The sequence below is a fragment of the Ferruginibacter sp. genome (assembly GCF_028288465.1).
In the GTDB taxonomy this organism is placed as follows: domain Bacteria; phylum Bacteroidota; class Bacteroidia; order Chitinophagales; family Chitinophagaceae; genus Ferruginibacter.
The window spans coordinates 173,015-230,685 of the sequence record NZ_JAQBNR010000024.1 but is presented as its reverse complement, the minus strand read 5'-3'; the positions used below and the strand labels follow the sequence as shown (position 1 = coordinate 230,685).

General features: G+C 39.3%; 55 protein-coding genes (2 of these 55 running past the window's edge). 36 read left to right on the top strand and 19 right to left on the bottom strand.

From position 1 onward, the window contains the following. Window positions 1–9, bottom strand: the 5' end (the start) of a protein-coding gene (locus JWR61_RS12960; protein WP_290336219.1) for a sensor histidine kinase. Its footprint begins 822 nt before the window's first position; 9 of the gene's 831 nt are visible here — the first part of the coding sequence; it begins with the start codon at window positions 7–9; the stop codon falls past the left edge of the window. 8 nt (window positions 10–17) lie between these two features. Beyond that, window positions 18–320 carry a hypothetical protein gene (locus JWR61_RS12955; protein WP_301928203.1) on the bottom strand — a complete coding sequence of 101 codons (303 nt, stop codon included), beginning with the start codon at window positions 318–320 and terminating at the stop codon, window positions 18–20. A 175-nt stretch (window positions 321–495) separates the two neighbouring features. Between JWR61_RS12955 and JWR61_RS12950 the strand changes: the two genes are divergently transcribed. The 5 genes from JWR61_RS12950 (at window position 496) to JWR61_RS12930 (ending at window position 5,510) form a co-directional block, all read left to right on the top strand. After that, window positions 496–624, top strand: coding sequence for a hypothetical protein (locus tag JWR61_RS12950; RefSeq protein WP_301928202.1), 129 nt, complete (start codon window positions 496–498; stop codon window positions 622–624). Window positions 625–1,523: 899 nt separating this feature from the next. Further along, window positions 1,524–2,195: a response regulator transcription factor gene (locus JWR61_RS12945; RefSeq protein WP_290336218.1), complete on the top strand. Its 672-nt coding sequence runs from the start codon at window positions 1,524–1,526 to the stop codon at window positions 2,193–2,195. 255 nt (window positions 2,196–2,450) lie between these two features. Beyond that, complete coding sequence (locus JWR61_RS12940; RefSeq protein WP_301928201.1) at window positions 2,451–3,116, top strand: response regulator transcription factor; 666 nt, start codon at window positions 2,451–2,453, stop codon at window positions 3,114–3,116. Between the two features lie 188 nt (window positions 3,117–3,304). Next, window positions 3,305–4,141: an aminotransferase class IV gene (locus JWR61_RS12935; protein ID WP_301928200.1), complete on the top strand. Its 837-nt coding sequence runs from the start codon at window positions 3,305–3,307 to the stop codon at window positions 4,139–4,141. Then, a complete protein-coding gene (locus tag JWR61_RS12930) occupies window positions 4,125–5,510 on the top strand; it encodes a deoxyribodipyrimidine photo-lyase (RefSeq protein ID WP_301928199.1) in 1,386 nt (461 codons plus the stop codon). The genes JWR61_RS12935 and JWR61_RS12930 overlap by 17 nt, the downstream gene beginning before the upstream one ends. Before the next feature lie 13 nt (window positions 5,511–5,523). Here JWR61_RS12930 and JWR61_RS12925 read toward each other — a convergent pair whose 3' ends face one another. Both JWR61_RS12925 and mqnB read right to left on the bottom strand, forming a co-directional pair. Continuing rightward, window positions 5,524–6,351 (bottom strand): 1,4-dihydroxy-6-naphthoate synthase, encoded by an 828-nt coding sequence (locus JWR61_RS12925; protein WP_301928198.1) that lies wholly within the window; start codon window positions 6,349–6,351, stop codon window positions 5,524–5,526. Beyond that, the gene (gene mqnB / locus JWR61_RS12920) at window positions 6,348–7,031 is read right to left on the bottom strand and encodes a futalosine hydrolase (RefSeq protein ID WP_301928197.1); all 684 of its coding nucleotides are present in this window, start codon (window positions 7,029–7,031) and stop codon (window positions 6,348–6,350) included. Before mqnB ends, JWR61_RS12925 begins: the two co-directional genes overlap by 4 nt. Before the next feature lie 45 nt (window positions 7,032–7,076). On the opposite strand from mqnB, the gene JWR61_RS12915 reads away from it, so the two are divergent. From JWR61_RS12915 to fabD, 4 genes are all read left to right on the top strand, one after another. Then, window positions 7,077–7,487, top strand: a complete 411-nt coding sequence (locus JWR61_RS12915) for a 6-carboxytetrahydropterin synthase (protein ID WP_301928196.1) — start codon at window positions 7,077–7,079, stop codon at window positions 7,485–7,487. 133 nt (window positions 7,488–7,620) lie between these two features. Next, a complete protein-coding gene (locus JWR61_RS12910) occupies window positions 7,621–8,037 on the top strand; it encodes a 6-carboxytetrahydropterin synthase (RefSeq protein ID WP_301928195.1) in 417 nt (138 codons plus the stop codon). Between the two features lie 103 nt (window positions 8,038–8,140). Beyond that, complete coding sequence (gene folE, locus JWR61_RS12905; RefSeq protein ID WP_290336210.1) at window positions 8,141–8,737, top strand: GTP cyclohydrolase I FolE; 597 nt, start codon at window positions 8,141–8,143, stop codon at window positions 8,735–8,737. A gap of 78 nt (window positions 8,738–8,815) precedes the next feature. Then, window positions 8,816–9,706: an ACP S-malonyltransferase gene (gene fabD, locus JWR61_RS12900; protein WP_301928194.1), complete on the top strand. Its 891-nt coding sequence runs from the start codon at window positions 8,816–8,818 to the stop codon at window positions 9,704–9,706. A gap of 205 nt (window positions 9,707–9,911) precedes the next feature. On the opposite strand, the gene mdh is transcribed toward fabD, so the two are convergent. Then, entirely contained in the window at window positions 9,912–10,841 is a 930-nt protein-coding gene (gene mdh, locus JWR61_RS12895; RefSeq protein WP_301928193.1) for a malate dehydrogenase, read from the bottom strand. Between the two features lie 81 nt (window positions 10,842–10,922). After that, window positions 10,923–11,420: a TlpA disulfide reductase family protein gene (locus JWR61_RS12890; protein ID WP_301928192.1), complete on the bottom strand. Its 498-nt coding sequence runs from the start codon at window positions 11,418–11,420 to the stop codon at window positions 10,923–10,925. 201 nt (window positions 11,421–11,621) lie between these two features. Between JWR61_RS12890 and efp the strand changes: the two genes are divergently transcribed. From efp to JWR61_RS12845, 9 genes are all read left to right on the top strand, one after another. Beyond that, a complete protein-coding gene (gene efp, locus JWR61_RS12885) occupies window positions 11,622–12,191 on the top strand; it encodes an elongation factor P (protein ID WP_301928191.1) in 570 nt (189 codons plus the stop codon). Window positions 12,192–12,411: 220 nt separating this feature from the next. After that, window positions 12,412–12,900, top strand: coding sequence for an acetyl-CoA carboxylase biotin carboxyl carrier protein (accB, locus tag JWR61_RS12880; RefSeq protein ID WP_301928190.1), 489 nt, complete (start codon window positions 12,412–12,414; stop codon window positions 12,898–12,900). A gap of 85 nt (window positions 12,901–12,985) precedes the next feature. Further along, entirely contained in the window at window positions 12,986–14,326 is a 1,341-nt protein-coding gene (accC, locus tag JWR61_RS12875) for an acetyl-CoA carboxylase biotin carboxylase subunit (protein ID WP_301928189.1), read from the top strand. Window positions 14,327–14,519: 193 nt separating this feature from the next. Then, window positions 14,520–16,538 carry a DUF3858 domain-containing protein gene (locus tag JWR61_RS12870; RefSeq protein ID WP_301928188.1) on the top strand — a complete coding sequence of 673 codons (2,019 nt, stop codon included), beginning with the start codon at window positions 14,520–14,522 and terminating at the stop codon, window positions 16,536–16,538. 2 nt (window positions 16,539–16,540) lie between these two features. Further along, window positions 16,541–18,448: a DUF3857 domain-containing protein gene (locus JWR61_RS12865; RefSeq protein ID WP_301928187.1), complete on the top strand. Its 1,908-nt coding sequence runs from the start codon at window positions 16,541–16,543 to the stop codon at window positions 18,446–18,448. Between the two features lie 160 nt (window positions 18,449–18,608). Beyond that, complete coding sequence (gene glmM, locus JWR61_RS12860) at window positions 18,609–19,988, top strand: phosphoglucosamine mutase (protein WP_301928186.1); 1,380 nt, start codon at window positions 18,609–18,611, stop codon at window positions 19,986–19,988. 111 nt (window positions 19,989–20,099) lie between these two features. Then, window positions 20,100–21,227 (top strand): cysteine desulfurase family protein, encoded by a 1,128-nt coding sequence (locus tag JWR61_RS12855; protein ID WP_301928185.1) that lies wholly within the window; start codon window positions 20,100–20,102, stop codon window positions 21,225–21,227. A 131-nt stretch (window positions 21,228–21,358) separates the two neighbouring features. Then, window positions 21,359–22,180, top strand: coding sequence for a hypothetical protein (locus JWR61_RS12850; RefSeq protein WP_301928184.1), 822 nt, complete (start codon window positions 21,359–21,361; stop codon window positions 22,178–22,180). A gap of 85 nt (window positions 22,181–22,265) precedes the next feature. Continuing rightward, a complete protein-coding gene (locus JWR61_RS12845) occupies window positions 22,266–25,040 on the top strand; it encodes a CHAT domain-containing tetratricopeptide repeat protein (RefSeq protein WP_301928183.1) in 2,775 nt (924 codons plus the stop codon). A gap of 30 nt (window positions 25,041–25,070) precedes the next feature. Here the strand turns inward: JWR61_RS12845 and JWR61_RS12840 are convergent, their stop codons facing one another. The 3 genes from JWR61_RS12840 to JWR61_RS12830 all read right to left on the bottom strand — a co-directional run bounded on the left by JWR61_RS12840 (window position 25,071) and on the right by JWR61_RS12830 (window position 27,469). After that, window positions 25,071–25,955 carry a DUF4382 domain-containing protein gene (locus JWR61_RS12840; protein ID WP_301928182.1) on the bottom strand — a complete coding sequence of 295 codons (885 nt, stop codon included), beginning with the start codon at window positions 25,953–25,955 and terminating at the stop codon, window positions 25,071–25,073. A gap of 154 nt (window positions 25,956–26,109) precedes the next feature. Further along, window positions 26,110–26,874 carry a hypothetical protein gene (locus JWR61_RS12835; RefSeq protein WP_301928181.1) on the bottom strand — a complete coding sequence of 255 codons (765 nt, stop codon included), beginning with the start codon at window positions 26,872–26,874 and terminating at the stop codon, window positions 26,110–26,112. Continuing rightward, window positions 26,867–27,469, bottom strand: coding sequence for an RNA polymerase sigma factor (locus JWR61_RS12830; RefSeq protein WP_301928180.1), 603 nt, complete (start codon window positions 27,467–27,469; stop codon window positions 26,867–26,869). The genes JWR61_RS12835 and JWR61_RS12830 overlap by 8 nt, the downstream gene beginning before the upstream one ends. Window positions 27,470–27,780: 311 nt before the next feature. On the opposite strand from JWR61_RS12830, the gene JWR61_RS12825 reads away from it, so the two are divergent. Together JWR61_RS12825 and JWR61_RS12820 are read left to right on the top strand one after the other, a co-directional pair. Next, window positions 27,781–28,440 (top strand): hypothetical protein, encoded by a 660-nt coding sequence (locus JWR61_RS12825; RefSeq protein ID WP_301928179.1) that lies wholly within the window; start codon window positions 27,781–27,783, stop codon window positions 28,438–28,440. After that, window positions 28,440–29,357 carry an HTTM domain-containing protein gene (locus JWR61_RS12820; RefSeq protein WP_301928178.1) on the top strand — a complete coding sequence of 306 codons (918 nt, stop codon included), beginning with the start codon at window positions 28,440–28,442 and terminating at the stop codon, window positions 29,355–29,357. The genes JWR61_RS12825 and JWR61_RS12820 overlap by 1 nt, the downstream gene beginning before the upstream one ends. A 35-nt stretch (window positions 29,358–29,392) precedes the next feature. On the opposite strand, the gene JWR61_RS12815 is transcribed toward JWR61_RS12820, so the two are convergent. The 3 genes from JWR61_RS12815 to JWR61_RS12805 form a co-directional block, all read right to left on the bottom strand. Then, the gene (locus JWR61_RS12815) at window positions 29,393–29,995 is read right to left on the bottom strand and encodes a porin family protein (protein WP_301928177.1); all 603 of its coding nucleotides are present in this window, start codon (window positions 29,993–29,995) and stop codon (window positions 29,393–29,395) included. A 203-nt stretch (window positions 29,996–30,198) separates the two neighbouring features. Beyond that, window positions 30,199–31,239: a tryptophan 2,3-dioxygenase gene (locus tag JWR61_RS12810; RefSeq protein WP_301928176.1), complete on the bottom strand. Its 1,041-nt coding sequence runs from the start codon at window positions 31,237–31,239 to the stop codon at window positions 30,199–30,201. 47 nt (window positions 31,240–31,286) lie between these two features. Beyond that, a complete protein-coding gene (locus JWR61_RS12805; RefSeq protein WP_301928175.1) occupies window positions 31,287–33,287 on the bottom strand; it encodes a gliding motility-associated C-terminal domain-containing protein in 2,001 nt (666 codons plus the stop codon). 303 nt (window positions 33,288–33,590) lie between these two features. On the opposite strand from JWR61_RS12805, the gene JWR61_RS12800 reads away from it, so the two are divergent. Then, entirely contained in the window at window positions 33,591–34,292 is a 702-nt protein-coding gene (locus JWR61_RS12800; protein WP_301928174.1) for a lysoplasmalogenase, read from the top strand. 8 nt (window positions 34,293–34,300) lie between these two features. Here the strand turns inward: JWR61_RS12800 and mutS are convergent, their stop codons facing one another. After that, a complete protein-coding gene (gene mutS, locus JWR61_RS12795; RefSeq protein WP_301928173.1) occupies window positions 34,301–36,913 on the bottom strand; it encodes a DNA mismatch repair protein MutS in 2,613 nt (870 codons plus the stop codon). A 119-nt stretch (window positions 36,914–37,032) separates the two neighbouring features. On the opposite strand from mutS, the gene JWR61_RS12790 reads away from it, so the two are divergent. The 6 genes from JWR61_RS12790 to JWR61_RS12765 all read left to right on the top strand — a co-directional run bounded on the left by JWR61_RS12790 (window position 37,033) and on the right by JWR61_RS12765 (window position 41,663). Further along, the gene (locus JWR61_RS12790; RefSeq protein ID WP_301928172.1) at window positions 37,033–37,560 is read left to right on the top strand and encodes an RNA methyltransferase; all 528 of its coding nucleotides are present in this window, start codon (window positions 37,033–37,035) and stop codon (window positions 37,558–37,560) included. 72 nt (window positions 37,561–37,632) lie between these two features. Further along, entirely contained in the window at window positions 37,633–38,574 is a 942-nt protein-coding gene (locus JWR61_RS12785) for a UbiA-like polyprenyltransferase (RefSeq protein WP_301928171.1), read from the top strand. Window position 38,575: 1 nt separating this feature from the next. Continuing rightward, window positions 38,576–38,989 carry a Holliday junction resolvase RuvX gene (gene ruvX, locus JWR61_RS12780; protein ID WP_301928170.1) on the top strand — a complete coding sequence of 138 codons (414 nt, stop codon included), beginning with the start codon at window positions 38,576–38,578 and terminating at the stop codon, window positions 38,987–38,989. Window positions 38,990–39,123: 134 nt separating this feature from the next. Then, window positions 39,124–39,702 carry a peptide deformylase gene (gene def / locus JWR61_RS12775; RefSeq protein WP_301928169.1) on the top strand — a complete coding sequence of 193 codons (579 nt, stop codon included), beginning with the start codon at window positions 39,124–39,126 and terminating at the stop codon, window positions 39,700–39,702. A gap of 91 nt (window positions 39,703–39,793) precedes the next feature. After that, entirely contained in the window at window positions 39,794–40,714 is a 921-nt protein-coding gene (locus tag JWR61_RS12770; protein ID WP_301928168.1) for a hypothetical protein, read from the top strand. Between the two features lie 148 nt (window positions 40,715–40,862). Continuing rightward, a complete protein-coding gene (locus JWR61_RS12765; protein ID WP_290336179.1) occupies window positions 40,863–41,663 on the top strand; it encodes a hypothetical protein in 801 nt (266 codons plus the stop codon). A gap of 19 nt (window positions 41,664–41,682) precedes the next feature. Here JWR61_RS12765 and glk read toward each other — a convergent pair whose 3' ends face one another. Next, window positions 41,683–42,723 carry a glucokinase gene (glk, locus tag JWR61_RS12760; protein WP_301928167.1) on the bottom strand — a complete coding sequence of 347 codons (1,041 nt, stop codon included), beginning with the start codon at window positions 42,721–42,723 and terminating at the stop codon, window positions 41,683–41,685. Between the two features lie 227 nt (window positions 42,724–42,950). Between glk and JWR61_RS12755 the strand changes: the two genes are divergently transcribed. Together JWR61_RS12755 and JWR61_RS12750 are read left to right on the top strand one after the other, a co-directional pair. Next, window positions 42,951–45,083 carry a T9SS type A sorting domain-containing protein gene (locus JWR61_RS12755; protein ID WP_301928166.1) on the top strand — a complete coding sequence of 711 codons (2,133 nt, stop codon included), beginning with the start codon at window positions 42,951–42,953 and terminating at the stop codon, window positions 45,081–45,083. 146 nt (window positions 45,084–45,229) lie between these two features. Next, window positions 45,230–46,750: a S10 family peptidase gene (locus JWR61_RS12750; RefSeq protein WP_301928165.1), complete on the top strand. Its 1,521-nt coding sequence runs from the start codon at window positions 45,230–45,232 to the stop codon at window positions 46,748–46,750. A gap of 35 nt (window positions 46,751–46,785) precedes the next feature. Here JWR61_RS12750 and JWR61_RS12745 read toward each other — a convergent pair whose 3' ends face one another. Continuing rightward, on the bottom strand, window positions 46,786–47,841 hold the full coding sequence (locus JWR61_RS12745) for an RluA family pseudouridine synthase (protein ID WP_301928164.1): 1,056 nt from the start codon (window positions 47,839–47,841) through the stop codon (window positions 46,786–46,788). A gap of 184 nt (window positions 47,842–48,025) precedes the next feature. Between JWR61_RS12745 and lipB the strand changes: the two genes are divergently transcribed. Next, entirely contained in the window at window positions 48,026–48,787 is a 762-nt protein-coding gene (gene lipB / locus JWR61_RS12740) for a lipoyl(octanoyl) transferase LipB (RefSeq protein ID WP_301928163.1), read from the top strand. Between the two features lie 3 nt (window positions 48,788–48,790). On the opposite strand, the gene JWR61_RS12735 is transcribed toward lipB, so the two are convergent. Together JWR61_RS12735 and JWR61_RS12730 are read right to left on the bottom strand one after the other, a co-directional pair. Next, the gene (locus JWR61_RS12735) at window positions 48,791–49,624 is read right to left on the bottom strand and encodes a hypothetical protein (protein WP_301928162.1); all 834 of its coding nucleotides are present in this window, start codon (window positions 49,622–49,624) and stop codon (window positions 48,791–48,793) included. A 67-nt stretch (window positions 49,625–49,691) separates the two neighbouring features. Further along, entirely contained in the window at window positions 49,692–50,588 is an 897-nt protein-coding gene (locus tag JWR61_RS12730) for a 1-aminocyclopropane-1-carboxylate deaminase/D-cysteine desulfhydrase (protein ID WP_301928161.1), read from the bottom strand. Between the two features lie 132 nt (window positions 50,589–50,720). On the opposite strand from JWR61_RS12730, the gene JWR61_RS12725 reads away from it, so the two are divergent. Then, window positions 50,721–51,623, top strand: a complete 903-nt coding sequence (locus tag JWR61_RS12725) for a sugar phosphate nucleotidyltransferase (RefSeq protein ID WP_301928160.1) — start codon at window positions 50,721–50,723, stop codon at window positions 51,621–51,623. An 87-nt stretch (window positions 51,624–51,710) separates the two neighbouring features. On the opposite strand, the gene JWR61_RS12720 is transcribed toward JWR61_RS12725, so the two are convergent. After that, window positions 51,711–52,805: a S1C family serine protease gene (locus JWR61_RS12720; protein WP_301928159.1), complete on the bottom strand. Its 1,095-nt coding sequence runs from the start codon at window positions 52,803–52,805 to the stop codon at window positions 51,711–51,713. Window positions 52,806–52,810: 5 nt separating this feature from the next. Further along, window positions 52,811–53,374, bottom strand: coding sequence for an RNA polymerase sigma factor (locus JWR61_RS12715; protein ID WP_290336167.1), 564 nt, complete (start codon window positions 53,372–53,374; stop codon window positions 52,811–52,813). A 134-nt stretch (window positions 53,375–53,508) separates the two neighbouring features. Here JWR61_RS12715 and JWR61_RS12710 point away from each other — a divergent pair, with 134 nt between their 5' ends. From JWR61_RS12710 to JWR61_RS12690, 5 genes are all read left to right on the top strand, one after another. Continuing rightward, window positions 53,509–53,730: a hypothetical protein gene (locus JWR61_RS12710; protein ID WP_290336166.1), complete on the top strand. Its 222-nt coding sequence runs from the start codon at window positions 53,509–53,511 to the stop codon at window positions 53,728–53,730. A gap of 418 nt (window positions 53,731–54,148) precedes the next feature. After that, window positions 54,149–55,066, top strand: a complete 918-nt coding sequence (locus tag JWR61_RS12705; RefSeq protein WP_301928158.1) for a prephenate dehydratase — start codon at window positions 54,149–54,151, stop codon at window positions 55,064–55,066. A gap of 45 nt (window positions 55,067–55,111) precedes the next feature. Continuing rightward, window positions 55,112–56,350, top strand: a complete 1,239-nt coding sequence (locus JWR61_RS12700) for a pyridoxal phosphate-dependent aminotransferase (protein ID WP_301928157.1) — start codon at window positions 55,112–55,114, stop codon at window positions 56,348–56,350. Window positions 56,351–56,381: 31 nt separating this feature from the next. After that, window positions 56,382–57,308 (top strand): prephenate dehydrogenase, encoded by a 927-nt coding sequence (locus tag JWR61_RS12695; protein WP_301928156.1) that lies wholly within the window; start codon window positions 56,382–56,384, stop codon window positions 57,306–57,308. A 9-nt stretch (window positions 57,309–57,317) separates the two neighbouring features. Next, window positions 57,318–57,671: the 5' portion of a GNAT family N-acetyltransferase gene (locus JWR61_RS12690; RefSeq protein WP_301928217.1), read on the top strand. Its footprint extends 96 nt past the window's final position; 354 of the gene's 450 nt are visible here — the first part of the coding sequence; its start codon is at window positions 57,318–57,320; the stop codon falls past the right edge of the window.

Genomic DNA, 57,671 nt, shown 5'->3' with positions numbered 1-57,671 from the left:
AAAGATCATTGGTAAGCTTAAGTATTAATTGATTTATTAAACGGTTTAAAATTATCCAGGTATAAATCGGAAGGAATGGGGCGGTCTTCGTTTTGAGTCATCGTATTTTTATTAACAATAATAGCGACACCAAGTAACGCGTTTTTGATAATAGTTATGGAACTATTAATAAAGGTATATTGTTTATTAAAATCTGATTTGCCCATCATAGATTTGGAATATAAAAAAAGGAAAAAATTGCCGGAAAAATAGACCAGCAAGGCTACAGAAATCCAGAAGCTGGGTAATTGATACAATGGAGTTGTAAAATTATGTTGCATTATATAATAAAAGTAGTAGACGATTAACAATGTAAAAAAAAGACATTCAACTACCAGCGGCATGAAATCAAATTCCGAAAATTTGATGGTGAAAAAATTATAAATCCAATAAACTGTATATAAACAGATTGACAAGACAATAAATTGTTTACTTTTAATACTTTTAAATATAGAAATGTATACCAGAGAAAGAAGGATGAATTCAAGTATTAAAAAAGACCTCACCACAATCGCAAGGTATAAACTCGAAAATTTAATGATCAATAAAGTACTAGCTAAAAAGATTGCCAATACAATTGTGTAAACAAAAAAAACCTTTATTTCTTTGCTAAGAATTCTTTTGTAGAATAATAAACAAAGAAAGAAAGGTGCAATCTCCGAGAGATAATTAATCTTTTGTAGAATTTCTATGATAATAGGTAGTTTTCTCAAAAGTAATTAACTTTTTTCAAAAACCTACTTTATTAATCTCTAGAATAAACGTGTTCCGTGAGGTAAATTAACCAGCGTTCCGTACATAAAAAATTAGTTTAAAGGATTTAGAAATGATTCCGTGATGTAAACTTCATATTAAATAGCATCATAAACAATGGGTATAATCAGAAACACCAGGTATGATATCGTTAAAATACAGTGCAGACAAGGTTTTTGGGCGAAAAGGCAAGGTAAAAAAAAGTAAAAAAATGGGTAATTTTACGTATACTGTATAGTAAATTTACTATCAGGTTTTGCAGTAATCATACGATTATCTTACTGCGTAATCATACGATAGTGTAATTACCTGATGAGTTGGTAAGTAGATTTTTAATTAGCTATGCAGGGTAATACGAAGGATAACTTTAAAACGAGATCAGTTAATAATACTTTGGAGATATAAATGGAAAGAGCAAACCAGGCAAGGATGTTTGCAGATGATACATTACTTTGAAAGTACCAATAGCAATAACACTCATAATAATGCGATCAAATTATGGTGAGGTATGGTAAGGTTTAATAAATGTGGTATGATTTTTTTGAGCACGTTAGTATAATTACTCAGTACTCGTTCGCAATAACAAAATATTAATCACGTTATTTGCATTACAAAAAACTAAATGAATTGAGAATTTTATACCGGCTAATTTAATTTTCTTCAGATGTAGTGACTTTAAAATAAATTCAATTATATAATTTAGTGACAAACCAAACTAATTCTTCTGTTGTATGTCTATCTCTGCGGATTACTTAATCAAAATAGCTATCGCCGACGACCACAAAATTTTCAGGGATGGAATTAAAATGGCTCTTTCCGGTAAACCCAATCTTAAAATGCTTTGGGAAGCAGAAGATGGGAAGGACATGATGCACAAGATTGCCATTAAAAAACCAGAGGTATTATTGATGGACATCCGGATGCCTGAAATTGATGGCATCAACGGCATTGAGCTTATAAGAAAGGAATATGACGGCATAAAAATTATTGTGCTCAGCATGTACGATGATCACCAGATGATTAGTAAAATGATGGAGATGGGAGCCAATGCCTACCTCACAAAAACAACAGATCCGGAAGAAATATACGAGGCCATTTTAACTTGTATGAACGAAGATTTTTATTTTAATGACCTGGTGAACAAGGCTGTGATGGGCAAGTTAATGCAGAAAAAAAATGTACGCCAGCATTATACCAATACGGCAGCTATACATTTTAATGAGAAGGAAATAAAAATTCTTCAACTACTTGCAGAAGATAAAACGACAGAGGAAATATCCAAAACAATATTTTTAAGCCCCCGCACAATTGAAACAATCCGCCAAAATATGAAAACCAAGGTAAACGCCAAAACCATTGGCGGGCTGATTATGTACGGCATGCGAAACAAACTAATTGAATAATATTTCCTGCTTTAGCACGTTTAATTACAGAAATGTTTTTCAATGGAGTCACCTGCGTAAAATTGATTACAAATGCATAGTGTGGCAGGTTTTGCTGAATTTTTTCCCAGGCTGAGTATTTACCATAGTAAAATTCCTATGTTAAATAACACGTAGTTCTCCTAAGAATGGTAAAGGAAATTGAGCGATATTGCATTTTTAAGAACGCTTTTTTGTAATTTAATAAGTACTCTTTTATATTTAAACTAACAAATTTTGGAACCGATCAAAGTGTTAATTGCGGACGACCATGTATTATATCGGGCCGGTGTAAAAACTGCCCTGAGTTCGAAAAATGACGTTAAGGTAATTGCGGAAGCAGATAATGGTATGCATTTACTAACTATGCTGAAAGCGGTTCAGCCAGACGTAATATTGCTGGATATTCAAATGCCTGTAATGGACGGTATTACAGCTCTTCCGGAGATAAAAAAGAACTGGCCAGATGTAAAAGTAATCATGCTCACCATGCTGGAGGATCACAGTATGATAACGAAGTTGATGGAACTGGGAGCCAACAGCTACCTTAGTAAAACCAGTGACATTGAAGTTATATACGAAGCAATTAAAACCTGCTTTGAACAGGACTATTTTTTTAATGCACTCACCAATAAAGCCTTACTTACAAATCTTAAACAACGCAACCAGGTAACGCCTCAAAAATTAGTTCAGCAGGAAGCGCAATTAAATGATAAGGAGATGCTGATCTTAAAATTAATGTGCGAAGAAAAAACAACAAAGGAGATTGCCGATATGGTAGATCTTAGTCCACGAACTGTTGAAGCTATCCGCGATAAACTGAAGGTGAAGACTGGAGCAAAAAGTACTGCAGGTTTAATCATGTATGCGGTAAAACACAATATACTAAACGAGGAAATTTAATCATTAATCAAAATATCTAATTAAATAAGAACCGACCTGTTTATATAAGACAGAAAAGTTGCACCTTTACAATAATTTTTTTCTCTTACAACCCCGATGAAGAAATGTCCCATCAATTTACTTTGGTGGGATTTTTTATTTAATGAGTTTTTAAATTTTTTACAGCATGTCCGTTCATATTTTTGCCTATGAACTATTTTAATTACAATGGAAAAATTTTTGTTGAAGGAGAAGCTGTAATAGGTGCAGATAGCCGTGCCCTGCGTTATGGTGACGGATTGTTTGAAACCATCAAAGCAAAAAACGGATTGCCGGAACTGGAAGACGAACATTTTGCAAGATTATGGAACGGCATGAGGGTGTTGCAATTTGAAATACCCAAACATTTTACACCAGACAAATTACACAGTGAAATTACCACCCTGTTAAAAAAGAATCGTCACGAAAATACAGCCCGTATCAGGCTAAGTGTTTTTAGAGGGGACGGGGGGCTGTTTGATGCAAAAAATCATTTGCCCAATTATATCATTCAAAGCTGGCCGTTGCCGGAAAACAGTGGAGAATTCAACAGCAACGGACTGGTGTTGGGTGTGTACGAAGAAGCAAAAAAAAGTTGTGATATATTAAGCAATATCAAACACAACAATTACCTGCCTTATATTTTAGCGGCATTGAAAGCCAAAGGTGAGAAATGGAACGATGCGATAGTTTTAAACAATCATGGCCGCATTTGCGATACAACTATTGCAAATATATTTTTAATAAAAGAGGGAATTGTTTATACTCCGTCATTAAAAGAGGGTTGTATCGCAGGTATCATGCGCAGGAAAATTATAAAAGAATTAGCTGATAATTGGCAGGTAATTGAAAATGAAATCACGCTGAAAGATTTGCAAAGCGCAGATGAGGTTTTTTTAACTAACAGCATACACATTATGCAGTGGGTTCAGCGAATTGATGACACATCTTACTCAAACCAACATAGCCAAAAAATTTTCAAGACAATTTTTGCAACCATTCCGTAACCAGGCTGTTAAATATACGCGTACTATTTTAAGGGATATTTTATTTAGCAGTATAATGTTTATGGAAGCAATTAACATTTTTTGGTTTCGCAGAGATTTAAGATTAGAAGACAACGCAGGACTCTACCACGCTCTGAAGGCAGGCAAACCCGTGTTACCCATTTTTATATTTGATAAGAATATATTGGATCAGCTGGAAGAAAAAACTGACAGAAGGGTAGAATTTATTCATGCTGCGCTCGAAGAAATGCAGGCAGAACTTGTTGAAATGGGATCATCATTGAATGTGTTTTACGGCACACCCGCAATTATTTTTAAACAGCTGCTTGCTAAGTATACCATAGATACAGTTTTTGCCAATCATGATTATGAGCCCTATGCGTTGGAAAGAGAAACCTCCATCGCTAAATTGTTGAAAGAAAATAATGTGAGTTTTAAAACATACAAAGACCAGGTTATTCTTGAAAAAGCGGAAGTCTTGAAAGATGATGGCACTCCTTACACGGTGTTTACACCCTACAGCCGAAAATGGAAGGCTGTATTAACCGATTTTCATTTAAAGCCATACCCCACAAAAAAATACTTCAGCAATTTTTATCCGCATTCAATTGTGCAGATTCCAACTTTGGCTTCCACGGGTTTCCGCCAATTGGAAAAACCTTTCCCATCAAAAGCGCTGAAGGACGAACTGGTAAAAAAATATGCAGAACAAAGAAATTTTCCCGCTGTGCCAGGAACGTCTAAATTAGGCGTACACCTAAGGTTTGGAACAATCAGCATACGTGAACTTGCTGCCCGTGCGAGGCCACTCTCAGAGACTTATTTGAATGAATTGATATGGCGGGATTTTTATCACATGATCTTGTGGCATTTTCCAAAAGTAGGCAAGGGAAAGGCTTTTAAAGCTGCCTATGACGGCATTCACTGGCGAAAAGATACCGGGGAATTTGAGCAATGGTGTAATGGCCAAACAGGTTACCCGATTGTTGATGCAGGCATGCGGGAGTTAAATGCAACGGGTTTTATGCATAACCGCGTTCGCATGATTACAGCGTCTTTTTTGTCAAAGCACCTGCTGTTGGATTGGCGGTTGGGTGAAGCTTATTTTGCAACAAAATTACTAGACTTTGACCTGGCAGCTAACAATGGGGGGTGGCAATGGGCGGCAGGCAGCGGATGTGATGCAGCACCGTATTTCAGAGTTTTTAATCCCCGGTTGCAAACTGAAAAGTTTGATAAAGACTTGAAATATATCAGGCAGTGGGTTCCCGAACTGGACAGTTTTGATTATCCAAAACCAATCGTTGACCATGAGTTTGCAAGAAAGCGATGCCTGGAAGTGTATGCACAGGCGCTCAAAAAAGAATGATCCCAGGATTAAGTCAGCTTACAAAAATTTCATCATACCCGATTGTACAGTCGTTTAATTGCTGATATACATCCATTAATTTTTTAACTGTTTTTTTTCCCTCTTCTCCAAGGTTGATCGAGTAATCGTTCACATACAAATCGATGTGTTTACGCATCACATTTTCGCTCATTTCCTGTGCGTTGTTACGGATGTAATCGTTCAGCTGGGGGTAATTGGAGAATGCGTATTCAATACTTTTTTTGATAAGGGCATCAATGTCTTTTTGGATGCAGATGTCTATATCCCGTTTAACAACTATGCCTCCAAGGGGTATGGCGTTGCCTGTTTCTTTCTCCCAAAAATCGCCCAGATCAATTATTTTTTTAAGTCCTTTATCCGCATAGGTAAACCGGTTTTCATGAATGATTACGCCCAGCCCCTGGCCACTGCTGACAAAATCTTCTATGGCATCGTATCTTAAAAAAATCTTCTTTCGTGCTTTGGGATAGGCAAGCGAAAAAAGTAAATGAGCTGTCGTTTGTTCACCTGGTATTGCAACGGTATAATCTTCAATATTTTCAGTGACAGCATCATTCCCTGCTATCAGCAAAGGTCCTACGCCACGGCCCAACGCACTGCCACTGTTTAGTACCGCATATGTTTTCAATACCAGTGGCAATACACCATAACTTAATTTGGTGATTGCCAGTTTGCCTTGCATGGCCCACTCATTCAGGGTTTGTACGTCTTCCAGCACCGGCTCAAAACTGATATTCCCAGTATCAATTTTATTATTTACCAATGCATCAAAAATAAAAGTATCATTGGGGCAGGGCGAAAATCCTAAAGTATATTTCATGGTAAACTGATTAATATTTTTTGAAGTTCAATATTTAAATTTATGATAGCATCTTTCATTGCCCACTTCGTTTTATCTCTTTCCCCAACGGCATTGCTGACACTTCTTATTTGTAAAAACGGTACTTTTTGTTGAAGACAAACATAATGAAATGCAGCACCTTCCATGCTTTCTGCTGCCGGGTTAAAATGTTCAATAAGTTGTTGCTTTTGCAACAAAGTATCGCTTATTTTGTTTACCGTTATTCCCTTTACAGCCACTAACGCAGATGTTTGAAAAAGACCAGTTGTATCATTTACAAGCCATCCATCTGTGAATGGATAATCATTTTTGCCGGCAAAGCCGGCATCAAATAATGTAGCAAACTGCTGCTTTTCTTCAATGCCTGAATCACCGAAAGCATCCTGTTTTATTAATACGGTCTGGCCTAAAGATAACTGGCCGGAAAAGCAGCCGGCAATACCCGCCTGTAAAACCAAATCCGGTTTATTGCTTAGTAATTTTACAGCCAAAAGATAAGCGGTATTTACCTGTCCCACACCGGTAATTAATACCTCGGTTGTATGCTTTCCAATTGTGTTTTTCTTTTCTTTAAGTAACTCTAAAGTGGGCTCAATCTCAAAGCTGGTAGCCGAAATAAGTAAAATATGCATTTTGCAAAAATCGTACTTACGCTTCATATTTCAGGATTTAGCAAGTACCTTTGCGCAAAATTTTAAGTGCGAATGGTGTACATAACAAGGGTAGAACATTTTAACGCTGCACACAGGTTATTTAATCCGGTATGGAGCCGTGAGCAAAACGAGGAGGTCTTTGGTAAATGCGCCAATGAAAACTGGCATGGGCACAACTTTGAGCTATATGTTACCATAAAAGGCGAACCCAATCCGGATACTGGCTTTGTTTATGATGTAAAAAGATTAAGCATTATAGTAAATGAGCATGTAATAGAAAAACTGGATCACAAGAACCTGAATGTAGACGTCGATTTTATGGCGGGTAAGCTGTGTTCTATAGAAAACCTGGTCATTGGAATCTGGCAACAATTGGTTCCTCACTTGCCGGAAGGAGTGCAGTTGCATTCCCTTAAATTATATGAAACCCCACGTATTTTTGTTGAATATTTTGGAAATTAGTTTGGCATATTGAAACAATTAACTGGCTTCTTTGTATCTATTTCAGCGCAGTATCCGCCGTTTCTAAAATGGGTAAAATCCAACTGCTGAACCAGTTTAAACTCACCTTTTATTTAAAAATTATTGTTGTAAAATGAATAATAAAGTAGCTGTTTACCGTAAAGAACATTTTAATGCGGCGCACCGTTTAAATAATCCAAAATGGGATGAGGCAACCAATGACAGGATTTTTGGCAAATGCAATAATCCAAGTTTTCACGGGCATAATTATGAACTGATTGTTAAATTAACTGGCGTGCCTGATGCTGAGACAGGGTATGTGTATGACATGAAATTATTGAGCGAGGTAATAAGAGAAAATATTTTGGAACGCTTCGATCATAAAAATTTAAATCTCGATACAGCAGAGTTTCAGCACCTTAATCCTACGGCAGAAAATATTGCGGTTGTAATCTATACTATCCTGAGAGAAAAAATTGATACCAAGTTAGACCTTCAGGTAAGACTATACGAAACCGAAAGAAATTTTGTTGAATATCCTGCTAATTGATAAATTGGTGCCGGGATTGTCAGGATAAGTATCCTTCACAGAACAAAATATATTATTTGTTGTTAAAGCTGGCAATCAGCAAAATTTACCACAAACTTAAAGAATGGCATACAAAAAAATAGAGCAGTATGATGAAGCAGTTACTGCTGGCCTTATAACAAACTATAAAGAAGTGCTTAATCTGTTAGGCGAAGATGCCGGCAGGGAAGGACTGGAAAAAACACCCGAACGTGTTGCAAAGGCGATGCAGGTGTTAACCCAGGGATATCAGCAGGATGCCAATACCATTTTAAATTCTGCCAAGTTTCATGAAGAAGTGAGCGAGATGATTATTGTGAAGGACATTGAATTATACAGCATGTGTGAACACCACATGTTGCCTTTTTATGGTAAAGCGCACGTAGCTTATATTCCTAACGGTTGGATAACCGGGCTGAGCAAAATTGCACGTGTTGTAGATGTTTACAGCAGGCGTTTGCAGGTTCAGGAAAGACTTACACACCAGATTTTAAATTCTATTAAAGAAACGCTGAATCCGCTGGGTGTTGCGGTTGTTATTGAAGCTTCTCATTTGTGTATGATGATGCGGGGTGTGCAGAAACAGAATTCAGTTACCACTACATCTGCTTTTTGGGGTGAGTTTGAAAAGAATGAGACAAGAAGTGAATTTGTAAAACTGATCAGTGCCAAATTACATTAGAACAAATGGAACTAAAATATTAATCCCTCCGCGTGAGGGATTTTTTGTTTTATTTGCAATTGAAATAAAAGAAAAATTATGGCACATGCGTATGTATTTCCCGGCCAGGGAAGTCAGTTTAAAGGAATGGGAAAAAATTTGTATGATACCAATCCGATAGCGAAAGAATTATTTGAACAGGCGAACAGCATAGCAGGCTTTCGCATTTCTGACGTAATGTTTACGGGCTCTGATGAAGACCTGAAACAAACCAATGTAACACAACCGGCCGTTTTTTTACATGCGGTTATTGCTTTTAAAACGCTGGCCGATGCAAGGCCGGATATGGTGGCAGGCCATTCCCTGGGCGAGTTTTCTGCTTTGGTAGCCAATGGTGTGCTGAGTTTTGAAGATGCTTTCAAATTGGTTTCGATAAGGGCTAAAGCAATGCAGAAAGCTTGTGAGTTGGTTGCCAGCACAATGGCCGCGGTGTTGGCTTTGGCAGATGAAAAAGTAGAAGAAGTATGTGCGGATGTACACAGGGAAACGGGAGAAATTGTAGTGCCGGCCAATTATAATTGTCCGGGTCAGTTAGTAATAAGCGGATCAGTGCCTGGCATTGAAATAGCCTGCGAACGAATGAAAGCTGCTGGTGCTAAAAGGGCACTTATATTACCTGTAGGAGGTGCCTTTCATTCTCCGCTGATGCTACCTGCTAAAGAAGAACTGGCTGCAGCAATTGAAGCTGCTACATTCAATATTCCAACTTGCCCGGTTTATCAAAACATTGTGGCTAAAGCTGTGACTGACCCTGCTGAAATAAAAAAGAATTTAATTGAGCAACTCACCGGCGCCGTAAGATGGACGCAAAGCGTGCAGGCTATGATTGCCGATGGAGCAACACATTTTACAGAAGTTGGTCCGGGTAAAGTGTTGCAGGGATTGGTGCTGAAAATTAATAAGGAAATGATTACGGATGGTGTTAGCTAATTGTGGTTATGAAAATAGAGTTGCTTTTTCATCAGCGGTAAGTTTGGCCAGAAAGCTTAAGCTCAAAAGAGAAAATAGGGTACAAGAGGGCGACGCAACGATGATCCACATTGCTTCTTAGCCCGGACAAGTCTTTTACACACTTAACAACATATAACAAAGCCTCCCATTGCAGGAGGCTTTGTCGTATCACATTTTGTGAAGTTTACAATGTAGCCAATACACTGTTCATACTTCTTACAGCGTCTGCACTTTTGTTAAAGGCAGCTTGCTCTTCTTCATTTAATTTATAGTCGATAATTTTTTCCCAGCCGTTTTTGCCAAGGGTAACTGGTACGCCAATGCAAATATCCTTTTGGCCATACTCGCCATCCAGTTTAACGCAACAGGTAAACAATTTCTTTTCGTCGCGTACAATTGACTTAACCATTGCAGCACATGCAGCACCCGGTGCATACCAGGCAGATGTGCCTAATAAACCCGTTAAAGTAGCACCGCCAACCATTGTGTCGGCAGCAACTTTTTTAAGCGCAGCTTCGTCTAAATAATTACTTACGGGAGCGCCCTGGTAAGTAGCCAGCCTGGTTAATGGAATCATGGTGGTATCACCGTGTCCGCCGGCAACAAAACCCTGCAGGTCATTTGGTGAGCAACCTATTGCAGTAGACAAATAATATTTAAAACGGGCACTGTCCAGTGCACCACCCATACCAATGATCCTGTTTTTTGGTAAGCCGGTAGCTTGTAAAGCCAGGTAAGTCATGGTATCCATTGGGTTGCTTATGATGATGATGATTGCATTGGGCGAATGTTTTAAAATATTCTCTGCAACGCCTTTAACTATCCCTGCGTTGATGCCAATCAATTCTTCCCTCGTCATGCCGGGTTTACGCGGCAGTCCGGATGTAATTACTGCAATATCGCTGTTGGCGGTTTTTGTATAGTCGTTAGTGCTCCCGGTGATTTTGGTATCAAAACCCAGCAGCGCAGAAGTTTGCATCATATCGATGGCCTTGCCTTCAGCAATACCTTCTTTAATATCAAGCAAAACCAGTTCTTCACATAGCGCCAAACGGGCAATATTATCTGCGCAGGTTGCACCTACAGCTCCTGCACCAACAACGGTAACTTTCATAATATATATTTTTTAAGTAGAAAAATAATTTGCGCTGCAAAGGTAGCGCATTACGTCATTGGGTAATAATTGAAAATGAAATTATTTCGCTGCATCCAGGATGGCCGGTACACTAATATTGCCAACAAAGGCTTTGGACAGTTTACCCTGCTGGTCATAAACAAAAATGGAGGGGAAGGTTCTTAGTTGAAAAATGCTTCCCAATGCGAAATTGTCGTCGTGTCCCATTTTGATATTTGGCATGGAGGCGACACCATAGTCCTGGTAAAATTGTTTTATCATAGGATAGCTGCCGGGAGAAGCCATCAATATCCTGATGTTTTTTAATTCTTCTTTATAGGCCAGTAACTCTTTCATTTCTTTTTGGCAATGCTCGCAATCAGGACTGAAAAACATAATTATAAAAGGCTTGTTTTTATGCAGGTCTTTGTTGGAAAAAACAGTGCTGTCGGGTAAGGAGTAAATAGCGAAAGAAGGAATCGTTTCGAATTTGGGCAATGCTTTGGCAGAAGAATCAGTTTGTGACAATGCGATAATTGAACAGCCGATAAAGCTTGCGAATAGTATTAATTTTTTCACGCTGAATTTTTTGTGAAGATAATTTGAAAATTGTAAAGCTGCTGTTAAGGGCATGTCCTGGATTTCGTCACAGTTTTAAAAGGAGCAAATTCTGAGCAAAGGTTTAAATTTTAGTTTTACCGTTACTATTCCTACTTTTGCAGCCCGCCTTAAATAATTGCGGTGGTGCAATAAACTTAACAAGCAAATAAATAAATCAACATGGCAACAACAGCAGACATGCGCTCAGGCCTGATCATCAAAGTAGATGGTAGTTTGTACACGGTAATAGAATTCGGTCAAAATAAAACTGCCCGGGCAGCCGCAAAGGTTTGGGCTAAATTAAAAGGGGTTGATAACAGCCGTACGATTGAATTGACATGGAACAGTGGTGAAACTATTTTTCCGGTTAGAGTAGAAAAGAAAACCTACCAGTATTTATATAAAGATGATACGGGTTATAGCTTTATGGATGTGGAAACCTTTGAACAGATAACCGTACCGGAAACAATGGTAGATGCCCCACGTTTTTTGAAAGACGGCCAGGAGGTATCAGTATTGATCAATGGCGAAACTGACTTACCTATGGGCGTTGAATTACCGGATAAGATAGTATTAATGGTTACCTACAGCGAACCTGGCATGCGTGGAGACACTGCCACCAAAACGCTTAAACCAGCCACAGTTGAAACAGGCGCAACCGTTAATGTGCCCTTATTTGTAAATGAAGGAGAATTGATCAGAATTAATACCAAGACCGGGGAATACGTAGAAAGAGTGAAAGAGGCTTAAACTTAAAATATTTTAATAAAAAAGGGCAATTTTAAAAGATTGTCCTTTTTTAATTATTGAAAAAAATGGGTAAAAAAGACCATTTTAGCCCTTTTTTTTTATGTTTTTTGCCATTTTGGCCCTTTTTTTTCTATTTTTTAAATTTTAAATCGGCGGTATTAATAAATCATTACCTACCTTAGCCGCCCGTTCTAATAAAAAACCATTTTAACCTTTCAATATGGACATAAAACAAATCCAGGAGCTGGTTAAGCTCATTAATAAAACCAACATCGGTGAAATTACAATTGAAGAAGAAGGCATTAAAATAACCGTTAAACAAAAGAAAGACCCCGTTCAGCACATTATTGCGGGAGGCCAGTCAGGACAAATTTACTCAAATCAGCCCCAGCAACCAGCCGCCCCCCAAATTCCTCCTCCCGCTGCCACCATTACAGCACCACCTGCAGAAGCTCCCAAATCAGATAATTACATTACCATCAAAAGCCCGATGATCGGTACTTTCTACCGTCAGTCAGGTCCGGGAAAGCCCATTTTTGTAAATGTGGGAGATGAAGTAACACAGGGTAAAGTAGTATGTATCATCGAGGCAATGAAGCTTTTCAATGAAATTGAAAGTGAAGTAAAAGGAAAAATAGTCAAGGTATTGGTGGAAGATTCCAGCCCGGTAGAGTATGATCAGCCCTTATTTTTAGTAGATCCTAGCTAGGTGAAAATTAAAAATTCAAAACTAAAAAGGGTCATTGGTTTTGGATGAATTTTAATTTTTAATTTTTAATTTTTAATTGAATGTCGTGTTTAAAAAAATATTAATTGCCAACCGCGGAGAAATAGCCCTGCGTATTATACGTACCTGCAAGGAGATGGGCATTAAAACGGTAGCCGTTTATTCCACCGCAGATAAAGATAGTTTGCACGTAAAATTTGCAGATGAAGCAGTATGTATAGGTAAGCCCAGCAGCATGGATTCTTACCTCAATATTCCCCATATCATGGCGGCAGCGGAAATAACCAATGCAGATGCAATTCATCCTGGTTATGGCTTTCTGGCAGAGAATGCCAAGTTTGCCCAGATATGTACTGATCATGGGATAAAATTTATCGGACCAACACCTGATATGATCAACGCCATGGGCGACAAAATCACCGCCAAAGAAACAATGATTAAAGCTGGTGTGCCCGTAGTACCTGGCAGCGGTGGTTTACTGGAAAGTGTTGAGCAGGCAAAAAGCCTTGCAAAAAACCAGGTTGGTTACCCGGTAATATTAAAGGCTACAGCCGGTGGTGGAGGAAAGGGAATGCGTGTGGTTTGGGAAGAAAGTGAAATGGAGAAAGCCTTTGATAATGCCAAAACAGAAGCAGCCGCATCATTTAAAAATGATGGCATTTACATGGAAAAATTTGTGGAAGAGCCAAGGCATATTGAAATACAGATAGCAGGGGACCAGTTTGGAAATGTATGCCATTTAAGTGAACGGGATTGTTCTATCCAACGCCGCCATCAAAAGCTTGTGGAAGAATCACCATCGCCATTTATGACCACCGAATTGCGTGAAGCAATGGGCAATGCGGCTATTAAAGCTGCCAGTGCTATTAATTATGAAAGCGTTGGTACCATTGAGTTTTTGGTAGATAAGCACCGCAATTTTTATTTCATGGAAATGAACACCCGTATCCAGGTAGAACATTGTGTTACGGAAGAAGTAGTGAATTATGATTTGATAAAAGAGCAGATAAAAATCGCCGCCGGGCATAAAGTAAGCGGTAAAAATTATTATCCTCAAATGCATGCCATCGAATGCCGGATCAATGCGGAAGATCCGTACAACGATTTTCGTCCAAGTCCGGGGAAGATAACCGTATTACACACACCCGGAGGGCATGGCGTAAGGGTAGACAGTCATGTTTATGCAGGCTATGTAATTCCTCCCTACTATGATAGCATGATTGGTAAATTAATCACGGTGGCACAAACCAGGGAAGAAGCAATCGATACCATGCACCGGGCATTAAGCGAATATATAATCGAAGGAGTAAAAACGACCATTCCCTTTCATCTGCAGCTGATGAAAAACGAAGCCTTTAGAAAAGGTGATTTTAATACCAAATTTATGGAGAGTTTTAAAATGAAATAGATTATTCCTCCTGACTTTTTACAAACAATGGCTGCCTCTGTTAAAGGGGTAGTCATTGTCTTTTTAGCTCATTATTTTTTTTATATATTATCAGGCTGTGGATGAAATTTATTTAAAAATAATACGTTATATTGCTGTCTTTATGATATTGTCCATTATTTAATTTCGAAACCTATACCCAAACCTGCTCCAAATGAAAAGATGTCCTGTATTACTATTAGCAGTTGTATTGCTATGTTCAAAACTCTACGCCCAGGATAAGCCTGGTATCAAATTCAATCATGTTTTACCCGCAGATTTTAATATCGACAATTTAAAAGTAGATACTTCCTACGGGGCGGTCATTATCGCTGACATAGGCAGCAGTTCATTTGATGGCAATAACAAGGGATGGTTCAGCCTGATATACAAACACCAGCGACGCATAAAAATTATCAATAAAAAGGGATTCGACTTGGCAAGCGTGGAAATACCACTGTATATTTCCACTAAAACCAATTCAGAAGAAAGATTGGAATCCCTGAAGGCCAGCACGTATAATCTTGAAAACGGAGTAGTGACAGAAACAAAGCTGGATAAGGATGCTGTGTTTAAAGACAAGCAGGATAAAAATCATATTGTCAGGAAGTTTACAATGCCTGCGTTGAAAGAGGGCTCCATCATTGAATATTCTTATACCATCAATTCCGACTTTTTGTTTAACCTGCAGGAGTGGGTTTTCCAGGGAAGCTACCCAAGAGTTTGGAGCGAGTATAATCTTGATTTACCTAATTTTTTTGAGTACGTATTTTTATCGCAAGGCTACAATCCATTTGATATTAAGAAATCTGATACGAGGACTACAACTTATAGCGTGAGGGAACAGGGAGAGGGGATGCGGACTGAAACCTATACAATTCCTGCGACAAATACATCTACCCGCTGGGTTATGAAGAACGTACCTGCCATGAAGGAAGAAAAATTCCTTACTTCTTTGGATAACCATATTTCCAAAATAGAATTTCAGATGTCAGGACAACAATTTCCTAATATGCCTTACCACGATATTATGGGCAACTGGCATACGGTATCCGATGCTTTGTTAAAAGATGAAGATTTTGGAGAAAGGCTTGATAAAGATAATGGTTGGTTAAACGATGATATGAAAGCTATAAAGGCTGGTACCACGGATAACCTGGAGGAAGCAAAAAAAATATATGCCTTTGTAAAAAATTCCTTTAAATGTAACGGCCGTCACGGAATTTATTTAACAACTGGCATGAAGGAAACATTTAAAAATAAAAATGGCTCCGTGGCAGACGTTAATCTGTTATTAACGGCGATGTTGCGGCACGAAGGCATGCAGGCGAATCCTGTTATTTTAAGCACCAGGTCCAACGGCTTTACCAATGAGATTTATCCGCTTATTAACCGGTACAATTATGTTATATGCAGATTGGACATTGACGGGAAGCGCTACTTTTTAGATGCCTCCGAACCCTATCTTGGATTTAATAAGTTACCTGAAAACTGCTATAATGGTGCAGCCCGAACAATCAATAAAGAAGTGGAGCCGGTATATTTTTTTGCCGACAGTTTAAGAGAATCAAAATTTACCAATGTAATGCTTTTTAACGATGAAACGAAGGCTGGTAAATGGTCTGGTTCGCTTACAACCATACTTGGCTACTACGAATCAAGCAACATTCGAGACAAGTTTATTGACAATGGAAAAGAGGCTTTTGAGAAGAAATTAAAAGAATCTTACAGTGGTGATTTTTCTATTGATGATATAAAATATGAAGATGAAAAGGATGGAGAAAAGTCCATCCGCATGTCGCATAACATCACAATTGATGGTGATAACAGCAGCAATATCATCTATTTTAACCCGATGCTGAAAGAAGGGTATAAAGAAAATTTCTTTACAGCTGCAGAAAGAAAGTACCCGGTGGAAATGCCTTATAAAATGGATGAAACATATAATTTTCAGATTGAAATACCGAAGGGATACGCGGTAGATGAAATACCTAAATCAGCTAAAGTAAGCCTGAATGATGGTGAGGGGTTCTTTGAATATTTGGTATCAAAAACAGATGAATCGGTTATGCTGCGTTCCAGGGTAAAACTTGAAAAAGCCACTTTTTTACCGGAAGACTACGAAACACTCAGGAATTTTTTCGATTACATCGTAAAAAAGCATGCAGAACAAATTGTATTCAAAAAGAAGTAACCATGAAAAAATATTGTTTAGTATCGCTCTTCAGTGCCACTTGCTTTTTATCAGCATTTGCCCAAACTAATTATGATGTAAAGTTAATTCCGGCAGAGTTACTTCCGCACGCCAATGTTGTAAAAAGAATGGAAGAACTAAGGGTGGTAATTAAAAATGCGGGCAAGGCGGTTTTATACAATAAATATGCGGTTACCATATTAAACGCAGCGGGTGAAAATGCAGCTGGATTAACGGAGAATTATGATCAGTTTATTTCGGTAGAAAATATTGCAGGCACACTATTCGATGAAAATGGGAAAAAGATAAAATCCCTCAAAAAGAGTGAAGTGCAGGATTTAAGCGGTTCATCAGAATCTTCTCTTGCAGATGACGCCAGGATTAAGCACCATAATTTTAACTGCCGCATGTATCCCTACACAGTAGAATACCAAACAGAAGTTGAATTAAAAGGTGTTTTTTATTTGCCACATTGGCTCCCAATAGAAGACGAAAACTTTGCAGTGGAAAAAAGTAAACTCATTGTTGAATGTCCGCTGGATTATAACCTCCGTTATAAAGTATTTAATTATAACAAAGAGCCGCAAAAAACGCTATTGAAAGAATCACAACAGTATGAGTGGTCTGTTGAAAAATTGCCCGCCATTGAAAGTGAGCGGTATCAGCCGGAGTGGCACGAAATTACGACCGCTGTTTTCCTGGCACCTTCCAATTTTGAAATTCAGCATTACACCGGTAATATGAACGACTGGAAGGAATTTGGTAAGTTTATTTATGCACTTAATATCGGCCGGGATCAATTGCCGGCTAACATAAAACAACAGGTGCATGCACTTACAGATAATGTTGGTTCATCAAAAGAGAAAATTAAAATTTTGTATGAGTACATGCAAAAGAATACCCGTTACATCAGTATTCAATTGGGTATCGGCGGATGGCAAACTTTCGATGCCAGCTATGTTGCATCGAAAGCTTACGGCGATTGCAAAGCACTGAGCAACTATATGTATTCACTGTTGAAAGAAGCTGGTATTAAGTCGTATTATACATTGATAAAAGCAGGTCAAAACCGTACGGCTTTACTGGCTGACTTTCCATCGAACCAGTTCAATCACATTATTGTTTGCGTGCCACAGCCAAAAGATACGGTGTGGCTGGAGTGTACAAGCCAAACCTTACCTATGGGTTATCTCAGTGGGTTTACAAGCAACCGGTATGCCCTGCTGGTAGATGAAAATGGCGGAACCCTGGTTCACACGCCTGATTATAACAAGCTGGAAAATTTGCAGACAAGAAAAATTGCCGCTGATGTCAATGAAGAAGGAAAGCTAACTGCCAGTATTGAAACAAAATACAAGGCCCAGCAGCAGGATGAACTACAGGGAATGCTGGACGCAGTTAATAAAGAAAAGATTGCTGAAATTTTAAAAGAAGAACTCAATCTGCCCTCCTACGATGTTAGCAGCTTTAATTATGCTACGCAGAAAGCCGCCTTGCCGGTAGTCACGGAAAAACTTGAATTAACGGCCAATAATTTTGCCAGCATCTCAGGCAAAAGATTATTTATTTCCCCCGACGTCCTAAATAAATCCACCACAAAAATTACACAGGCGGATAAAAGGAAATTTGATATCAAAATACCTTATGCCTTTACAGATGTGGATTCGGTGGAAATAACCATACCTGCAGGGTATACAGCGGAGAGTATACCGGCCAATGTGACCATTGATACAAAATTCGGAACCTATTCTTCTACAATAAAAGTAAACGAACGCAAAGTATCGTATGTAAGAATTATGCAGCGAAACAGCGGCCGTTATCCCGCAACAGACGCGGTGCTCCTTGCCGACTTTTTTTCAAAAATTTACACGTCAGACAGATCTAAACTGGTATTTGTCAAAAAGGACTAGGCAATTTAGTCTTTTACGGAAATTCAGGCAAACGATTGCTATCCTAAAATCAGCTTTTGAAACCGCTGCTGGTTTCAGTATTGCCCGGCGGGTGGTTTTTGGGCTTTGGAAGCAGTGCCGTATTTCTTATCTTTGCCGCTCACCTAATATTTGGCAGCAAATGGCATTAATAAAAAGCATTTCAGGCATCCGCGGCACCATCGGGGGCAAAACAAACGACAACCTTACTCCATTGGATGTAGTCAAGTTTACTGCTGCCTACGGCACCCTGTTAATGAAGGAAGGGGCAAACAGAAAGATTGTGCTGGGACGTGACGGCCGCATCAGTGGCGCCATGGTTAAAAATCTTGTCATCAGTACTTTAAATGCACTTGGATTTGATGTGGTGGATCTTGACTATAGTACAACACCGACTGTAGAAATGGCCGTGGTATTCGAAAATGCGGCTGGTGGCATTATATTGACTGCGAGTCATAATCCAAAAGAATGGAACGCTTTAAAACTACTCAATAGCAAGGGTGAATTTATCAACGCAGCTGAAGGAACAGAAGTATTGAGAATTGCAGCTGCCGAAGAATTTACTTTTGTACCTGTTGATAAACTCGGCGTAACTACAACGAATGAAGATGCCTTACAAAAGCACATTGATGCTGTTGTAAACTATGATTTGGTGGACGTTGCCGCCATAAAAAAGGCAAAATTTAAAATAGTTATTGATGCTGTAAACAGTACGGGCGCCATTGCAGTACCGGCTTTGTTACGGGCATTGGGTGTTAAAGAAATTGAAGTGCTGAATGCAGAAGTAAACGGCAAATTTGCGCACAATCCTGAACCTTTACCAGAGCATCTTACAGGTTTAAGTGCAGAAGTGGTAAAACAAAATGCCAGCCTTGGTATAGCAGTAGATCCGGATGTTGACCGCCTGTGTTTTGTTTGTGAAGACGGCAGCATGTTTGGTGAAGAATATACATTGGTCGCTGTGGCCGATTATGTACTTAGCAAAAGAAAGGGCAATTCTGTTTCCAATATGTCCTCCACTAAAGCATTGAAGGATGTTACTGTAACGCATGGTGGTGAATATTTCCCAAGTGCAGTTGGAGAAGTAAATGTGGTGAACAAAATGAAGGAAGTGAATGCAGTAATTGGCGGAGAGGGCAACGGGGGAATAATTGTACCTGATCTGCACTATGGCCGGGATGCTTTAATCGGCATCGCCCTGTTTTTAACGCATCTTGCCAACAGTAAAAAAAGTATTAAGCAGTTAAGAAATACTTATCCTGGCTATTTTATCAGCAAAAATAAAATTACCCTCTCAACCGGCGTCAACGTTCAATCCATATTTGAAAAAATTAAAGACAAGTATAAAAATCAGCCGATCAATGCTGAAGACGGCTTGAAGATAGAATTTGATAACGACTGGGTACATCTTCGTACCAGCAACACGGAACCAATCATCCGTATTTATGCGGAAAGCAATTTTGAAACTACCGCGGATAACATCGCCAAAAGACTGATGAAAGATATTCATGAAGTGATTTAGTGAATGGTCAATTGTGAATGGGCAATCAGTTTTTAGCTCCTTCAGTATTTATCATTTCGTTGGTCTTTTATTATTAACAACTCACCATTGCCCATTCACCACCTTCCTGATATGACAAGAATTTATTTTGATAATGCTGCAACAACATCGCTTGACCCGGCTGTGCTGGAAATTATGATGCCTTACCTGGTTGAAAAATTTGGTAACCCATCGTCAATTTATTCTTATGGCCGCGAAACAAAGATGGCCATTGAACAAGCGAGAAAATCAGTAGCCAAAATTTTAAATGCCCATCCGGCAGAAATATTTTTTACCAGCGGAGGAACAGAAAGCAGCAATACAGCCATCACCGCAGCCGTGAAAGATTTAGGTTGTACGCATATCATTACTTCAGCCATTGAACACCATGCCACTTTACATACTGTAGAGCATTTAGCTGCCCAACAGCTAGTAAAAGTGAGCCATGTAAAATTGTTGCCGAACGGTCATGTTGACCTGGAACACCTGGGAAAATTACTGGCCGCAACTGAAGAAAAAACATTGCTTACTTTGTTACATGCCAACAATGAAATTGGCAATATGCTCGATATCTATGCAGTGGGAAATTTATGTAAATCATACAACGCCGTTTTTCATTGCGATACCGTTCAAACGGTAGGTCATTTTCCTTTTGATCTTCGAAATACACCCGTACATTTTATCACCGGTGCAGCCCATAAATTTCACGGTCCAAAAGGGGTTGGGATATTGTACATCAATGAAAACGTGCGGATAAAACCTATGATACAAGGTGGCGGCCAGGAACGCAATATGCGTGCAGGTACCGAGAATATTTATGGTATAGTAGGTTTTGCCAAGGCGCTGGAACTGGCTACTGCTGCATTTGAAAAAGACAGTGCATATATAGGAAGCTTAAAAAAATATATGCATGATGCATTAAAAAAGCACGTTGCCGGTGTTGAATTTAATGGCGATGTCTTCGGCAAAAGTTTATATACGCTGCTGAGTGTTAGTTTTCCTAAAACAGAAAAGTCGGAGATGCTGCTTTTTAATATGGATATCCATAACATTTGTGCCAGTGGTGGCAGTGCCTGTACCAGTGGGGTGGAACAGGGTAGTCATGTAATAAGGGCAATCAATAATAACCCCAACCAGGTTACGGTACGCTTTAGTTTTTGTAAAAACAATACGGAGGCAGAAGTAGATACAGTAGTGGCAGCGCTGCAGGAAATGCTATAGCTTTAAAAACATCCGGTTGCCTACTTTTGTTAAAATATATCCAGTTACTTTAAAAAGTGAGTTAACTTTTTATTTTTGAATTGCCGGTTACATTTATAAAGGAAGCGTTGACCAACCTATAAAACTTTGATATGTCAGTTAAATACTGTAAATATTTATTTAGTGCCAGTTTACTCTTCATTATCTTTTCATGTAAAAAAGATACGGCGATAACGCCTGTTGTGCCACCCGGTTTTACACTCAGTTATGGCGACTCAGTTTTTTATCTGAAAGACCAGTCTGAAGATTACATTATCAAACCAACACAGGCGCTTGCTGGTGAATATGGCGGCTTCCCGGAAGGTATAGAAATTGATCCTGCAACCGGTGCTATCAATGTTTCAAAAAGCGAAACCGGCCTTCGCTACCGCATTACTTTTTTGCCAACTGGTAGTAAAGACACCATCAGTACAATACTGGTAATTTCAGGGATTAATTTTTTAGATGGATTTTATAAATTGACCACGGCTGATTCTGTTTTAAAACCACTGTACAATGCGGGCAGAGGCACAGCAATACCCGGTTCAGGCAGTGGTACTTTATTTGATGAAGGATCCAATTGCAACGGTGCCGGTTGTACGGTGAATGTATCCAATGGCACAATTAACCTTGCTCAAACGGTGCGCAATGGTGTGTTTGGCTCAACGCCTTCCAATAACGACCGCCACGAGTTTCTGATGAACTACCGCATTAACGATAAAAGCGGTAAGGCCCTCAATTCATTAAAAGTAAAACTGTATTACTTTGATTCTATCAATGATGTTACCCAGGAAGTGTATGACATCATTCAGTCAAGAAATGGTACTGTATTCAGAACCAATCTTTCCAATAGTTCGGCATTCAGCAGGCCTTTCGGTGTTGCCGGTAAACCTTCAAAGCCAAGGCCTCCCTGTATTTTTATACTTGCCAGGTAGCACAAAATTTACCAGTAAATCATAGTTCCGGATTGTTTTGTAATTTACCCCGATTTAAAATTACATTGCTGCAAATTTGGTCCGGATGCTTCGTTTCTGTTGTCTGTTTTTTATTTTATTAATTGTACTCATTTCTCCGCAAAGCCAGGGTATAAAAGAGATTGCTCCCTACGAACAATTGTACCGCCAGGCTGAAAAACTGTACGCATCACCGGATGCCTCGATAACTACAGATAGTACAGCCTTATCAATTTATCAACAGGTCGCCGGTACCTTACAGCAAAAAAATATATACAGCCCGGTATTACTCGATTGCTATCTGAAGGCAGGGATCTTAAAAATGTCAGCAAATGATCAGCGACAGGCACTTTCATTTTTCAATAAAGCCATAACTGTTTTTTTTAAAGGCAATCATCTGCCGGACTCACTGCTTTTTAAACCCTACTTATATGCAGGCAGCATTCACTACACACTGAATGATCTCGACAGTGCAAAATATTATTATTTCAAAGCAGAGGCAATCAATGCGACTTATCCATCAATAGACGAGTCGGAAAGACTGTTCAATAAACTGGGAGCGTTGTATTATGAAACCGGGGATTACAGGAAGAGTATTCGTTATTTTGAAAAGGCGCTTTCGGTAGTTGAAAATAAAAAAGCAGGCAGTGATTTTTTTATAGTGAACTATAAAAATAACATCGCTACGGCCTGGTTGAAGCTGCATGAATATGAAAAAGCACTTCAAATCTTTAACACCGTATTGCCTTATAAAATAGCGTTGAATGAATTGTACTACAACATGGCAAATGCTTACATGGGCGAACGGGATTATGAAACAGCCCTTCGTTTTTTGCGGCAGATTCGACAAATGGACCAGGAAAAATATAACACGATAGCAAAAGTTTTTTTAGAACAGAAACAATACGACTCCGCTGGTACTTATATCGACAAGGCTGCCAAAGTTTATAGCGAAACAAAAAAGTCTGCTTCAAAAATTAATTACGGAGTTACCCTGACTTATTCAGGTGATTTGAAAGTTGCAGGAGGCAAGCCTCTTGAAGCAATAAACGATTACCAGCTTGCCATACAATACCTGTACCCGGTTTTTAAAGATAGCAACATGGCAAGCAACCCAATTTCTTTTTCCGGGTTACAGAATTTTTCATTATTGTTTGATGTGTTGACCGCAAAGGCCAATGCGTTGAATATGTTGGAAAGCTTGCAGCCCGGGCACCACTATCTGCAATACGCTTTAAATGCTTATACGTCGGCAGCAGCCTTAGCAAAACACATTGAACGTATTTATTTTTCGGATGATGCCCGGTTGTTTTTAAAGACAAAGGTAAGTCCGGCAACGCAGCAGTCGGTGGCAGTTGCAATTCATCTGTTCAATCAAACAAGGGATCAACAATACCTTCAGACAGCATTTATGTTTGCGGAAAATAATAAGGCTTCAGTTTTGCAGGCCGGACTTCAGCAACAGGAATTGTCATCCATGGCAGGATTACCATCCGGGCTGCTTGCATCTGAAAAAAAATATAAGGCAGAGATTGCTAAACTGGGTATACAATTAAACCAGGCAAAAGATAGTTTGACCTTACACACATTGCAGAAAGAAAGCGATGAAGCAGAAATCAATCTTGCTGGAGTCCAGGAAAAGCTGGATCAGGATCCGTTATATCATCAGTTGAAATTTAATAACACTTCTGCTACGACAGAAACGCTCCGGCAAAAAATGGTTTCTAATGATGAAGCTATTCTTTCTTATTATTATACAAACGACAGCCTGCTCTGTTTCTATATAACCGATAAGGAAGCTGGCTATTCATCTGCTCCGCTGAAAGAAGATTTTTTTCTATCAGTAACATCATTGAGGCGGCAGCTTGAAACGCCTGCCGCATCCAGCAGAAGCTTGCTGAAGCAATACGGGGCGGCTCTTTTTAATGATTTGATTTTACCAGTTGCTGAAAAAATAAAAAACATACGCCACCTTCTAATCATCCCCTATAACGAAATAAGTTACGTCCCTTTCGAAATGCTTTTTAATTCAGCTGATGGTTCTTTGTTGCTTAATAAACATGCTATTTCATATAACTACACAGCTGGACTTTTACCAGAAAAAAATAGTCAGCAATCAATAAATTATCAAGTGCTGGCCATGGCTCCGTTTTCTGACAAGAATGATACTTCCTTGGCATTGGCGCCACTTCCTTCCTCCGGCGGTGAGATATCAGGTCTTCCTGGAATGGAAATATTAGGTTCGCAGGCTACAAAAGCACAGTTTGAAAAAATGTCGCAGCAGTATCCTGTTATTCATCTTGCCACACATGCAGTTGTAAATGATACCAACGCATTGGGATCTTATATAGAATTTTATGGTAAAAAAGGCGATGCCGATACAAGCCACCGGTTATATGAAAGGGAAATTTATAACCTGGATATGAAGGCTGCAAAGCTGGTAATTTTAAGTGCCTGTGAAACGGGTAACGGTTTAATGGTGAGCGGTGAAGGTGTGATCAGTTTGTCAAGGGCATTTTCTTACGCCGGTTGCAAGAGCGTGATAACTTCTTTATGGAAGGCGGATGATATTGCAACAGCATTTATTATAAAACGCCTTCACTATTATCTGCAGAAGGGATTAAAAAAAGATGAGGCTTTGCAAAAGGCAAAAATTGATTATTTAAACAGCAGCGATATTGATGCCCGTTTTAAAAGTCCGGCATACTGGGCACACCTGGTGCTGATAGGAGATCAGCAGGCATTGGTAAGCAAGAGTTACAAATGGTATTTTTTTATTGCGGCAATGGCAGTAATGATTTTAGTGGCGATATTTTTTTATAAAAAGACAGGGCAAAAATAATTGCCCTGTCTTTTGGTTTTAAGCATGTGCTTATTTGCGGAGGGTTACATTATTTACTTTAGCATCTTCTTTTCCGCCAATAGTAATGTTTGTAATGGTTGTGTCTTTATAATTTCCAGCGGTAGCATGATAAAGTAATGCCCATGTTCCGGGCTTAAGGCCGATGAATTTAAATTCACCTTCGTCTTCTGGTTTTGCTGTGCTGGTGTCAGTACCATTGGTTGCTGTTACAACAGCCTTGGCATCTTTTGGAAAAACGCGTCCTTCCAGGCTGCCTGACCTTTCCTTACTGAATACTTTTACACTTGGCTTTAATTCAAAATCGTTACCATGTTTTCTGATCGACTGGCCAGCATCAATGTCAATCCAGAAATTTGTTAAACCGCCGTTGTTAACCTGTACCTGCGATTCGTCAATTTTTATTACCACGAAATTGTCATTGCCTTTAATTGTTAAAGGAGAAGGTACTCCACCTAATTCAACACTGTTATTCTTACCCAGTGTCAGTCGTACTTTCTTCAGTTTTTTAGTTGAACTAAAACTGGTGGATGCAAACAGCGTATCCAGCCCGTTTCTGAAGGCCAGAATATCATACACTCCCGCGTGAATATCAACATTCATCCAGCCGCCGGAAACTTCGCCGTTATGGTCGTGATCATCTGATTCGCTCTCATGCTCACTTTCGTGTTCCGCTTCGGAACTGTCTTCCACCTTTATTTCAACCTTGCTGATATCAAGAAAAACGTGATCAAAAGCTAAGGACGGATCATCCGTAATAAAAATATTAACGGAAGATTTGGCTCCGGTGGTAGCATCACCACCCGGTAAAGCTTTTTGACAGGCAGCCAGGCCAAGGCATATCAAGCAAAAAGCAGTAAATGTTTTTAGTTGTGGTTTAAATGAAAGCGTTTTCATGATAATGTTTTTTTAATTGTTGTGTAATGGTTTAAATTTTATGAACTACACTAATTGGTACATGCTGTTGCATAAAATGTAACCGGCTTTCTAAAAAAATAAAAAACCCATACAGAATATGGGTTGTACAATTAAAATATGAGTGTAGGGTATTTTACTTAGCAGTATTTACATGCGCAGCTTTGCGAAGCAACCAGTCAGAAACATGCTGGTGATAAGGATGAGTAACGTCTGCGTTTATTTTTTTTAATAGCGGAAATGCTTTTTCAGCTTCATTTGCGGCCAGGTAGCTCATTGCCAGGAAATACTCTGTGTCTTCCTCATAATAATGCGTATTGTCTGTTTTATTTTTTTGCTGTAGAGTTATAAATGCGTCAATTGCATTTGACGGTTGCTTGCTGTTGAGATAGGCATTACCTGCTAAAAAATAATCTTCCTTCCCCGGTTGCTGCAGCAATTTATATTGCTCAATTACTGCTGGCATGTCGCCTTTCTGATAAGCGTTTCTTAATGCAGATGTGCCGGTACCCCTTGTTTCATTTATCTTAAAACTGGCAAAATTTTGACTGAAAAGTTTTTCGGGTGTAGCAGAAAAATACTGGTAGGTAAAAAATGAGCCTGCCGCCAAAATCAAAATAGCTGCTATGCGCAACGAATACCGGAGCATACTCCTTACAACGCCTCCGGTTGCCGGAGTGTTTGTTTTAAGTTCCTCCATCATTTCTTTATGTATCAATCCAACTCTGCTTTTTATTCCATAGGATACTATTGCTGCTTTTGCCATACGCAGGTTTTCCAGTTCTTGCCGTGCAAGTTCATCCTGGTCAAGTGTTCTTTTTATACCGGCAGCCTGTGTTTCATCCAGTTCCCCGTCCAGGTATTGGATTAATAATTCGGTTGTTGTAAAATTATTATTCATATACAGATTTAAGATTTTTAGCGAGTTGAGGGTTTGATGTTATCATTTGCTCCAGTTGTTTTAAACACTTGAATTTTTTATTTCTAACTACTTGTTCATTTTCATACGCCAAAGTTTTTAAAATGTCTTTCATGGCCAGGTTGTCAAAATAAAAAGCCAGCAATATTTGTTTGCATGTTGCTCCTAAACTATCCACCAGTTGCATCAGCTGATTTTTCGTTTCCCTGTTTGCGATAAAGTGGCCTACATCCGGGCCTGTTGTATCTTTTTGTTTTTCAAATTTTTCATCCCTGATTTTTGCACGGTCTCTTTTCTTTAACTCATTTAGCCACGTGTTACGGGTTAATGCATATAAAAATGTACTCACACTGCTTTCGCCTCTGAATTTATCTTTCTTTACGATGTCAATAAAAGTGCAAATCACTTCCTGAAAAATATCTTCTGCATCTTCTTCACTTCCGCTATTTTGCTGTATGTATACTTTTGTCAAATTATATTGTGTACGGTACAAATGCCTGATAGCGTCATCCGGATTGCTATCTGACCGCAGTGCCTGTACAAGTGTTGCATCGTCAAATGTTCTGGTTAACTCCATCCTGCTGTATTGAATAGTAAATGTTAAAGTTCAAAATGTAACCTAACCTCAGTTAGGTATTTTTATGATTTTCTAAATATCAACAGAACAAATTTATACATATAAATCTGATAGCATTATTTCGACTGCTATAAGGCAACCATTTCAGATCGTTTTTTACTCAACGCCAATGTCTTTTTTACATCACCCTGATTTAAACAATCACCTGTTACTTTCCATACAGGGGATTTGCCTGCGGCGTATATTTGCTGTGTTTCGGCGGTTAATGTCTTATAACAATTTTCGCGGAACAAGGGTAAATGCCTTTCATTATGAATACTAAAAACCGGGATGTCTATATAGTGTCTTGTATTGCTATTGTTATTTTTATATTTTACTGGGTAGCAATTTTTATACTGGCAATGCCGGCTACCAGGGCCAGTGAAATAATATCGCACCGGTCTCCTTTTTTTACGAATACCTTCGGCGTTTCGTGGACATTGTTCACGCCCCCCTCTACTTTTAATGATCGTTTATATTTTATTGTAAGAAATGGCACAAACCATGGATTGGCCGATACTATTGAAGTACTCGAAAATATTGCACTTCAAAAGCAGCGGCGTGCTCCTTTCAATCAAAAAGAAAATGTTATAGACCACCTGGTGAATAATAATGTGTGGAATCTAAAGAAACATGTATGGCTTAATAAAAAAAAGCCATCGCAAAGTCTATCATCCTGCGCCGATTCTTTGTACATAGCCAGCGCTATTGCGGCGATTATTAACAAAAGAGCCTATACGGCTAATTTAAATACATTGACCAATTATGCCAGGATGGTATTACAGCAACATAAAATTGACACAAATGGAAAAGAAATAAAAATATTGATCACAGAAAAACAAATCAGGCCATTTGGGCAAATGGATGATACTAATTTTAAGCCAACCGAAATTGTAGTTTTTGAAACCCCTTTTACTATGCTTGCCAATTGATGCATCGATATATTTCTCACTATATTGAGTTACTGCAGAAAGAGAATTATAAATCTTTTTACCTGGCTTTTTTAAGAGTGGCCCTTTGTTGCTGGCTGCTCAAGGAGCTTTTTATTAACTGGGATAGCCTGGATCTATTATACGGCACATCGGCCTTTGTTGAAGCCAATGCCATATCACATCGCAACTTTATCTATGAAATATTTACTCTTGCAAAAGGCCACCATAGATGGTTCATCTTCGCCTACACGTTTGTTATAGCCCTAAATCTGTTGGGGGTTGGCAAACACATCAGTGCGACTGTTCTTTTTTTGTTTGTTTGCTTGCTGCAAAGATTAAATATGTCCATAATTAATGGGGGTGATATCCTTGCAAGAATGATTTTATTTTACCTGATTTTTGCCGGATCATACCACCACTTCGTTTTATTTAAGGAAAAAGAAGATAATACTGAACTGAAAAAAATCCGTAATCTGATCAGCAACTTTGCAGCTTTATCCATAATGCTACAGCTTTGCATGGCTTATTTTTCTGCAGGTATTTACAAATTAATCGATCCTGTATGGTTTCGGGGTGAAGCTACCTATTATGTAATGTCGATGGAACGATATACAGGTACCGGATGGAATAGGTACATTGTTCATCAAAGATGGTTTGATTATATCGCCAACTATGCCACCTTGCTTTTTGAATTATTATTTCCTTTGCTTGTGTGGAAAAAGAAATTCCGGAGACCCCTGCTGGCGGCTGGGTTATTGTTTCATGCTTTTATTTATGTCTTTTTAATGATCTATGGTTTTGAAGTGGTGTTTGTGCTTACTTACGGGCTGTTTTTATCCAACCGGCAATTCCATAATATTTTTGACAAGCTAGCATCGTATTTTAGGTTTAGAAAGCAACCCTTGAGCGCTTTATGAGTTCATGGGTTGATCAATAATAAATGTGCTAAGGTTTATTTCACTCCAAAAACCGCTACATTCACGCCAACTTGAAATTGCCTGTTTTTCCATTGATACCTGTTATCAATATCATTAATGTTGGTAATTCCATAATAATAACTGGCAAATAAACTGACATCCGGGGATGGATGAAATTGCATTCCTGCCCTGACACCGGCATCATTATTTTTGAATGCCTTTTTGTTGTATAACAAGGCTTCATTTGAATACACCAGCAGGTTATATTGCGGGCCTGCGTTAATTGTTATTTTAGCGGAGAGGGGATAGTTCAGTAAAATTGGAATACTTAGATAAGCAAGGTTAAAATCCCTGCTTGAGGAAGGATTGTTATTATCTACATAATAAACAGGGAAACTGTTGCTGCGGCTTACCTTTAACAAATTGAACAACAGTTCTGGTTGAAGGGTTAATTTTTTAGCGACGGGTATCAGCGCAAATGCTCCAGCTTCAAAGCCCGACTGATATTTAGCTGCCATACCATTTCCAGTAACATTACTTACATTCAGGGAGGCAGTAAGACCATATTGTTTTTTTTGTGCAGTTGCTGTAAAATAAATCGCGGTAAAAGTAAGCACGAGACATCCTCTTAAATTCATAAAATAGGTTTTGATAAATAAAGTGTAAAAATATTCTGCATTGCAAAAGGAAAATTGTTATTATATACCAGTGCTGCACAGTAGACTATCAGCCGGCATTTTTACGGTGTTATTTACAGTAGTACGATTTACACGTCCATTGTTCAGCTTATTGAAAAAGAGAACTGAAGAGTTACTTTAATTGAAAGTGTTTTTTGTTATTTTTAAAAGCTATAGCCCAGCTTAATTGATACTTCGGTTGGTAACGCTGGTAACTTTCGCCTGTCAACCAAAAAACTATTTAGTTGCGCAATTTCTTTAAAAATAATGTGCGCATCCATTGCAGCCTTCAAATAGCCGGCGCCGGTACTGCCACCTGTACCAATACGGGTGCCGATCATCCGCTGCACCATATTGATATGGCGGTGTCGCCAGTTACCTAACTGATGGTCAATTTCCAATAAAGTTTCCAGTAATTGAAAAGGCAATTCCAGCAATGGATATCCCCTGTATAACATAATAAAAAGAGCATTCCGGCAAGCCGTTGCCGTTAAGTGCCGGTGGGTGTTTTTGGGTTCATTGTAAAAAGTCTCTTTAAAAAAAGCAATGTTGTTTTTTTCTGCCTCTGCCAGGCTGCTTGTATAAATCGCTTCATAAGTTGCAAAAAATCCGGTGTCTTCATTGCTCCCGCTATCGTCTGACGGCCATGCAGCCAGGTCTGTTAAAAAAGGCATCCGTTCCAGCCACTTGTTTAATAACATCACCAGGGAGGGTGCATTTTCTGCTGCTTTAATCAGAGCGATTTCTTTTGCATGTAATTGCGAGGTATAATAGGCTTTGCCGTGTCGGTCTTCAAAACGAAGACCCAGCTTTGCTTCCAGAATTTTAAACTGCCAGCTTTGAAATCCCGATGCCGGTCTTAACATATCCCGGAAATCTAGAAAGTCCATTGGTGTCATCGTTTCAATGATGTCCACCTGTTGAACGAGGGTTTTTAAAATAGTGGCTACTCGTTTAAGCCGGTGCACTACTGTTTGCAAATCTGCTGCATTGTCATTCAGCACCGGTTGATGCATAATTGCAAGCACTGAGTCAACCTCAAAAAGTACTTGTTTAAACCACAGTTCATACGTTTGGTGAATAATTATAAACAACATTTCATCGTGGGCCAGTGGAGCACCATTTTTACTGCTTTCGGGATGCTGGGCGTTTAATAGTTTGTCGAGCTCAAGGTAATCGGCATAATGAACAGGGGTGGGTTGCATACAAATAATTTTAGAAGGCTTAAAGCCCAAAGAATAATTAAACGCTTTTACCTGATTAACACAGTGGTGCCTTTTTGTGAGATCGCTTTGCCCGTATCAATGTGCGTGTAAATCAGCGTCCATACATAAGTGCCGGGGTCTTGCGGATTCCCTTTGAAAGTGCCATCCCACTTATTTGTCCAGTCGTGGGTTTCAAATACCAGTTGCCCTGACCTGTTGTACACCCGGAAAATAAGGCCTCTTGCTTTGTAGGCATTGGTAGGGTTTAGATAATCGTTCAGTCCATCTCCGTTCGGCGAGAATGCTTTTGGGACTGCAATGTAGCAGTTACTTGCAACGGTAATGGTATTGATAGCAGTATCCTTACACCCGATGCTGTTGGTAACAACCAATTGGACTGGCACATCATGCATGGCATTGGACGAAGGGTAGTATTGAGCGGGTGGCGATTGAAGTGTGCTGACAATACCATTGCCAAAATTCCATTGCCATTGGGTGTTTAAATCTCCGGTGCTTTGGTCAATAAAAGCAGCAGGGTCGCCAGGGCATACAACCGGCGTGGATTCAAACATGGCATTGATGGCATTGTTTAAATAAAGGGTAGTAGAAGCTGTGTCACTGCACGTTCCGTTGGTTACGACCAGTGTAGCTTCTTTTTGGCCAAACACGGTATAAGTAAGCGTGTTGTTTTTGGTAATACTGTTTACTGAATTATCGAATGTCCACTGCCAGCTGTTTACGCCATTTCTTCCGTCATGACTATAAAAAATAGTATCTGTAACGCAGCCATATTTTACTGTGGTATTAAAGGCTGCAGACACTGTGTCTTTGGTTGTAAATGAAAGAGCAACTCCTGGTGCAGTTTCCTTTCCACATTCATTGATGATACTGTTTCCATCAGAGCCAGTTAACAGAGTCAATTTAAAATTTCCCGCCTGTTGAACAGGAGCTGATAATTTTATTTCGATAATATCTGTAAGGTCGTTGCTGTTGCAATTACCGCTGGCACTTACAATGGTCACCGTACTTGTGCCTGTAATAGCAAAATCACTTCCATCTGAGGCAATGGAACTGCATTTCATCGGGTCACGGAAAAATAACCGCAACACATCAGGTGCACAGGCCACCTTTTGCATGCTGTCCATCGGAGTGGCAATCAAAGGATAGACTGTGACTTTGAGTGTATCTGCCGGGGGGATCATTTTATCGCAATTGTCCAACAGATTATCAGTTGCCTTTACAGTAATTTTATAATCGCCGGGGGGAAGAATACCGCCGAGTTTTATTACAACAGAATCCATATCAAAACTGCTGGAACAGCCTACGCCAATTGCACCAATGATGGGAGCAATGGCAGGTATTATTGTAAAATCGCTGCCATCAGCATTTAAACTGCGGCACTTCATTTTTTTATTGAGTTTTACGGAGATGGACGATCCGTCACAGGCAGCTCTCGCCGCCGCTAAATGCGGGTCCAGCGGGTCGGTGATATTGGCAGTGCCGCCCCTAAAGGTTAAGCTGTAACCACTCTGTGAATCGCCGGAAAAATGACTGATAAGCAAAACATATTGATGGCCCTGGATTAAAACAGGCATTCTGCTGAACAATGGCACGCCATAACCTCCGCATAGCTTCAATGATGCACTTACAGAATTGGTGCCTGTATTACCAGATTCTCCGCTCCAGTTACAAGCCACCACCATCGATGCATCGCGATATACATCTGCAGGATTTTTATTGGTCACATCGAATAATTCCCAGTCATAATCATCTCCCTGGTTTACCGGAGATAAAACAAAGCCGAGTGTGCCTGCTGAAAAACAGGTGAATTTATACCAGTAAGGATTGATATCAGTAACCATATCTGCGTCGCAGGTGCCGGGGATACGTGTGCCACCACAGATGGGCACTGAGCCCTGCACGAAAGTATCAGTACCGCAAACCGGGAATGCCGTGTTAGGATTTTGCCCCAAGCCGGTGCAGGTTTGAGCCCTGGTAGCCGCTGTAAAAAGGCAGCATATTAATATCAATACCAAAAAATGTTTCATCGTATAATCGTTCAAAGTTAATGAAGGAACTTGTAACAGGGATTACCATGCCCGATGCAATCAATTAACTGGTGTTATTTTATTTAAAAAAAACGTCAAAAAATAAAAATAAAATAGGGCGTTTAGTTAGGGCTGCAAAGGATGAAGATAGGAGTTTGTAATTTTTAATTTGATTTCAACCTTAATAGAAAAAATATTTTTCATGGAAAAAGTATTGACTTTGAAATGCATGACAATCACAACAGGCTTTCAGTTGCATAGTAACATTTTTTTTAAGGTGGTTTTTATTTTTACCTTGGGCAGATGAAGAATAAAACGATTGCTTACTTTTTTGGGCTTTGCTGTGTTACCGACATACTGTCCAATACTTTTGGTATTTCGATACTGCACTCAATCGCAAAGCCATTACTAATGCCCTCGTTGATGTTGTTACTGGTAATGGAAACTGGGCCTGTAAAAGATAAACGTTTTCTGCTGATGCTGCTGGGATTGTTTTTTGGATGGCTGGGAGATGTATTACTGATGTTTGAAACCATGCAGCCCATATTTTTTATTTTAGGGTTGGTTGGATTTTTAATTGGTCATCTGTTTTATATTTTTTATTTCAGACAAATAGCTTCGGTTATCACACTAACGAAAAAAGGAAACCTTTTTTTTATACTGCCGGTGGCCATTTACGTAGTGGTTTTGTTGTATTTACTTTTTCCTTCACTGGGAGCGCTTAAAATTCCGGTAACAGTGTATGCCGTTGTGTTGTCGGCGATGCTGTGCATGGCATTGTGGCTGTATTATAAAATTGATTTTCAAATAGCATTGCTTTTTATTGTTGGGGCTACTTGTTTTGTAATATCGGATAGTGTGCTGGCAATAAATAAATTTTATCAATCATTTCCTGCGGCAGGGTTCATCATTATGAGTACCTATTGTCTTGCGCAATACCTGATTGTAAGGGGAGCCATTAAAGTGCATCAAAATAAATTTGATGGCAAAGAAGCGATCGGGTAGGAGTGTAATTATTTTACCTTTGCTTTTATTTCCTGCAATTTTAATAGTGCTTCCACAGGTGTAAGGCGGTTAATATCAACAGCATTCAGCAGCGAACGTATTTCCTCAAAAGTAACGGAGTGAACATCAAAAATACTCAGCTGCATTTTTGGGGTGTTTAAATTTTTAACTGTTTGCTGCAAAGTGGAGCCTTGGTTTTCGTCACTGCTGTCCCGGCTTTTTTCGAGTTGTAATAAAATTTCGTTGGCCCTGTCGATCAGTTGCGGTGGCATACCGGCCATGCGTGCCACGTGAATACCAAAGCTGTGTACACTACCGCCGGGCGCCAGTTTGCGTAAAAAAATAATTTTATTGCCGACTTCTTTATTGGTTACATGGTAGTTTTTTACACCGGGTAATTTGCTTTCCAGTTCATTCAGTTCGTGGTAATGAGTGGCAAACAGTGTTTTTGGTTGATGAGCACTTTTATGCAGGTATTCGACAATACTCCAGGCAATAGAAATACCATCATAAGTAGAAGTGCCTCTGCCAATTTCATCCAGTAAAATCAAACTGCGGCTGGTAATATTATTGATAATACTTGCAGTTTCATTCATCTCTACCATGAATGTGCTTTCACCTCCACTGAGGTTATCGCTCGCGCCCACACGGGTAAAAATTTTGTCGGTCAACGGAATATTGGCATCTCTTGCCGGAACAAAACTGCCCATATGCGCCATCAGTGTAATCAGGGCGGTTTGTCGCAGAATAGCACTTTTACCACTCATATTGGGCCCGGTTAAAATGATGATTTGCTGCGTAGCCGGATCCAGTAAAATATCATTGTCAATATAACTGTCACCTACCGGCAAATGCCTTTCTATAACCGGGTGCCTGCTACCTTTGATGTCTAAAATAAAACCATCATTCAATGCGGGTTTTTTATAGTTAAACTGTAATGCATTACCAGCAAAGCAGGTAAGGCAATCCAGTATAGCCATTACCTGGCCGTTTACCTGCATGGGCGCAATGTAATCCTGCAGCTCGTTCAGCAATTTTTCGAAAAGCTGCATTTCTATCAGCAGAATTTTATCCTCTGCTCCAACAATTTTTTCTTCGTATTCTTTTAGTTCCGGTGTAATATAACGTTCCGCATTGGCTAAGGTTTGTTTGCGTATCCAGGTGTCAGGCACTTTTGGTTTGTGCAGGTTGGTAACTTCCAGGTAATAACCAAACACATTGTTGAAACTGATTTTTAAGGAAGATATGCCGGTAACAAGCGCTTCTTTCTGCTGTAATTCTACCAGATACTCTTTTCCGCCACTGCTGATTTTTCTTAAGGCATCCAGCTCATCATCGATACCCGCTGCAATAATTCCACCCTTTGATGCAAGCGCAGGCGGGTTCTCGCTAATTTGCGCCACTATTTTGTCAACGATATATTTACATGGATTTAATGAATCTCCCAGGCGTTGGAGGTAAGTGTTGCTAAGTGTACTGCAAATAGTTTTAATGGCTGACACCTGTTGCAGGCCTTTAGCGATCTGCAAGACTTCCCTGGGATTTACTTTTTTTAACGGCACTTTACTAGCCAGTCTTTCAACGTCGCCAGCCTGTTTTATATGCTGCGTAATTTTATTGCGGATGTCCGTTTCCTTAATAAAATATTCCACCGTGTCCAGCCGCTCCCTGATTTTAGAAAGGTCATTTAAAGGCAATATCATCCAGCGTTTCAGCATACGGGCGCCCATTGGAGAAACAGTGTTGTCCAGCACTTTTAATAATGTATTGCTGCCATCAGCTCCTCCAAATAATTCGAGGTTTCGGATAGTAAAACGGTCCATCCATAAATGTTCATCCCTGTCAATGCGTTGTACAGATGTGATGTGGCCAAGGTTGGGATGCTCCGTATCTTTTAAATAATGCAGGATAGCACCGGCGGCAATAATACCCTGCTGCATTCCTTCAATACCAAAACCTTTCAGGCTGTGGGTTCCAAAATGTTTTAATAAACTTTCCTGTGCGTACGCATCTGCAAATACCCATTCATCCAAAGCGTAGGTAAAAAATTTGGTGCCAAAATATTCCTTAAAATATTTTTGCCGGTTACGCTGAAAAATAACTTCGGCCGGTTTCAGGCTCTGCAATAATTTGTCTGCATATTCCTTATCACCTTCGGCAATAAAAAATTCACCGGTGCTGATATCTAAAAAAGCAATGCCGGTTATATTTTCTTCAAAATGAATGGATGCTAAAAAATTGTTGCTGTTATGTTCCAGCAATTTATCACTGGTAGCAACACCCGGTGTTACCAGTTCTGTTACGCCGCGTTTTACAATGCCCTTGGCTGCTTTTGGATCTTCCAGCTGATCGCAGATGGCCACCCTGTAACCGGCTTTTACCAGCTTGTGTAAATAAGTATCCAGTGCGTGATGCGGAAAGCCTGCCAGTTGTGATGAATTGGCATCGCCGTTATTTCGTTTGGTTAAAGTGATACCCAAAACAGTGGAAGCGGTAACAGCATCCTGGCCAAAAGTTTCGTAAAAATCACCCACCCGAAATAACAGAATGGCATCAGGGTAGCGGGCCTTGATGGCATTGTGTTGCTGCATGAGCGGTGTTTCCGTGGTGGCTTTGGCCATTATTGATAATCGATTACGGTTGTTGTTGATTGTTTGGGACGGCGCAAAAATAGGGCTTTACTTAGTTTGTGGCAATCTTTGTGGCGAATGTGAATTACTTTTGCACATAATTTTTTTGAATGAGAAAACTGAGCATGGAGGAATTGAACCGGTTAACGGTGGAGGAGTTTAAGCAAACAGAAAAGATTCCGGTGATTGCGGTACTTGAAAATATACGGAGCGCCTACAATGTAGGAAGTGTGTTCAGAACGGCCGATGCATTCTTACTGGAAGCCATTTATATTTGTGGTTATACCTGTACGCCACCGCATAAGGAAATTAAAAAGACTGCATTAGGTGCCGAGGATACGGTTAGCTGGAAACATTTTGAAAACACGAATTTGGCAATACAAGAATTGCACGAATCAGGATATACTGTTTTTGCAGTGGAGCAGGTTGAAGGGAGCACGTTGCTGAATAATATTGATTATAAAATTGGGGATAAAATAGCAGTAATTTTTGGAAATGAAGTTACCGGTGTTGAACAAAGCACCATTCAGCAATGCGCTGGTTGTATAGAAATACCCCAAGCCGGTATGAAGCATTCGCTGAACATTGCGACTGCAGCAGGTGTTGTGTTGTGGGAACTGGTGAAAAAGCAGCCCTGATCGCCTAAAGGGGAATAAAAAAGAGTTGCCTTTATGGCTAAAATAAAAAATCGCCGTTTTAATATTTATTGAATGAGTAGCATAAAAAAATATTTGAGTTTAGTAAAGTTTAGTCACACCATTTTTGCAATGCCGTTTGCCATTATTGGATTTTTTTTGGGAGCTTATTGGTCACCAATACGTATAGCAGAGAGTAATGCAATCAGAACTCGTTCATCATGGTCAATCTACATTACACCTCCCTATTTAATTTTTGTACTTGTTATCCTATGTATGATATTCGCCAGAAGCGCTGCCATGGCCTTTAACCGCTACCTCGACAGAAATTTTGACGCAAAAAACCCACGTACGGCTATCAGGGAAATCCCCGCCGGTATTATTTCAAAAGAAAGTGCTTTACGCTTTGTAATAATTAACTGCCTCTTATTTGTTACGGCCACTTTTTTTATTAACAGGGTATGTTTTTTATTAGCTCCTGTAGCCTTGTTTGTAATATTATTTTACAGCTATACCAAGCGTTTTACACCTTTGTGCCACCTGGTACTTGGTGTAGGTTTAAGTTTGGCTCCCATTGGAGCTTACCTGGCTGTAACCGGTGTTTTTGCATTGCTTCCAATTATTTTTTCAATGGCCGTAATATTTTGGGTGAGTGGTTTTGATATCATTTATTCTTTGCAGGATGTGGAGTTCGATCAGTCGCAAAAACTATTTTCTATGCCGGCATGGTTGGGTAAATCCAAAGCATTAAGGGTGTCCGAAATGCTGCATGTATTGTCTGCCGCCTGCGTAATATTTGCCGGCATTTATGGTGATTTTGGATGGTGGTACTGGATTGGGATCGCTGTTTTTTGCGGCATGCTTTTTTACCAGCACTCAGTGGTAAAACCAAACGACCTTAGTAAAGTAAATCTGGCTTTTATGACGGCCAATGGTATCGCCTCGGTAGTGTTTGCGGTTTTTGTCTTGCTGGATATTTTTTTACACCATCATGCCAATCCCATTATAAAAATTTAGCATGGCGAGAATATTGGCAATAGACTATGGTGGAAAAAGGACGGGCCTTGCTGTAACTGACCCGCTTCAAATTATTGCGACAGGGCTGAGCACCATCGAATCCAGAGAATTAATTCCCTACCTGAAAAAATATTTCTTAACCGAAGTGGTTGAACTAATCATCATCGGCCTGCCCAAAAACTGGGACGACAGTGATACACATGGTACACCATTTGCAGAAGCCGCGGTTAAAAAATTACAAAAGGCTTTTCCTCAAATACCGGTTAAAACCGTTGATGAACGATATACTTCCAAAATGGCAAAAGATGCCATGCTGCAAATGGGAATGAAAAAAAAGGACCGGCAGGTAAAGGGAAATGTCGACATCATAGCGGCTACCATTATACTTCAGGAGTACTTACAGAGTATCCAATAAGAATAAATAATTGTAATTTTGTAGTACAGCATGGCAAATAGACAGCTTTGAAACGCCAGGCATTTATGTTTGTGCAAATTTTCCAGTTTATTTTTCAAAAACAATAACAAGAGAAATCGCTTAGAAAACACAATATGATTTTACCAATAGTAGCATACGGTTCGCCGGTTTTAAGAAAGGTTTGTGATGATATCAATAATGATTATCCGGGCCTGGAAAAATTGATTACAGATATGTGGGAAACGATGTATGCCAGTAACGGGGTGGGAATTGCGGCGCCGCAGGTGAATAAAAACATCCGGTTATTTGTTATTGACAGCGAACAGATTTTTAAGAATATGGATGAAGACGATGAAGATGATTACCCGGATGAACCTGGATTCAAGGGTGTTTTCATCAATGCACACATTGCAGAACAAAATGGGAATGAATGGCTTTATACAGAAGGGTGCCTCAGCATTCCGAAAATAAGGGAAGATGTAAGTCGTAAAGAATCAGTTACCCTTAGTTATGTTGACGAAAATTTTGTGCACCATACAAAAACCTTCAATGGAATTACAGCAAGGGTAATATTGCATGAATATGATCATATTGAAGGCAAGCTTTTTATTGATCACATAAAGCCACTCAAAAGAACCCTGTTGAAAAGAAAACTGGATGATATTTCGAGAGGGAAAGTGCAGGTAGATTACCGGATGGTTTTTCCAAAATAGAGTAATCTCAATAAAACGCCTTATCTGACTTCGGCAGTTGTAATAATATTATGACGCAACGATTTTATTTCAATTGTAATAATTTGCAGGTATGATAAAAAAAATCATACCTGTTTTTTTTTCTGTCCTGTTGGCTGCTGTAGCAATGGGCCAGGATAGTGCGATGGTGATCGGCAAAAAAACTATTACGCTATCAGAAGTGGTAGTAAACAATAAACTGAATGTACCTGCATTTATCGACCGGGTCAAAAATGATACTACGTTTTACAAAGCCTTCAAAAATCTGCGAATACTTAATTATATCGCCATTAATGATGTACGCATGCTGGATAAAAGCGGCGGTAACCGGGCAACAATGCACAGTAAAATTCACCAAATAAGAGATAGTAACTGCCGGCGGATGGAGACGCTGGAACAGCAGAGCACAGGGGACTTTTATACAACTGACAGCGGATACAATTATTATACGGCCCAAATGTATGCCTCATTATTTTTCACAATTGGGTTAGTGTGCGGCGAAGATAATATTGTGGCGGGCGATGCGTTCAATACATCCGGTAAAAGTGGGCTGGAAAAACATAAGGAACAATTGAAAATATTATTTTTCAATCCAGGCAAAAAAATAACCGGAATACCTTTTGTTTCGGGTAAAACAGCCATTTATGAGGATGATATGGCTGAACTATATGATATAAGCGTAGATATGGATGAGTATAATAAAACCAGCTGTTATATTTTAAGGCAAAAAGTAAAGCGGGGTAAAGAAGATAAGGTAGTAGTGGATGAAATGACGACATGGTTTAACGACAAGACCTTTGAGGTAGTAGCAAGAAATTATAATTTAAGGTATGATGCAGGTGTATATGATTTTGACGTGCAGATGGAAGTGCAGATGACGCATGCAGGAAATTACCTGGTTCCGGCTTTGATAAAATATAATGGCAACTGGAAAGCTATTTTTAAAAAACGGGAACGAGGCGTGTTTACTGCTACATTGTTTGATTTTAAATAAGATATAGTTTGATACCCGGGAGCTTCGACTTATTGAACACATCTGATATTTACAATACATTTGCGAAGTAGAAGAAAATCTATAAAATCAGTTTTATAGTTAAAATCTACTTATAATTTGTATTTTTACAAAACAAAATAATTGTATTATGAAATTATTGACAGTTGCTTTTATGTTTATCGCCAGTGGCTGCTTTGCACAGCAGTGGCAAATAGAGGCAGGAGGAGGAATAACCGGGTATAGCGGAGACCTGTCACGGCCAGGAATAAATTTTAAAACAGTCGGACCATCTTTTGGTGCCAATGTTAAATATTTAATGCCCAATAATTTTGTCGTGCTGCGTGCAGGTTTGAATTTTGGTAAGGTGCAGGGCGACGATAAATATAGTAAAGATGCAGGGTTGGTTTCCCGTAATCTTAATTTTAAAACAAATATCCTGGAGGGAAGTGTTGCTGCGGAAATAAATTTGGCTGATCCTACAGTTTATGATGGCTTACCTTATATATTTGTCGGATTAGGTGTTTTTCATTTCAATCCTTACACTTATGACAAAAATAATACTAAAGTATTTTTACAGCCTTTAGGTACAGAGGGACAGGGATTGTCAGAATACCCTAACAGGCCAATGTATAAAACCACCAAAATGTTTATTCCGATAGGGCTGGGTTGGAAGTTTAAGGCAAGCGAAAGAATTGATCTTATATATGAGTGGGGTTTCCGTTACATCAATACAGACTATCTGGATGATGTAAGCAGTACGTATGCTGATCCACAGGTTTTGCTTGCAAAAAGGGGCCCTACTGCAGCAGAATTATCATTTCGGCAAAATAAACCTTCTGCAGGGATAGCCGGTCACATCAGGGGAAATCCGGATGCAAAAGATTGGTATTATATGACAGGTATTAAAGTTTGTATTAAGTTGGGCGACGTTTTTGATGATTATCAATAATTGATTTAACACTACTATTTTACAAGCTCAGACAAGCAAAATAACCAGCTCCCACCAAGGGAGCTTTTTCATTTAATACAACATAAACAGTGACTTCCTTCAGCAATTGATTCATGCGGCCGCTTTTACTAAATACATCTTTCCAAACCTCGTGATTCAGTAAAGGCAAAACTTTAGGAGTAATTCCTCCTGCAAGGTAAAGTCCACCTGTTGCTTTTAATTTTAAAATCAGGTTGACAGCTTCACATGCCAGGTATCGGTTGAATAGTTCTATTGTTTCAATGCAAACAGGGCAAATGCCCTCCAGAGCAGCCTTACTTATCACAGGAGCCGGATCTGTATTTTCCATCTGTTGCAATAACCACTGCGGAGCATTCTTTTTTTCAACTCCCGTCAGGTATTGCCAAATGGTGTAGATACCATTTCCGCTCAGCAACCTTTCCCAACTTACGTGTTCATGCCTGCTTAGTAAAAAAGTTAATACTGCGATGTCTCTTGGCGTGCGTGGCGCAAAATCGCTGTGGCCACCTTCAGTTGCAAAGGGATGGTACAATTTCCCATCAAAGTATAAGCCAGCCTCTCCCAAGCCCGTACCGGCAGCCAGTATTGCGATATTGCCCGGTGTTTCATTTGTTCCTTTATACAAAATGGTAAGTTCTTCTTGCTTTAAGCCAGCCAGGCCATAGGCTGTAGCCTCCAGGTCATTCAATATAGCAACCGGGCTGCCATCAACATGTTTGCTTACCTCTTCGCTGTCTATACTCCAGCTGAGATTAGTAAATTTTACCTTGCCTTCAATCACAGGCCCGGCAACCGAAAAGCAAATTTTTTCCGGGTGCTGTTGGCCTTCTAAGAAATGGGAAAGTAAAGCTGTAAAAGAATCGAACTCACTGGTATGGTAGCGGCATTCTTTAATGGTCTCAAGTCCCTTTGCTGAGTACCGGCTTAATTGCATGTTAGCCTTTGTTCCGCCAATATCTCCGGCTAAGATAGTGATAGGTTTATCACTTACATTATTGGGGTTCCTGAAAGCAACAGGGATAAGCAATTGTAGATTCATATTAAATGAAATTAGAAAAATGCCAAGAAAAAAAATGCATCAACAAATCTATTGATTAACACCAATGCTTCCATCAAGCTTCAGCCTTAATTTAGAATAATTTATTTTTTTGATTTTCATTTCGTAATTTCCATGTAATCTTTAATACTGCTTTTTGAACTTATAGTCTTTTGATTATCCTGGCGGAAACCATATCTCTATTCTTATAATCGCTAAACATTTTAATCATGAAAAAAAGACTACTAGGCATTATCTGCATTTTTGTTTTTATTATCGGCGCCAAGGCACAGGTTACACAAATCAATTCGAACAAAAGTTTGCAACTGGTTAGTCCGCTTACTACCACGCAAACTATTTTTGCTTCTGTAACCGATAGTTCCTTGTGGGTAACAGATGGAACCCTTGCCGGAACTGTTCAAATAACTACTACAATTAAGTATGAAGCGTTAGCCGGCTTGCTTTCAGGTAAACTTATTTTCAGAGGAAGTACGGCAGCAACAGGATCAGAACTGTATATTACCGATGGCACTTCTGGAGGAACGGCACTCGTAAAAGATATTAACGCGGGTACTACAGCATCTGCGCCGGCAGAATTCGCCTTACTAAATGGCTTTATTTATTTTGATGCTGCAACTGTTGCTGAAGGCCGGGAATTGTGGAGAACCAACGGCACCAATGCTGGTACAACCCTGGTAAAGGATATCGTTCCGGGAACAGACAGCAGCAATGCCATTAATGAGTACCATCTTTTTTCAAACGGAACTTTTTTACTGTTTGCCGCGAAAACGGCAGCTAATGGAATCGAGCTTTGGAAATCCGACGGCACAAATGCTGGCACTGCTCTTTTACTTGATATCAATACGGGCAACGCAGGTGCTGATTCATCTAACCCTGCCAATTTTTATATTTACAACAGCGTTGTTTTATTTTCAGCCACCGATGCCACACATGGTAATGAAATATGGAAAACAGATGGTACTGCAGTGGGCACACTATTGGTAAAAGATATTAATCCCGGTACAGGCAGCTCCACTACGCTTGATATATTTGGCTTTTCCTTTCCACTTTTATTGGGTTTTCATACATTTAATAACCACGTTTATTTTAATGCCAGTGATGGAACCAGCACAGGAGAAGTATGGAGTACAGACGGAACAACGGCAAATACTACGTTATTAAAAAACATCGTTCCCGGACTTTCAATTTCAGTGATTTTATTGATTGATGCAGTTGATCTACCGGGCAAGTTTATTTTTCCTGTTTCTGATGGAGCAAGCCGTACCGAATTGTGGCAGTCTGATGGTACACCTGCCGGTACGGTATTATTTAAGTCATTTGATGCGGTTAGTGCTGGTGGAGATATTCCTGCGATTTTTTTGCCTTACAATGGCGATTTGCTTAGCGGAAATTTTTCTCAAACGTTGTTCCAGGGAAACAAATTTTTCTTTACTGCAAGTACAACAGCTGCGGGATATGAATTGTGGATTTCGGATGGCACGCTTGCAGGCACAACAATGGTAAAAGATATAATACCCGGCTCAGGAAATGGCATTGATGCAACAAAAAGTCTTTCTTATTTGTACACTTCAGGTGAGTTATATTTTGCCGCAACAGATGCAACGCACGGCAATGAATTATGGAAATCTGACGGTACCAACGGTGGCACTTCAATGGTGGCTGATATATACACCAATACAGGAGATGCTTTGCCTGAGTTATTTCTGATAAACAATAGCAAAATCTTTTTTGGTGCTACCAACGGCGACAATGCGACGGCAACTGACTTATATGTTGTAAACGGAATTTTTACCCCTTTGCCGGTTAAGCTCGTTGATTTTACAGTTACTCCACTCGCAGAGGATGCATTGATAAAGTGGACAACGTCCCAGGAAATTAACACCAACAGTTTTACCATACAACGGAGCAGTGATGGATTGCATTTTGAAAACATAACAACTTTAGCCGCGGCCGGTAATGCGGCCAATAACCATACATATTCTTTTACTGACAACAATATACTCAGTGGTGGAGGATCAACAGTTTATTATCGCTTGCTTACAACAGATACAGATGGTAAACAGGAAGTCAGTAATATCATTGCCTTAAAAATAAAACCAACCCATTGGGATGCAAGACTACTTGGTAATCCTGTTAAGCAAAACATACAGCTTATCACATCAGGCATTACAGCCAATGCGCAGATGTCAATAAAAGATATGTCAGGGAAAATCGTTTACAGCAGACAATTGCAGCGGATAAATGGAGTTGAATCTTTTCCGGTAACCTCATTGCCTCATGGTCAGTATATCTTACTAATTACAAATGGTATTGAAAACAAGTCGATCCTTTTTATAAAATAATTTGCCTGGTAAAAGTAAAAAAGCAGTTCACCATGAGCTGCTTTTTTTATTGCATTATACCATTTAAAAAATACATGCAGTAATGGGCATGTGTGAATTTAATAATAACGTATCTTCCATTTTACCTGTAAAAATAAAATATGCTTATGAGAAAAAATAATATTGCAGCAGTTGTATTAATGCTGTTATTGAATTGCACTTTGGACGCCTCGGCACAAGCAGACAGTATTGCTGCTACAATTCCGCAAAAATTTATTACAAAGCATAGTATTAAAATCGATAACAAACTAATCAGTTATACGGCTGTTGCCGGAACATTGACTTTAAAAAATGAAAAAGATGAACTGATAGCCTCTATCGGTTACACCGCTTATACCAAAGATGGTGAAACAGATAACAGCAAAAGGCCGGTAACATTTTCGTATAACGGCGGACCTGGTTCTTCTTCGATGTGGCTGCACATGGGTATTATGGGACCAAGAAGAGTAGTTGTAAACGACCCATCGCCAAATGGCCCTGCCCCATACAAAATAGAAGATAATAATTATTCCATTTTAGACGTGTCAGATGTGGTGATGATTGATCCTGTCGGTACGGGCCTGAGCCGTGCCATTGGCAAGGCTAAAAACACAGATTTTTGGGGAGTAGATGCAGACATCAAATCAATCAGCCAGTTTATTAAAGATTATGTTCACCAAAACGAGCGGTGGAACTCGCCAAAATATTTATTGGGTGAAAGTTATGGTACATTCCGTTCTGCAGGAGTTGCAGATTATCTGCAGGAAAATTTCGGTATTTCAGTAAATGGTGTTGTGCTTGTATCCAGTGTTTTAGATATACGTACACTATCATTTCAACCCACTGATGATCTTCCATTTATCGTTAATTTGCCTACCTATGCAGCGACTGCCTGGTACCATAATAAATTAGCTAATAAGCCTGCGAACCTGCAGCTGTTTTTAAAAGAAGTAAGAACTTTCGCCACCGGCGATTATGCTTCGGCATTGTTACAAGGAGATGCGCTGACCGTTGAGGAAAGAAATAAAATAATAGACAAACTAGTTGGGTATACAGGCCTCAGTAAAGATTACCTGGAAAAGGCAAACATGAGGGTAGTTCAGCCACAATTTTCGCAGGAACTGTTACGCGGAACACGGGAAGTCGCAGGTCGTTTAGATTCCCGCTATAAGGGGATTGCCCAGGATGAATTGGGTGAATACGCTTTTTATGATCCGCAATCATCCGACATCAGCCCGGCTTTTATTTCAGCCTTTATGAACTATTATACCACTGAGTTAAAGGTAAGTAAGGATAAAGTGTACAATACCGGGGCATATGCATTTCCGGATTTTAAATGGGACTGGAAACATGCACGCAGCAACGGTTTTTTTGGCGACGCAGCTACTCCTAATACTGCACCTGATTTAAAGAATGCTATGTCAAGTAATCCAAAAATGAAAATATTGGTGTTAAATGGTTTGTATGATCTGGCAACCCCATTTGCCGGTACAGAATATACTTTCGATCACATGGGCTTGAACAAAAAAATCAGGAGCAACATTTCCATGAAATATTATGAGGCGGGGCACATGATGTACATTTTGAATTCAGCTGCTGCTGCATTTAAAAAAGATGTGGCTGAATTTATTACCGGATCTTCAAAATAATTACTGCTTTAATGCTGTAGCAATAAAAAAGTGTACTAACTGATGTCATTTTTGTTTTCGCTGTACTTTCTCCATTTTTCAATTACGGCCAGCATATCATCCGGTAAATAACTTTCAAACAGCATTGGCTGTTTGGAAGTTGGGTGTATAAAGCCCAGTTCCTTTGCATGCAAAGCCTGGCGTTGGCACAGCGCAAAACAATTGTCTACAAACTGTTTGTACTTGCTGAAAATGGTACCTTTTACAATTTTATCGCCGCCGTAAAAATCATCATTAAATAAAGGATGACCAATGTACTGCATGTGTACACGTATCTGGTGTGTGCGACCTGTTTCAAGCCTGCACTCAACCAGCGTAACGTAATTAAAACGTTCCAGCACTTTGTAATGGGTTACGGCTTCTTTGCCATGTTCCCCTTCCGGGTAGGTGGTGAATAATTTTCTAAAACGCTGATGCCGTCCAACATGGCCGCGGATGGTTCCTTCATTCTCTTCAAAGTCTCCCCAAACCAGGGCTATATAACGGCGGTGAACGGTATGATTAAAGAACTGTTTAGCCAGGTCAGTCATTGCTTTAGGCGTTTTAGCCAATACCAGCAGCCCGGTTGTATTTTTATCTATCCTGTGTACCATTCCAAAACGGGGTAACCCATTTTCTTCCAGCTTAGGATTTTGTTGTTTTAAATAATAGGCTACGCCATTGATTAACGTACCGCTCGGGTTGCCGCTGCCGGGGTGTACCACCATACCGGCTGGTTTGTTGATGAGTAATACATCATCATCTTCAAAAACGATATTTAACGGTATATTTTCAGGGATGATATCATTGCTGTCGGGATGCCGGTTATCGAAAACAACAATTTTATCGTAGGGCCTTACTTTATAATTGGCCTTTACTGGTTTATCATTCACCAGCACCATCTCGTTGTCAATACCTTGTTGTATTTTATTGCGGGTAGCACCTTCAATACGATGCATCAAAAATTTATCAATGCGAAGTGCTTCCTGGCCTTTTGGGATATCAATCACCAGTCGTTCATACAATTCTTCACTTTCCTGCAAGTCATCTTCTACAGCTATTTCGTTGCTCATTTTTATTTTATTAAACTCATTTTATATAATGGACAATTGAGAATCGAGTGCCATCGATATCCAACCATCTGACAAATAGTTCTTTTTCAGCAGTTATTCACAGTCTTGAATATTTAAACACTCAATACCTGGCACCAAATACTAATCCTGCATTCAATTAACTTTGCAAAATAAACTAATTACATTGACTAAGCAGATAGTATTGTTTAAAGACCTGGGTTTAACCGATTACCAGTCGGCATGGGATTACCAGGAAAAGCTGTTTCAGGAAAATGTACATATAAAGGCGGTAATAAGGAATAGGGAAATGGGAGCACCTGGGTTGGTTGCCGAAAATATTAGCCTGCTTAAGGAGTCTGTCGCAGATACTAAACCCGAAACGCAACATTATTTTCTCATCTGCGAACACCTGCCGGTACTGACCTTAGGAAAAAGTGGCCATGTTGAAAATATTTTGATCAGCGAACCGGAGATGAAGAAGCGGGGCATACAATACTATAAGACAAACAGGGGCGGGGATATCACTTTTCACGGGCCCGGACAAATTGTAGGGTATCCCATTCTCGATCTCGAGAAATTTTATACAGATATTGGCAAATACCTAAGGGCGTTGGAAGAAGTAATTATACTTACCATGCAGGAGTACGGTTTAAAAGGCGAACGCAGTAAAGGCGAGACGGGGGTATGGATGGATGCAGGCATAGCGGGTAAAGAAAGGAAAATTTGCGCCATGGGCGTGCGCTGCAGCCGCTGGATAACCATGCATGGATTTGCGTTGAATGTAAATACAGACCTCTCTTATTTTGACACCATAATTCCCTGCGGAATAGAAAACAAAAAGGTTACTTCCCTTCAAAAAGAACTCTATAGAACTTTAAATTACGAAGAGGTTAAGCAAAAAGTTAAAGCCAATTTTGAAATTGTGTTTGGCGTTGAATTGCAATAATGATTATTGAGGCTCGGTCATGATGGGCCTTTTTGTTTCAGGTGGTGGCGGCCCAACCCAGCCATCTTTCGCAATATAGAACTTGTATTTCTCCAGTAAAATACCATCATCATATAAATGATAGTAAAACCAGCCAGTGTGTAAAAAATTTACTTTTTCTACAATAAGGTAAGATTCTTTTATATTTTTTATCTCAAATACCAGCTTGTCTTTTTCGTCAAAAAAATACAGAGAAAATTTTTCTTTGTCTGCATCGGGCAGGCTTACAATGAGATTGTTTTCCCTGTTGGCATAAATGAATTTACTCGGTACAAATCCCGTTGGAGGCTTGGGTTTGAAAAATTTTTTTGTCGGAGGCAAGAGATCTTCACCCGGGTTTGATATATCTGGTTTTTCCTGAGCAGGCTGTAAGGCTACAGGAGTTGTAAAGTCCATTACGTTTTTTTGGTATTCAGTATTTTGTCTTACTACACTGGCCGTGTCGATTTGTTTCGGAAGCTCAATAACAGGTTTCTGTGAACGTGAAAAAATATAAGTGCCTCCTTCAAATGCTACAAATACGCGATAGAACATACTAGGATTGGGGGCTTTACCATCCACATATCCATTTTCTTTATTCAGGGGATTGAGCACTGTTCCGATAGTTGTAAAATTTTTAATACTATCGGCTGAGCGCTGGATATTGATATTGGCGATTTTAACGCCATAATTATTTTTCCAACTGATGATTATTTGATTGCTGATATTTTTTACGGAGATGCGGGGCAGTGTATCCTGGGCAAGACAATGCCCGGCAAAGGCAGCAATGATAATAAAGGACAACAAAAATTTGCGCATAATTTACTTTGAACGCGGAAACAGTTTTTTTGTTTTAAACACAAAGATAGTAAGCCATTAAAACATATCAGAAAATTAACGTGCCAGCTCGCAATGACGAGTTGCCCTGCAAACCACCTGTGTGAAGACAAACAATTTTACTCCCCTCCGGGAATACATTTTTCTCAACACTATCCAATACGGCAAACATCATTTTTGCAGTGTAAACAAAGTCAGTCGGTATGTTATTTTCTTCGTAAAATGTATTCATAAAGTGCAATAAGGCAGGTGTTTTTTTTGCATACCCGCCAAAATGATAATCGTTCAGCAATGTGGCCGTATTGGGTGTTCCGGTTAAGTAAGCAATTCTTTTATCAATGTCTGTCATTCCTTTTAATACAGGAACTCCAACTATTTGCTGTTTTTTTTTTGCACCTTTCATTAATCCGGCCAGCGTAGTTGCTGTACCCAATGCCGTGCATATATGGGTCGTATCTTCTTCAATCAGCTGTGTTATCAAAGCCGCGCCGGCAGCACCTTTTGCATGATAACCCCCTTCCGGAACCAGTGTAAAATTTTTCCACTCTTCCTGAAACTGGTTCATAGAATTATCTGCTTGTCTGTTACTGTATTCTGCCCTTGATAAAAAATGCAACTTCATTCCATATTGTATACAGGCCTGTAAGGTTGGCGATAATTTGTCTGGTTTTTCTCCACGTACCAGGCCAATGCTTTTTAATCCGGCGGCTGTACATGCAAAAGCCGTTGCTAAAAGGTGATTGGAATAAGCACCTCCAAACGTGACAAGGCCTTGTTGAGAAGAAGCCAACGCATCCTGCAAAAAATAATGGAGTTTAAAGAGTTTATTGCCAGATGCGACAGGATGAATTTTATCTAACCTCAATACAGATACACTTATGTTTTTTCTGATCAAACAATCGTTTTCAACAATATCAACAGAAATTTTTGCAGTGTCAAACAGCATTTTATTCACCTATTAGTTTATTTTCGCATCGCAATATAATTCAATGTTTCAATGTTAATTCTAAGTACTCATAACTGATATTGAGACAATTCCTAAACATCCTGTTATAAGCAGGAACAAACTAGTTACAAAATGAAACCAACTCTTGTGGTATTAGCAGCGGGTATGGCCAGCCGCTATGGTAGTATGAAACAGGTACAGGGTTTTGGCCCAAGCGGCGAAACCATCATGGAATATTCGATTTACGATGCCATCCGGGCAGGATTTGGCAAAGTAGTCTTTATTATCCGCGAAGAATTTTTGGATATGTTTAAAGAAAATTTTGCAACTAAATTGAAAGGGAAAATTGAGGTTGAATTTGCCTTCCAGGAATTATCGAAATTTACCGGCAACAGGCAAATTCCGGAAGAAAGAAAAAAGCCATGGGGTACAGCTCATGCCGTGCTCTGCTGCAAGGGAATAGTAAAAGAACCTTTCGCAGTCATTAATGCAGATGATTTTTATGGCCGGGATGGCTTTGAGAAAGCATACCAATTTTTAACTACGCAGGTTGCTGATAACAATTACGCTATTATAGGGTATGAGTTAAAGAAGACATTAAGTGACAACGGCAGTGTTAGCCGCGGCGTTTGCAATGTAGATTCAAACGGCAATCTGGTAGATATTAATGAGCGAACAAAAATCTATCGCAATGAGCAAGGCATCATTACTTATGAAGATGAAACTGGTTTACATGAAGTAAGTGAAGATTCCAGCGTAAGCATGAATTTCTTCGCATTCTCCCCCAACTTTATTACCCAAAGCGAGAATTATTTTGGTGAATTTTTAGACAGGGAGCTTCATAACCCTAAAGGCGAATTCTTTATTCCTTTGGTGGTAGATAAAGTGGTAAAAAATAAGGAAGGTGATGTAAAAGTAATACCTACCTCAGCACAATGGTTTGGAGTAACGTATAAAGAAGATGCACCTGAAGTAAAAGCCAGTGTTGATAAGTTGGTGGCGGATGGACAATATCCATCTAATTTATGGGCTTAATATCACAGCTGGTTGAAACTTGCTAAAGTAAAATAAAAGAAGCGGTCTATTACAAGACCGCTTCTTTTATTTTATGATTTTATATTTCTAATTACCAACCACCATATACACAAATTCTTCCATTTTTTTAACTTGCTGAACCCTGTCCAGGCCTTTCAAAGTTGTGTTGACGGGAGTTTTTAACTGATATTTTTCCTCTGGTTTTATTTTATCCAACAAATTAAAGATGTTCTTTGATTTAGCTGCATATACAACACCATCCGCTTTTGAATCCTTTGCGGTGATGATGCCTATAATCTCCCCGTTGCGATTGATGACGGGGCCGCCACTGTTTCCCGGATTGGCAGAAACGGTTAACTGGTACGAGGTGGTATCTCCATCACTTCCAGACTTCGCACTTACATATCCTTCGCCATACACAATCTCTTTCCGCGGAAACCCTAAAGTAAAAAACTGCTCACCTAAATCAGAATTGGACCTTTTAATGCTGTACGGTAAATTAGTCACAGCCCTGAAAGCAGTATCATTAATCTTCAAAATTGCAAGGTCAACATTATTGTCAGTATACACAGCGACCGCATTATAGTATTGTCCCTTTGTATTTTCAACATAAATATTTTTCATTTTACTTATTACATGGGCATTGGTAACGAGGTAACCTTTTCCATCTATTAAAAATCCTGAGCCCATAAAATCAACTTTTGGTTCAGGCTTTATTGGAATTGCAGGTAGTACATTTTTACTCTTCAATACAATTATTTCTTTGTTGGTCTTGGTAATCTCCTTTACCAGTTCGTAATAACTTTCGTTACCATATTTTTTGGTATAAGTAATAGTAAGCCCAAGGGTTAATAAAGAAATAAAGCCTGCAATAGACGCAGCCACAGCCATGCTTCGTTTATACTTGTTCCATAAACTGAGTACTTTGGCTTTGCCCTTTAGTGCAGGGGTTGCCATCAGTCCCTCGCTTGCCAGGTTGGATTCCACTTCCAGCAGGGTGTGTTTAAATGATTTGAGTGTACCATATTTATCCAGCCCCTGTAAAAAATAAGTATGTTCTACAACCAATTGATCCAGCTCTGCATTTTTTTTACGCAAATCTTCAAACACACTTTTTTCCTGCAGGTTCATTTCACCTGCCAGGTATCGCTCAACAGCTTCTAAAAGTAAAATATCTTCCATCTCAATTATGCGTTTTTATATTGTGCAAAAAATAGCTTCTTCAATCGTACCAAACATTTGTATTTCTGGGTTTTAGCATTATCAGCATTGGTATAGCCAAACTCACCGGCTATTTCCAGCATATTCTTTTTTTGCAGATAATAAGCGTCCAGCAAACTTTTGCAAGGCTCTCCAATTTTATTCATGGCATGTTCCATTAAAATAAAATCGTTGTTAACTTTTTCATGTTCTTCAATTTCCTCCTCTACAGCCACCGTTTCCTCCAGGTTTTCTACCTGTGTGCTGAATTTGCTCATTTGTTGCAAACGTTTCAACCATAAACGCCGGCAAATTGAATACAGGTATGTTTTAAGCTGGCAACTCAGTAAAAATGATGACAATTTTGCCTTTTCATATAATACTACCATCGCCTCCTGAAAAATATCCCTTGCGTCATCTGCCGAACCATTGTTGTTGAGTACAAAACTTTGAATCATTGAATAATTCTGGCGATAAATAGTTTCGATAGACTTTTTATCGTTTTCGGCTAATCCCTTTAATAATAATTGATCGTGTTCTATAGTACTCACCCGGCTTATATTAATACGTTACTGGCTGCAATAGTAACCCAAAGCAACGAAAAAAAAGATTTTAAAAAAAGTCGGGTTACCTTTTTTACCAACCTGTATTAACCGTTATAAATAAACAAATTAAAACTCAAAAAATGAAAAAAGTACTTTTTGTATTAGCAATCGCTGCATCTTTTACGGCTTGTAATAGCTCAACTGAAACACCTGCAACAACTTCTATTGATTCTGCAAAGACTGCTGATTCAATTAAAGCTGCTATGCCAGCAATGGATACTGCTGCTAAGAAAATGGATTCTGCTGCTGCAAAGATGGACACTGCCGCAAAGAAAATGGATTCAGTTAAAGTAAAGAAATAATTATCTGACCGGTTTATTGCTTGTAAAATACCGGTTTTATATAAAGATTTTCATATGGCAAGCAATCGTTAAAGTCGCCCCTATTCTTAGGGGCGTCTACTTTTATAGCCATTATAACCGGTTCATGATAAATATAATTAAAGCAATCAACTGCTTTGGTGACATTTTTTCAACGTATCATTATATTTTTTGCAAAATTATTGGCTGATTCAAAATATTGATCTACTTTCGATTTTCAAATGACAACAGCTACAACTTACACCCGATTTTATTTTAGCTTCTATTTTAAAAATAGACCGGGAGTCTTTTGTTAAGCACTGAAAACAATTAAAACAGATTAACATAAAAAGAATCCCGGCTAAAAAGGTCGGGATTTTTGTTTATAAGCCATCTGGGCAAATTTAAAAATTAACAGTAAATGGGTGAGCCGCACAATGCAGTTAACGGAAATGAGGTAGTTGAACGTAGTACACAACGAAAGGTGTCTATCCAGGGATTTGAAGGATGTTTTCACCAGGAAGCTGCAAGAATTTTTTTTGGCAACTCGGTTGAAGTGATCTGCTGCTCCACTTTCAAGGAAGTAATAGAGATAGCCGGCAATAAAAGGAAGAGCGATGGCGGTGTAATGGCCATAGAAAATTCTATTGCGGGAAGTATATTACCCAATTATAATTTGCTGCAAAAAAGTAACCTCACCATTGTTGGCGAAGTTTATTTACAGATTAACCAGCATTTGATGGTAAACCCTGGTGTTGAGTTAGGCGATATCAGAGAAGTGCATTCTCATCCAATGGCTATTCAGCAATGTTTTGGATTTTTAGATAAATACAATTGGAAACTTGTTGAAAAAGAAGATACGGCACTAAGCGCCAAACAGGTTCATCAGCACAGAAGCAAGCATGTGGCTGCCATTGCAAGTAAACTGGCCGCAGAAATTTATGATCTTAGTATTATAGCCCCAAACATTCATACGTTAAAAAATAATTACACCCGATTTTTAATACTGCAAAAAGCGGGCGAGGCAGAAGCAATACCTGGTGCTGACAAGGCTTCTATCAATTTTCATACAGACCATTCAAAAGGCAGTTTAGCCAGGGTATTAACCAATATTGCCGATGCTGGCATTAACCTCAGCAAATTGCAGTCTTTCCCAATACCTGGCAGCGATTTTAAATATTCCTTTCATGCGGATGTTGAGTTCGATACAGTAGAACAATTTTATAACCTGATCAAAAAAATTGAACCGATTACAGAAGAAGTAAAAATATATGGTATCTATAAAAATGGAAAAGCTGTTCCTTTGCCTTCGCAAAGCCAGAAAATAAAACAAAAGTAAAGGCATAAAATACAGGCAATTTTTTTTAGTGTTAAAGAACAAAGCATGAGCAAAGAAACGATTTCGACCCAAACAACAACAGCAAATGCCGTTGCGCCAGTCACCAGTGAAGTAATTGAAATGACTGTTGCAAAAAGGCTGGAAGGTATTGGTGAATATTATTTTTCTCAAAAACTAAGAGAAATAGATGACTTAAATAAAGCAGGTAAGCAGGTAATTAACCTGGGAATAGGCAGCCCTGATCTGCCCCCTCATCCTGATGTAATAAAAACATTGCATGAAGAAGCTGTTAAGCCGGGCCAACATGGTTACCAGAATTATAAAGGCAGCCCTGTGTTAAGAAAGGCAGTTGCTGAATGGTATAAAAGGTGGTACAACGTTGTACTGGATGCCGATACAGAAATACTGCCGCTGATAGGCAGTAAGGAGGGTATCATGCACATTTGTATGACGTATTTAAATCCGGGTGATACTGTTTTAATACCTAATCCCGGGTATCCTACTTACATGAGCGCTGCAAAGATTGCCGGGGCTAACGTGGAAGCATATACGCTTACAAAAGAAAATAACTGGTACCCTGACTTTTCGGCACTGGAAAAAACAGACTTACAAAAAGTAAAGCTGATGTTTGTAAACTATCCTCAAATGCCAACCGGTCAATTACCATCACAGGATTTATTTATGCAATTGGTTGCCTTTGCAAAAAAACACCACATTTTATTGGTGCATGATAATCCATACAGCTTTATCTTAAATGATACGCCGGCGAGCTTGCTAAGTGTTGAAGGGGCTTTGGACGTTGCAATAGAACTGAACAGCTTGAGCAAATCTCATAATATGGCAGGGTGGAGGATAGGCATACTTGCCGGTGCCCGGCAAAGAATAAATGAAGTATTACGGTTTAAAAGTAATATGGATAGCGGTATGTTTTTGCCCCTGCAGCTGGCAGCAGCAAAGGCATTGCAATTGCCCGCCAGTTTTCACAAAGAAGTAAATGCGGTCTACAGTGGAAGAAGAAGAAAAGTAGTTGATCTGTTGAATTTACTGCAATGCACATTCGACGAGAGCCAGGTGGGTTTATTTATGTGGGCAGCCATTCCGCAAGGATATAAAGACGGATATGCATTAAGCGATAAAGTGTTGTACGAATCAAATGTATTTATAACTCCGGGGGGCATCTTTGGAAGTGCGGGGAATGGTTATATAAGAATCAGTTTATGCAGCAGTGAAGAAAAAATAACAGATGCAATTGAGCGCATTAAAAAAATAGGTTTGCAAAAATAAAAGGCTGCAATAAATTAAGATTGTTTATACAATGGAAGATAAAGAATTGATGAATACAAATATTCAGGCCACCAATGGACAGGCTTTACAACCGTTTGTTGGCGAGGCTAAAACAGATGTTGTTACTATTGTGGGCGTGGGCTTAATAAGCGGTTCCTTTGCATTGGCCATGAAGGAAAAAGGATTCGCAAAAAAAATAATTGGTGTAAGTAGAACGGCGGCCAGTTTAGAAAAGGCAAAAGCATTGGGTATTATCGATGAAGCCCTGCCGCTGGAAGAAGCTGTAAAACAAAGTGATTTTATTTATGTAGCAATTCCGGTAGATGCAACAGTTGTAGTAATGAAACAAATAATGGATTTGATTACTGGAAATCAGATGGTCGCAGATGCAGGGTCAACCAAATTTGCATTGTGTGATTCGTTAAAAGGTCATCCTATGCGGCACCGCTTTATAGCTACGCATCCTATGTGGGGTACGGAGTATAGTGGGCCGGAAGCCGCAGTGAGAGGTGCTTTTGAAGGAAGAGCCTGTGTAATTTGTGAAAAAGAACAAACGGATGAAAGCGTTGTAAACGCTGTTGAAAATATTTACAGGGCATTGGGCATGAACATCGTTTATATGGATGCGCACAGTCATGATATACATGCGGCCTACATCAGTCATATCTCACATATCACTTCTTTTGCGTTGGCCAATACAGTATTAGAAAAAGAAAAGGAAGATGAAGCAATTTTTGCACTGGCAGGCGGTGGTTTTGAAAGTACGGTGCGCTTGGCAAAAAGTAATTCGGCCATGTGGGCACCCATCTTTATGCAGAACAGGGAAAACGTATTGGATGTGTTGAATGAACATATTACGCAGTTAAGAAAATTTAAGGCAAGCCTGGAAAAAGAAAATATCGAATACCTGACTGAGCTGATGGAAAATGCAAATAAGATAAAAAGAATTTTTCAATAGTTTTTTGTGATGATTTTTAGAGAAGCGCAAAAGGATGATATAAAGCAACTGATGGAAGTGAGGCTTGCGGTAAAGGAAAATACATTGAGCAACCCGTCATTGGTAACGGAGGCCGATTATTATAATTATTTGTTTAATCGTGGCAAAGGCTGGGTTTGTATGGTACAAGACCGGGTGGCTGGTTTTTCCATTGTGGACTTGACAGAGAAAAATGTTTGGGCATTGTTTGTTCATCCGGATTTTGCAGCAAAAGGGATCGGAAAAAAATTACATGATTGTATGTTGCACTGGTATTTTGGTCAGGAGCAGGATGACATTTGGTTGGGTACAACTCCCAATACAAGAGCTGCAAAATTTTATGCA

Coding starts and splice junctions, on each gene's coding strand:
- JWR61_RS12955 (WP_301928203.1), bottom strand. CDS start 320: ATGCAACATAATTTTACAACTCCATTGTATCAATTACCCAGCTTCTGG.
- JWR61_RS12950 (WP_301928202.1), top strand. CDS start 496: ATGTATACCAGAGAAAGAAGGATGAATTCAAGTATTAAAAAAGACCTC.
- JWR61_RS12945 (WP_290336218.1), top strand. CDS start 1,524: ATGTCTATCTCTGCGGATTACTTAATCAAAATAGCTATCGCCGACGAC.
- JWR61_RS12935 (WP_301928200.1), top strand. CDS start 3,305: ATGAACTATTTTAATTACAATGGAAAAATTTTTGTTGAAGGAGAAGCT.
- JWR61_RS12925 (WP_301928198.1), bottom strand. CDS start 6,351: ATGAAATATACTTTAGGATTTTCGCCCTGCCCCAATGATACTTTTATT.
- mqnB (WP_301928197.1), bottom strand. CDS start 7,031: ATGAAGCGTAAGTACGATTTTTGCAAAATGCATATTTTACTTATTTCG.
- JWR61_RS12915 (WP_301928196.1), top strand. CDS start 7,077: ATGGTGTACATAACAAGGGTAGAACATTTTAACGCTGCACACAGGTTA.
- JWR61_RS12910 (WP_301928195.1), top strand. CDS start 7,621: ATGAATAATAAAGTAGCTGTTTACCGTAAAGAACATTTTAATGCGGCG.
- folE (WP_290336210.1), top strand. CDS start 8,141: ATGGCATACAAAAAAATAGAGCAGTATGATGAAGCAGTTACTGCTGGC.
- fabD (WP_301928194.1), top strand. CDS start 8,816: ATGGCACATGCGTATGTATTTCCCGGCCAGGGAAGTCAGTTTAAAGGA.
- mdh (WP_301928193.1), bottom strand. CDS start 10,841: ATGAAAGTTACCGTTGTTGGTGCAGGAGCTGTAGGTGCAACCTGCGCA.
- efp (WP_301928191.1), top strand. CDS start 11,622: ATGGCAACAACAGCAGACATGCGCTCAGGCCTGATCATCAAAGTAGAT.
- accB (WP_301928190.1), top strand. CDS start 12,412: ATGGACATAAAACAAATCCAGGAGCTGGTTAAGCTCATTAATAAAACC.
- JWR61_RS12870 (WP_301928188.1), top strand. CDS start 14,520: ATGAAAAGATGTCCTGTATTACTATTAGCAGTTGTATTGCTATGTTCA.
- JWR61_RS12865 (WP_301928187.1), top strand. CDS start 16,541: ATGAAAAAATATTGTTTAGTATCGCTCTTCAGTGCCACTTGCTTTTTA.
- glmM (WP_301928186.1), top strand. CDS start 18,609: ATGGCATTAATAAAAAGCATTTCAGGCATCCGCGGCACCATCGGGGGC.
- JWR61_RS12855 (WP_301928185.1), top strand. CDS start 20,100: ATGACAAGAATTTATTTTGATAATGCTGCAACAACATCGCTTGACCCG.
- JWR61_RS12850 (WP_301928184.1), top strand. CDS start 21,359: ATGTCAGTTAAATACTGTAAATATTTATTTAGTGCCAGTTTACTCTTC.
- JWR61_RS12845 (WP_301928183.1), top strand. CDS start 22,266: ATGCTTCGTTTCTGTTGTCTGTTTTTTATTTTATTAATTGTACTCATT.
- JWR61_RS12840 (WP_301928182.1), bottom strand. CDS start 25,955: ATGAAAACGCTTTCATTTAAACCACAACTAAAAACATTTACTGCTTTT.
- JWR61_RS12835 (WP_301928181.1), bottom strand. CDS start 26,874: ATGAATAATAATTTTACAACAACCGAATTATTAATCCAATACCTGGAC.
- JWR61_RS12830 (WP_301928180.1), bottom strand. CDS start 27,469: ATGGAGTTAACCAGAACATTTGACGATGCAACACTTGTACAGGCACTG.
- JWR61_RS12825 (WP_301928179.1), top strand. CDS start 27,781: ATGAATACTAAAAACCGGGATGTCTATATAGTGTCTTGTATTGCTATT.
- JWR61_RS12820 (WP_301928178.1), top strand. CDS start 28,440: ATGCATCGATATATTTCTCACTATATTGAGTTACTGCAGAAAGAGAAT.
- JWR61_RS12815 (WP_301928177.1), bottom strand. CDS start 29,995: ATGAATTTAAGAGGATGTCTCGTGCTTACTTTTACCGCGATTTATTTT.
- JWR61_RS12810 (WP_301928176.1), bottom strand. CDS start 31,239: ATGCAACCCACCCCTGTTCATTATGCCGATTACCTTGAGCTCGACAAA.
- JWR61_RS12805 (WP_301928175.1), bottom strand. CDS start 33,287: ATGAAACATTTTTTGGTATTGATATTAATATGCTGCCTTTTTACAGCG.
- JWR61_RS12800 (WP_301928174.1), top strand. CDS start 33,591: ATGAAGAATAAAACGATTGCTTACTTTTTTGGGCTTTGCTGTGTTACC.
- mutS (WP_301928173.1), bottom strand. CDS start 36,913: ATGGCCAAAGCCACCACGGAAACACCGCTCATGCAGCAACACAATGCC.
- JWR61_RS12790 (WP_301928172.1), top strand. CDS start 37,033: ATGAGAAAACTGAGCATGGAGGAATTGAACCGGTTAACGGTGGAGGAG.
- JWR61_RS12785 (WP_301928171.1), top strand. CDS start 37,633: ATGAGTAGCATAAAAAAATATTTGAGTTTAGTAAAGTTTAGTCACACC.
- ruvX (WP_301928170.1), top strand. CDS start 38,576: ATGGCGAGAATATTGGCAATAGACTATGGTGGAAAAAGGACGGGCCTT.
- def (WP_301928169.1), top strand. CDS start 39,124: ATGATTTTACCAATAGTAGCATACGGTTCGCCGGTTTTAAGAAAGGTT.
- JWR61_RS12770 (WP_301928168.1), top strand. CDS start 39,794: ATGATAAAAAAAATCATACCTGTTTTTTTTTCTGTCCTGTTGGCTGCT.
- JWR61_RS12765 (WP_290336179.1), top strand. CDS start 40,863: ATGAAATTATTGACAGTTGCTTTTATGTTTATCGCCAGTGGCTGCTTT.
- glk (WP_301928167.1), bottom strand. CDS start 42,723: ATGAATCTACAATTGCTTATCCCTGTTGCTTTCAGGAACCCCAATAAT.
- JWR61_RS12755 (WP_301928166.1), top strand. CDS start 42,951: ATGAAAAAAAGACTACTAGGCATTATCTGCATTTTTGTTTTTATTATC.
- JWR61_RS12750 (WP_301928165.1), top strand. CDS start 45,230: ATGAGAAAAAATAATATTGCAGCAGTTGTATTAATGCTGTTATTGAAT.
- JWR61_RS12745 (WP_301928164.1), bottom strand. CDS start 47,841: ATGAGCAACGAAATAGCTGTAGAAGATGACTTGCAGGAAAGTGAAGAA.
- JWR61_RS12735 (WP_301928162.1), bottom strand. CDS start 49,624: ATGCGCAAATTTTTGTTGTCCTTTATTATCATTGCTGCCTTTGCCGGG.
- JWR61_RS12730 (WP_301928161.1), bottom strand. CDS start 50,588: ATGCTGTTTGACACTGCAAAAATTTCTGTTGATATTGTTGAAAACGAT.
- JWR61_RS12725 (WP_301928160.1), top strand. CDS start 50,721: ATGAAACCAACTCTTGTGGTATTAGCAGCGGGTATGGCCAGCCGCTAT.
- JWR61_RS12720 (WP_301928159.1), bottom strand. CDS start 52,805: ATGGAAGATATTTTACTTTTAGAAGCTGTTGAGCGATACCTGGCAGGT.
- JWR61_RS12710 (WP_290336166.1), top strand. CDS start 53,509: ATGAAAAAAGTACTTTTTGTATTAGCAATCGCTGCATCTTTTACGGCT.
- JWR61_RS12705 (WP_301928158.1), top strand. CDS start 54,149: ATGGGTGAGCCGCACAATGCAGTTAACGGAAATGAGGTAGTTGAACGT.
- JWR61_RS12700 (WP_301928157.1), top strand. CDS start 55,112: ATGAGCAAAGAAACGATTTCGACCCAAACAACAACAGCAAATGCCGTT.
- JWR61_RS12695 (WP_301928156.1), top strand. CDS start 56,382: ATGGAAGATAAAGAATTGATGAATACAAATATTCAGGCCACCAATGGA.